Below are 57,247 nucleotides of genomic sequence, written 5' to 3'. Positions count from 1 at the left end.
TGTGGCCTTCTTCCACGCAATCTCATCACTGTTCCAATCGATGTTCTCGTACTTCTTCAGATCCTCATCGGACAGTGCTTCCGAACCGCTGCCGTTGTTCGAGTTACTGCTGCAGCTGGTTAGAAAGATTACTGCAATGAATAGTACCGATGTGAGCATCAAGAAGATTCTCCTCATCTTCGACTTCCTCCCTTTCTCTTTCATGGATTTTTTGCGGGTGACAGTATGGATAATGATCATTGCTAACGTTTTCTTTTTCAATTCCTTTCGTTTGAATTAGTACATCCTATGTGCGGATCCGGTTCAGCATACGACAATTCGATAAGTTTTTCGTACATTAGAACCAGTCCAATGTATGACTATTGCACCACCTTTTTATTCCATTTCCAACATAGATCAACCCGTTTGCTCTGCGACGATCAAACGAATCCGATGCTTCTCGATCAACTCCAGAAAAGGGGCCGGAGGGATGCGATCGGTGACAATCGTGCTGACCGATGTGAAATCATCGATGCCGAACAGCGTTCGATTGTTCAGAAATTTGCTGTGATCGACCATGAGAATGGTCTCCGAGGAGGATGCGATCATCGCTTTGCGGATCGAAGCTTCCAGCATGCTGTTGTCGCGAAGCCCTTCCGGCAGAATGCCTTTGGGTGAGATAAACGCTTTGGTTGCGTACAGCCGGGCGATCATCTCCTCGGCGAAGGATCCGACGAATGATTGCGTAAGCGGATTCAGAATGCCGGGAATGCCAATCAGCATGCCGGCATCGTAGTCTTTAAACAGTTCGAACACGGGGATCGCATTGCTTATTGTCGTTACATTGCACAGCTTGCGTACTTGAAGCGCCAAATGCGAGATGGTAGAGCTCGAGTCCAAGAAGATGCTGTCCCCTTCCTCGATCAGAGACAAGGCTGCGTGTGCAATCGCTTTCTTCCGGCTGCTGAGCAGCAGATTGGATCGCGGGAAAGGTACGGTCTCCTCATCCTTCCATACGGCGCCGCCATATTTTCTTTCGACCCGGCCTTGCCGCTCCAATTCGCGAAGATCGGACCGGATCGTGACCTCGGAGACGTCGAACAGTCTGCTCATTTCAGAAACTTCAACAAACCCCCTTTCCTCAAGCATCCGAATGATCTGCTTCTTGCGTTGTGTCGCCAGCATATACGGGATAAGCCCTCCTCAAGACATAAATAATCGAAAGAAATAATAGGATATGGCAGTAGCGAAAGCAACCGAAGGTTAATCGACACCATTTCTGACCTTCGGGTTATTTACCTTATTATTCTGATACGAAAGTTATGCAAACCGTCAATGAATTCCGCTTGGAAACGCATACTCGTAACCTCCGGTAACCAACCGAAGAAGATCGAAAGGTTCGCAGCGATTGTCTCGAAGGCCCGCTCATGACATCCGGCGCCGGACATCTTCCGTCTTCGCCGGGCTGTCAGCATTCGAACTTTCCATTAGAAAGGGGTATGACAATGATTACGAAAGAGCATGTGGCGTTTTTCCGCGAGAATGGCTATGTCAAGATCGAAGGCGTTGTGCCCAAAGACAACTGTGACCGCGTCATCGATGCGATCTGGGACTGCCTGGGACATGACCCTTCCAATCCCGACAACTGGTATGATCCTCCCAAGGGCGTCCTCGGCAGTGCCGGCATGGTCGAGATGTATCATCATCAATCGATGTGGGATAACCGCCAGCACCCTGCAGTCCATCAAGCGTTCGCCGAGCTGCTGGGCGAGGAGAAGCTGTGGGTCACCTTGGACCGGGTGAATATGAAGCCGCCGGTCCGGAGCGACCGCAAGGAACTGTCGGCCGGATTCATCCATTGGGATACCGATACGTCCAAGCTGCCGAATCCGCTTCGCAAGCCCTTAGGCGTCCAAGGCGTGCTGTACTTGGCGGATACCGCTGTTAATCAAGGCGGCTTTCAATGCGTTCCCGGCATCTATCGCGTATTGGAAGAATACCTGCAGACCCAGCCGGAAGGCCGTAATCCGTCCGTCCCGGATTTGACCGGCTATGAGGTCGAGGCCATCCCGGGCAAAGCGGGAGATCTCGTGATCTGGGATATACTCCTTCCGCATGGCAATGGTCATAACTATGCCGACAGTCCGCGGTATGCGCAGTACATTAGCATGAGTCCGGCAAGATACCATCGCGTCGAAGAACGCAATGCGCGCATCGAGCAGTACCAGAAACGCGATCACCCCAAGGGGGCGGCATTCCCCGGCGATCCGCGCATGTGGGAGCAGACGCGGTTCGATAGCCCGCCTGTCTTAACGCAGCTGGGTCGCAAGCTGCTCGGCCTTGATGCCTGGGAGGATTGAAGATGATGCAGCCGCTGGCCGTCCGGGTCATCGACCCGCTGAACAAAAGCGTCTATCCGGCACAGCTGATTTCTCAAGACGATGGATGCCGCTTGGAACGAACTTCTCTATCGACCGGCGATTCGGCGCCGGATCTCTTCTTGAGTCCGGGATGGATCGATCTTCATACGCATATCTACGACGGCGTTACGCCTCTGAGCATTCCCGTTGATGACGTCGGCTTGAATACAGGCGTTCATCTGGTTGCGGATGCCGGCAGCGCCGGCGAAGCGACCATTAGGGGACTGTATGAATATGTCGCACCCCGCTTTCATACGGAGATCGTATCCTGGCTCAACATCAGCTCGATCGGGCTGGTCCACCTGAGGGAGGCTTCCGACCTTAGTCTGATCAACGTGGATCGAACGGTTCAAGCCGTCCTGGAGAACCGCCCCTTCGTCTGCGGCGTGAAGGTTCGTTCGAGCGGGATGATCGTCGGCACGATGGGGATTCAGCCGCTGCAGCTGGCGCTGCTGGCAGCCAGAGAAGCCGGCGTGCCGATGATGGTTCACATCGGCGAAGCCCCGCCATTAATCGAGGATGTGCTGGACCTGCTTCGGGAAGGCGATGTCATCACGCACTGCTTTCACGGAAAGCTTGGCCATCCGTGGGAAGCGGGCGGCCGTCCGGGTCCCGCCTTAGAGCGCGCTCTGGCAAGAGGCGTGCTGCTGGATGTCGGGCACGGTGCCGCAAGCTTTAACTTTGATGTATGCCAGCGCGCGCTGGATGCAGGCTACCCGCCTTTCTCGATCAGCACGGACATTCATATCGGGAACATCGGCGGTCCCGTGTACGATCTACCGACAACGATGAGTAAATTTCTAACCTGCGGAATGACGCTTGAGGACATCGTAGCCGCTGTTACGATCGCTCCTGCTGAAGTGCTTCGTTTGAAACAATGGTGCAGGCTGGATGGCATTCTGGAGAAAGCGACCCTGTTCCGGATATCGGACGAACCGGTGCCCGGTCGTGTATTCCGGGATTCGCAGGGCAATGATCGCACCGCGGAGGCGATGATAATCCCGACAGCCGTCATTACCGGCCGCAAGCTGCATGAGCTCGCTTATCCGGGCAGTCTTCGCTTGTAGACACAACCATCACGATGGAACATGGAGCTGTCCTTGTCAGCGCAATCGAAGCTGCTTGGGCAGCTTTCTTGCGTTCCCATACCCAATGGAGCCCAATGCCAATAAAATCGTTTACTAATGGGGATAGAACCTTTAATCTAAACGTAGATTGTGACTATTCTATAGCTTCTGGAGGGGTTGGACATGTCAGCGAGGGAGAAGTGGCATCCGGATCAATACTTGGAGAATTTGTACCGGGAGGTTACCCCAGAATACCGGTTTGGCGCACGCAATGAGCAGGAATGGCGTGCGTGGCAGGACGAATTATCAAGACAGTTCATTCAGGACTTGGGCGGATTCCCGGGCAAAGCCGCGGCACTCGATCCGACGCTCCTCGAAGAATCCGACTGCGGCGAATATGTCCGGCAGCTCGTCGAATTTACAACGTATCCCGGACTTGTCATGCCGGCCTATGTTCTCGTTCCGAAGCGGTCTTCCCTGACCGGCAGTCCAAGCGATCGTCTCCCGGCGGTTATCGCTTGCCACGGACATGGCGAAGGAAGTACGGAGCTGGTAGGCTTACAGCCAGACGGAATAACAAGCGCTACGGAACCGGGGTATCAGAAGAATTTCGCTATCGAGCTCGTCTTGCGCGGCTTCATTGTCATAGTACCTGACATTCTCGGCTTCGGCAGCAGGCGGCTGCGCATGGATGCCGGGAGGAACGCGCCCAACTCCTGTCATGCCCTTTCAACCTTCCTGCTGCAGATGGGGTATACGATGGCCGGTCACCGCATTTACGAAACGATGAGAGTCATCGATTATTTGCAAACGCGAGCAGACGTAGACCCGGATCGCATCGGCTGCATGGGCATTTCCGGAGGCGGCTTAGTCGCCGCATTCACTTCCGCCCTTGACAAACGGATCAAGGCCGCCGTAGTCAGCGGCTATGTAAACACGTTCAAAGATAGTATTCTTGCGATACATCATTGCGTCGACAATTACATACCCGGCTTGAACCGGCATGCTGAGATGCCCGATCTTGTCGGCCTGATCGCACCGGTGCCGCTTCTGCTGGAGATGGGAACGCAGGATACGATATTTCCGATCGAGGCTTCAAGGGATGCCGAGCGTCACATTCGTGCCGTCTACCGGCTCCTTGGCGAAGAAGACAAGCTGGACAGCGATATTTTTGAAGGCCCCCATGAAATTAGCGGGGTGAAAGCCTATGACTGGCTGGTTCGATGGCTTGCCTAACTCCGACACAAACAACCTCCGGTCCCGGCATACGGGGCTGGAGGTTGTTTGTTACCATCATTCTAATTGACTGACTTCATAAGAGTAGGCTCGCTCCTCTCTCCGGCTGCAGCATCGACCGCTTCCGCCACGCGTTTAAGGACGAACGGGACTCTCCCCTATGGCCTGAACGGGCCGCGAGTTACGAGATGAATGGCAAATGGATCGCCTCCGCCTTATACGGTAAACCAACGATCTGAACGTGCCGCTGAAGTGTGCGGTACTACGGCTCCTTGTCCTTGAAATAACAAAGACCGCATCAGAATGAATCTGATGCGGTCTATTTATGCCACCTGCTGCCTCTTTTTTTGGAAACCTTATACGTCCATCATCCTGTCCCATAGGCCGTCCAGCGTAACCGAAAGATTGGAACCCCGGTCCGGATGAATGTAGGAGGCATCGTTGCGAAAATAATGCGGATGCCCGCCCAGCAGCGTAATCGTCCCGATATGTCCGGGGGCATACTTTCGCTTGTTCCAATACCATAATCCGTACCGGCTGCGGCTCCATCCTCCCCAGCTGCCGATACGGCTGATCGGATCGCGCAATGTCCCTTGCTCGTCAACAGCGGTATAATAGCTGACCCGGTCGCGGTCCTGTGTGCGTATCAACACCTTCGGCGAGCCTACCTGCACGATGCGAAAATCCGGAATCGTCCCTTCATCATGCAGCATAACCGCTGCTTGATAGGCAGCGACGCCTCCTCCGCTGTGGCCAATCAGCATGACCGGCCGGCCGGGCGACAGCTTGCGAATCTGCTCGGCGGCCGCTCTGCCGCCGGATCTTCCCGCTCTGCGCAGCCGGGACAAGTCTCCCCGCACATCAATGATTTGACGCAGGAGCTTCTGCGTATGGTCGCCATACGGAAACAGCTCGCGTATTACAGGCTCGCGGCCTGTCTCAAGAAACCTCCGCTCCAGCTCTTGCTTGCAATTGCGGAACAGCGTCAGCGTCGACGCTACCCCTGCAAGCAAATAAAAATCCCACTCCGTATCCGGCCCTTTCATCGTCATCATGTAATCTCACCGCCTTGTTGTTTAGCTATGGCTGCTTCGAAGGAACGAGCACGGCAGCAGAATGATTCCGGGACGTTGTGTTCTCCTGTGTTCAGTCATTTTCGCTCTTGCAAAGCTATTAGAAGGTCTGACGCAATTCGAACGATCTAATCGTATTCGCGTCATCGCCAAGTCTTCGGGAGGATCCAAGTACGTGATATTGCCGCGTGTTGTATGGTACGGTTTTTCGTATTGTTGTATATTCTACAACTCCTGACGGGCAGAAGCGATGATGAGATGGATATTGTTGTACAAACTGCAAAAATTCCTCCTGTCAGGAAGCAATCATCTCCTCATTGTTGTATAACGTACAACAATTATGCCATAGGTACGGAATCAAGCCGATAATGTTGTATATTGTACAACACTACATAAAAGCTTCCTAATCATCTTCGACACTTTCAAGCTAAGCATTGTACAATTGAACTTAGTTGGAGGTCGTCATGCGAGTCAAACCCAACATGTTTGATGTAATCCGAATGGAAGTCGTCAAAGAAGCGCTTGACCGGGGGCAAGCAGCGTTAACCGCATGAAGATTGAATGACCAGATCCGTTATCGTAGTGAGCACAGAGACTGGTGTCGCAGTTCCTGTTAAAGACAAGTCATGCATGTGGCCGGCCGACCGCCATCGTGCCCCGAAAAACCATGCTGGGAGCTGAGTACGGTGCGCCAGATACCTATACCGCGCAGATCGCTCTTGATCCGCTGCGCCATCTGCGTTGACGCATAATCGCCTGCCGCCTACTGAGCGAAGCGATTAGAACAGTTTCGCATTATTTCATTCATCCACATATCACTGAGCCCATTCATTATGCAGCTGCCTCGCCTTAACTCCATAAATCACCTTCTAACACTGATTCATGCCCGTTTAGAAACAACAGCGTCTGCAAATATATGCTGCCTGCGCAGCAATTTCTTCGAAAATAATTGACACCTGCCTTGAAACAATGGTAATATCTTCTTCCTTTCACATTAAATCAAATACGGAGGATAAGACGTTGATCAAGGTTAACGGAATAAGCAAAGCGTTCAAGGTCGCGAAGCGAACGACGGGAGTCCGGCATGCGCTTAGGGGCCTCTTCCATCGCGAGTACACGACGGTTGAGGCATTGCGGGACATCTCTTTCTCGATCGAGCCCGGTGAAATCGTCGGTTACATCGGACCGAATGGGGCAGGCAAATCAACGACCATCAAAGTGATGAGCGGAATTCTCGTCCCTGACCGGGGAAGCTGCTCGATTATGGGCTACACGCCCTGGACGGAACGAGTTTCTTATGTCAAGAACATCGGTGTCGTGTTCGGACAGCGCTCTCAGCTGTGGTGGGATGTGCCCGTCATGGATTCCTTCCAGCTGCTGAAGGATATCTATAAGGTGCCGGAGCCGGAATACAAGGCCAACCTGAATCTGCTCATCGAAACGCTCGATCTCAGCGAAATCGTACTTACCCCGGTAAGACAGCTAAGTCTCGGCCAGCGCATGCGCTGCGAAATCGCCGCCTCTCTTCTTCACAGTCCGCAAATTCTCTTCCTGGATGAACCGACCATCGGACTCGACGCCGTATCCAAGATTGCCGTTCGCCAATTTATTCAGACGATCAACAAGGAGAAAGGCGTAACTGTCATTCTGACCACGCACGACATGAATGATATCGAAGCCTTGGCGAAGCGGATTATTCTGATCGGCAAGGGAAGCCTGCTGTATGATGGAAATCTTCAATCGCTGCGCAGCCGATTCGGTACGCATAAGACGATAACCGCCGATTACAGCCATACTGACGCGCCTCTTGCGATTCCCGGAGCATCGATCATGTCGTGGTCATCGGAACGGGCTATACTCCGGGTGGATACGGAGCAAGTCATGATATCCGACGTACTCACCACGCTTTCCCAGCAAGTGGAGCTGCTCGATGTGGCGATCGATACTCAGCCGGTCGAAGACATTATCGTCCAGCTGTACAAGGAGTACCAAATCTCATGAAGATGTACGCCTCGGTCTTCAAGCTCCGACTCTACAATGGGCTGCAGTATCGTTCCGCGGCATTGGCCGGTATCGCAACGCAATTTTTCTGGGGATTCATTATTATCATGGTCTTTGAAGCGTTCTATGGCCAGCTTGCAGGCAGTGCGCCAATCTCACTTAAACAGTTAATTACTTACATATGGCTGCAGCAATCCTTCTTGGCCTTCATCATGCTGTGGTTCCGGGATAACGAGCTATTCCAATTGATCACAACCGGCAATATTGCCTATGAATTATGCAGGCCCAGCGATCTATACGGCTTCTGGTACGCCAAGCTGCTGGCTCAACGGTTGGCCAGCGCCATGCTGCGCAGTCTTCCGATTCTGATCGTCGCCTTTTTTCTGCCTCAGCCCTACCGCTTATCGCTTCCACCCGATCCATCCACGCTGCTGCTGTTCGTCATCACACTGATATTGGGATTATTCGTATTGGTGTCGATCTCCATGCTGATTTACATTTCTGTATTTGTAACCATGTCGCCAGTCGGTTCACTGCTTATGTTCGGTGTGATCGGTGAGTTCTTTGCAGGAATGGTCATTCCCATCCCGCTTATGCCGACATGGCTGCAGCAGATCGCCAACCTGCTTCCGTTCCATCTGGCTGCGGATTTCCCGTTTCGGGTGTACTCCGGTCATATCCCCAAGGAAGAGGCGCTCACGGGAATTATAACTCAACTCATATGGCTCGCCGCGCTTGTCGGGTTCGGAAGCATCGCCATGCGCAGAGCGCTCCGAAGAGTCGTCGTACAAGGAGGATAAGGATGTGAAGCTTTATTTCAAATATTTAGCCATACTGTTCAAATCGCAGGTGCAATACCGGACTTCATTCTGGCTTCTGACGGTCGGGCAGTTCTTTATCCCCTTCTCGGTCTTCGCCGGCTTGTACTTTCTGTTCGAACGCTTCGGACAAATCAAGGAGTGGAGCTTCTTCGAGGTTGCGCTATGCTTTGCCGTCATTCACATGGCGTTTGCGATAAGCGAATGCTTCGCCCGCGGCTTCGATGCGTTCTCCAGCCTTGTCGTGAACGGTGATTTCGACCGTCTGCTCGTTCGTCCGCGTTCCACCGTCGTCCAAGTGCTCGGCTCCAAATTCGAGTTTACACGCTTTGGCCGCCTGCTTCAAAGCATCATCGTCCTCGTCTATGCGCTTGCAAATTTGCCCATAGAATGGACCCTCCTTAAGGGGCTCACTTTATTGCTGATGATTTCCAGCGGCGTCTTCATCTTTACCGGCATCTATATGCTGGCGGCCACGATGTGCTTCTGGACGATCCAAGGGCTGGAGGTGGCCAATATTTTCACGGACGGCGGCAGAGAGATGGCCCAGTATCCGCTTAATATTTATCAGAAATGGGTGTCCCGGTTCTTTACGTTCGTGATTCCCTTCGGATGCGTCAATTATTTGCCGCTTCTCTATATTCTCGGGAAAACCGGCTCGGACAGCGATCTCTACGTACTGGCGCCGCTTGCGGGGTTCGTCTTCATCCTTCCCTGCCTGCTCGTATGGCAATTCGGCGTCCGCCGATACAGATCCACTGGCTCTTGACGCATCCGCAGCACCTGCAGCATTCGGCCCAAGATTCAATAAATTGTGACATCCAATCGCCGTATCCGGTTGTATTTACGGCTAAGATTGTCTATTCTAGTTGAATAAGAGCAAATGTGATGCTGCAGATCTGTCGGGAGGTAACCAATGAATAAAGTACGCAATTTCACTCCATTAATCCTTGTTTTTTCTGTCATTCTGATTGGCGTTATCGCACTGCTGTTCTTTCTTCCGGGATATGACGGGGAAGTCCAGATGGATGTCACGATATTCCCGCTGCTGAATGCCATTTTTAATCTGTTCACCTTTTCGTTTCTTATCATTTCCCTTGTTTTTATTAAGAAGAAGAACATACCGATGCACCGGAATTTCATCTTGCTCGCATTCGTGACGACCGCCCTGTTCCTCGTCTCGTATGTGATCTATCATTTCCTGACCGAGCCGACGAAATTCGGCGGTAGCGAAGCGATGAAGTATACGTATTTCTTCGTCCTGATCACGCACGTGACGCTGGCGATCGTGAATGTACCGCTGGCCTTGATTTCCGTAACGAGAGGCTTCAACATGCAGATTGCCAAGCATAGAAGAATTGCCCGTTGGACCATGCCGGTCTGGCTCTATGTCAGCGGCACCGGCGTAATCGTATATTTGCTGATTTCCCCTTATTATTAAACGCCAAGAAGCTTACGATCGAATATCGGTCGTAAGCTTCTTCTTTTTTTGTGCAATATATATGATTATGTCAGTATAAGATCATTCTTATCGGTTAATTCGACGATCGCAAGATAAGCGGCAGGCGATTAACCCCGAAAATAATCGAGCTCTTCATACGCTCGAGCGGATGCGAGCGGTCGCGTTCATAATGCGGAAACCGGGCAAGCAGCGTCTGAATCGCGATTCGGCTTTCCAGCCGCGCAAGCTGGGCGCCCAAACAGAAGTGGATTCCGTATCCGAAAGCAAGATGCGGGTTCGGGCTGCGATGAATATCGAACCGCTCCGGATGATCGAACTGCTCTTCATCGTGATTGGCGGAACCGATTCTAACCTGAACCATTTGCCCTTGCTGCAAGGTGCGGCCCCGAAGGACGGTCGTCTGCTTGACCCTCCGGATCATCATTTGCACTGGCGAGCAATAGCGAAGGACCTCCTCGATCGCTTGCGGAACCAAGCCAGGATTCTCGATAAGCTGCTCCTTCGATTCCTTGCTGGTGTCCAAGCAAAGGATAGCGGACGTAATCAGATTCGTTGTCGTCTCATTCCCGGCTACCAGCAGCAGAATGCAGAACCCAATAAGCTCCAATTCGCTCAGCTGCTCGCCATCGACCTTGGCATGAACAAGATTGCTGATTAAATCATCCACGGGCTCACGCCGTCTTCGATCTGCGATTTGGCTGAAATAGGCATTCATTTCGCCCTGGCATTGAAGGTATGCGTCGTAGTCGTCACCTACCAGCGCCTCTGACCATAGCTTGAACCGTTCCCGGTCTTCCGCGGGAATGCCGAGCATCTCGGCAATGATGATAATGGGGAGCGGACTGGCAAAATCATGAAGGGCATCCATCCGTCCCCCGGCTTCCGCCAGATCGCATAATTCATGTGCGATCGACTCGATTTTCGGCGCTAACGATTCGATAACACGCGGTGTGAAGGCTTGCGACACGAGCTTCCTCAGCTGTCTATGCTTGGGCGGATCCAGCTTGAGAATACTGGCATCGATCGGATCCGTTACATTGTCCGTCGTAACGGAGGAATAATGCTCATGATCGGCGAACACCGACTTAATATCCTCATAGTTGAAAACATCCCAGTATCCTTGCTCCTCATGGTAAACAACCGGCGAATGCGCACGCATATGCTTGAACCACGATAATGGAATCAATTCTTCTGTCGTTCCCCAATTCATACAACCACCGCCGCTTTCATAGAGATGTGTATCCTGCCCCTCAACGGTTATCGATATTCTTGAACAAACCGGTTGTAATCATCGTATAGAGAAATTGCTCAAGACCTTCGCGATCAAACGCATCAGGGTGAGAAATGTAATAATTGCATGAGCTGTCGAGCAGCCCGACTATCCCGGCTGCGGCCAATTGACAGTTAACCGGGTGCAGCACCCCGTCCTTGCGCCCTTCCTCTAATAGGCCGGCTAGAAAATCGATGTACCCCTCCTTCAATCCCTTCAATTCATCCAGAACATCCGAATCGATTCCGTTGGACAATTCATTGAACACGATGCGGGCGAATCCGCGGGACTCCAGAAACAGATCCAGATTATGGCGGATGATACGCTGAATCTGTTCTTCCAACGCGAGGCAGGCCTCCATCTCAGAGCGGATGCGATCGCTGATCACTTGGAATCCGTCCATCACGATCGTCTTGAACAGCTGAGCCTTCCCGGGAAAATGGTAGTATAGCGTTCCCTTCGCAACTTGTGCGCTTAGCGCGATTTCATCCATGCTTGCCCGGTGATAGCCGTATTCCGAGAACACATCGATGGCTGCCGCTATAATCTTGTCTTTGCTCAATGCGATCGATCCTTCGTCTTATATTAGTTGTACTGACCAGTCAGTTCAATAACATGGTACCATATGGTAATTCAACTGTCAATTTCTGCTTGGAAATGGAATCTAGATCAAATTAGTTCTAATTAGCAATAACTAAGCTCTGCTTTTCTTCCTATACAGCTTGTAGAACCGGTAGACGACCGCCAAGAAAACCCCATAAATGGCCGCAACGATCATCCACGTCCAGACGCCATTCTTCATTTGATTGCCTATGTAAGCAAACACGACCATAACCGGAATTTTTCCAAGCAAGGTGGCAAGCAGGAACGGTTTGAACGGCAGATTCATTACACCCGCATTGAGATTGATGAGAAAAGCCGGCAGAATCGGGATCATGCGCGCGATCAGAATGAATGGAAAGGCATGCTTCTCCCACGCTTGATTCCAGCGCTTCAATGCTGTCGAACGGGTCGTTAGTGCGCTTGCCCATGTCCGGAAGAGATACCGGAAGACCAGGTAAGCGATACCGGCAGCCGCTGTCGATGCGGCAAGGTTAAGAAGGCTCCCCAACCATATGCCGTACTTGGCGCCCATGATCCCCCCGACGATGCCGAACGGAACTCCCGGTATCGCCGCCAGCAAAGTGACAAGGAGAAACACGGCGGGCAGATTAGCCGTGTCGCGCACTTGCGCCCAATCGAGAATAAGCTCCCATTTCCATAATACGAGAATGATGACGCACACATTGATTCCGGCTGTCACCCATTTTAAACTGTTCAATTGCAGGACCACTCCTTAAGCCGGATGTCGATATTCTATATAATAAATACACAGCGTTCATTATATCATTTCTATAGGAACAATTTGGACATAAGCCGCTGAGCAGGCAGAATATTCTCAGCCGTTGTTGTTTCCGGATTCCAGCGTGCTGCTCGCTCATGACAAAAAGGCTCTCCCGCTGCAGCAGCCGCGCATGGGAGAGCCTTCATCCATCCTACTTTACTTACCATGTGACGATAACAGAACCGATCTACGGCTGCTCTGCCAGCTTCACCAACGCACCCAGCGCAGCCCGGATTTCTGCATCCACCGCTTCGGCGACAATGCTGCGATGCGGGTCATAGCCTTCATCGACCGCTGTCGAATCGCCATCCAAGGCTAGAATCGCTCCGGCCCGTATCCCCCGCAGGAGTGCTACGACGTATAACGCGGCAATCTCCATCTCGACCGCAAGAACGCCTGCTTGGCGGTATATGGCATGAGGCAGCTCGACAACGCCGCTGAAGAACGCGTCCATCGTCAGCGTGATGCCTTTGCCCACGGCGCCTGGAGCGTTCGCTTCAAGTGCGGCTTCGTACAAGGCATCCGTCACTTTGCTGTCCGCAACCGCAGGGAATGCGATCGGAACCAATTGACGCGTCAGCCCTTCTTCCCGGACCGCAGCCGTGCTGATGATTAAGCTGCCCGTCTTATAACGGTCTGACAATGAACCGGCTGTGCCGACACGAATGATGGTCTTGACGCCCGCTTTGACCATCTCCTCGAAACATACCGCGGCTCCCGGCGATCCGACGCCATGGCTCACTACGGCGATGCGTACGCCTTTATATTCACCGGTAAACGTCCGGTATTCCCTGGAATAGGCAAGCTCCTTAACCTGCTCCAGCTGCTGCGAAATAATCTCGGCCCGGAACGGATCGCCGCACACAATGGCAAGCTCCGGCATATCCTTTGGATCGACTCGTAATATGGGCAATAGCGACATCTTTAATCAAACTCCTTCTTCGTCCATTCGTCTTCCGGTATCGGCAGATCCTCGCCGGAGAACCGCTGTTCTCGGAATGGATCGGCATAATTGTGGAACCCGTTCCGTTCCCAGAACCCCGGCCGGTCCTCCTTCATAAATTCGATACCCTGCAGCCATTTGGCGCTCTTCCAGAAATACAAGTGCGGGACGACCATGCGCAGCGGATAACCGTGCTTATCCGTGAGCGGCTTGCCGTCGTAGTTAAAGGCGAGCAGCACATCGTCATGAAGCAGGTCTTCCATCGGCACATTCGTGTCATAATTTTCATCGGCATGGAACATCACGTAGTTCGCTTCCGGCTTAACATCAAGCAGCTGGAGAAAATCGCGGAACCGGATGCCTTCCCATGTCGTGTCAAGCTTGGACCAGCGCGTCACGCAATGAATATCGCATGTCACGCTTGTTCGCGGCAGCGCCTGAAGCTCTTCCAGCGTGAAGGTTCTCTCGGTCTCCACCTCGCCGAATATGCGCAGCCGCCACTGGCTTAGATCATAGACCGGCACTTCCCCTTCATGAAGAATCGGGAAGCGTTCCGTCACCATCTGACCCGGCGGAACGCGGTCCTTGATCCGCTCGTCCACCTTAGCCTGGGGCGCCTTAGACTTTTTCAGCTTATCAGCTTTATTGTGCATGACGGTTACCTCCTGTACCTTATTTACCTGCAATACGTCCGGATTGGCGCAAATACGATTTGTCCTTGACGAACAGCATCACGAGAATTGTCATGACATAAGGCAGCATCATCGTGAAATGGGTCGGCAGCGAGAAGCCCTGCAGCCTGATGCTGAGCGCATCCATTAACCCGAACAGCATGCTCGAGCCCATGACGCCCAGCGGATTGCTCTGTCCGAGCATGGTCGCGACGAGGGCGATGAAGCCGCGTCCCGCCGTCATATTCTCGGCGAACAGCGTAACTTGACCGAGCGATAGCTGCGCTCCCGCAAGGGCGCATAACACGCCGCTGGCGAGTACGGCACCGTATTGGTAGCGGCGTACGCGAAGCCCCAGACTCTTCGCTGCGACCGGATTCTCGCCTACCGCATTCAAGCGGAAGCCCAGCACGGTCTTGAATAACACATACTGGAGAACGGCTACCAACAGGAAGGCCAGGTAGACAAGCGGCGTATGTCCGGAGATGATCTGGCCGACAACCGGAATGTCTTGAATGAATGGAATGTTCCACTTCGGCAGGCCGGTCATCGATTTGTCATAGTACTGGCCTTTGACGTTGAAGATGGCGAACAGACAGAAGGCCGTCAGCCCGGTCGCGAGAAAGTTGATGGCAACGCCGACGACGATGGCGTTAGCTTGCAGATGAATACATAAATAACCGAACAACAGAGATACGGCTGCAACACATAAGCATGCGAACAAGAGCGCGAGCCAAACGTTGCCAAACCAATAATTCCCGAGGATCGCCGAGAAGGCGCCGGTCAGCATCATCCCTTCCAGCGCGACGTTGAAAATGCCCACTCTGGCACAGAGCGCCCCGCCCAGCGCGGCAAGCAGCAGCGGCGCAACCACGCGGAACATGGAGTTCAGCAGGGACCAATCAAGTATGGTTTCCATCGACAGTCCTCGCTTTCTTGCGTTTAATAAGGGAGATTGTCACTCTCGCGGATACGAACAAGATTAAGCTTGCTTGTATGACGCTTGAAATCTCCAGGGGAACCTCGGTATTGCGTTCCACGCCCATGCCGCCGGTTTGCAGCGCGGCCAGCAGAATGGCTGCGAATGCGGCGCCCAGCGGGCTTGATCCGGCCAGCAGCGTCGCCATTATGGCCGACCAAGCGTAGCCTGGCGCAGAGAGCATATTATCAATATAACGGTATTGGGTACCCAGCACCTCGAAGGTGCCTGCTAAACCGGCTAATCCGCCGCTTAGCAGCATGCTGAGCAGCATAAGCTTGCCGCGGCGGATCCCGCCGAAAGCGGCGAACAGCGGATTGCTGCCGAGCATCCGAATTTCATAGCCCTTGTTCGTGAAACGGAAGAACAGTGCCAGCAGAATCGCTGCCAGGACAGCAACGATAAATCCGGCGTGCAGCGTCATGCCCGGGAACAATTTCGGCAGCCAGGCGCTGTTATCGATCATAGCCGTCTGCGCTCCGCCAGAACCTGCTTTCTCCTTCAGCGGGAAAGAAACCATGTAGCCGGCAAATAACGCAGCAATATAATTGAGCAGCAGCGTCGTAATAAGCAAATTCATCCGAAACCGAGTATCGAGCCACCCAGCCAATGCCGACCATAATCCGCCTGCCGCCATGCCGGCAATAATGGCGCATATGATTTTGACAAAACCCGGACCCGGCACGTACAAGGCAGCGATTGAGGCTGCCAGCGCCCCGAAGATCATTTGGCCTTCGGCGCCCAGATTGAAGAATCCGGCCCGGAAGGCAAGCGATACGCCAAGCGCCGCCAATATGATCGGAGTCGCCCTTGTAAGCGTGCTTGTCGTAAAGTAAAAGCTGCCGAAAGCGCCCTTCCACATCTCGGCATACGTGGTGATAACGGAACCGCCTACGGCCCAAATCGCGATTGCCCCGACGAGCAGACCGAGCAGTACGGCGATTAAGGGGTTCAGCAGCGCCTTAGCATGTTCCGTCCAATTAATTCGTCTCAACGCCTGTTCCTCCCGCCATCAATATACTGATCCGCTCTTCGGTCGCTTCCTCAGCGCCGAGCTCGCCGGCGATACGTCCCTCGAACAGGACGAGAATGCGGTCGGACAGCTTCAAGATCTCGGTCAGCTCCGAAGAGACGAGCAGGATCGCCCCATTCTCTTCCCTGCGCTTCAGCAGCGCATCGTGAATGGTCTCCATTGCGCCGATATCGACGCCGCGCGTCGGTTCCGCCGCGATAACGAACGGCGTGCCGTGGGCCATCTCCCTGGCCACGATCAGCTTCTGCATATTGCCGCCCGACAGATGCTTCCCTCTCGTATCGAGCGAGCCTGTCTTAACCTTATAGGCATCAATCCATTGCGCTACCGTTTCCTTGATCAGCCCTTTGCGCAGCAAACCGCCGCGGCTGAAGCTCCGCATATGGCCCATGATGGCATTATCGGCTACCGTCTCTTCTTTGGCCGAGCCCCACATGTACCGGTCTTCGGGAATATGGGCAAGACCGGCTTCCCTGAACGTCCCCGACGTCTTGCCTGTTACATCCTGTCCGTCGAGCAGCACCCTTCCTTCGTCGATACCGCGAAGACCGGAGATCGCTTGCAGCAGCTCGGACTGCCCGTTGCCCGACACGCCCGCTATGCCTACAATTTCCCCGGCGCGTACCGTGAAGCCGATATGATCGAGAACCGGTTTCCCGCCCTTGCTTCCATGTATCGTTATCTCACGGACCTCCAGTATGTTCTTACCCGGAACGATCGGCTTCTTCTCCGTTAAGGCGAGCTCCCGTCCGACCATCAGCTGGGATAGCTTGACCGCATCCGTCTCTTCCGCCCTGACCGTCCCGGTCACGCGTCCGTCGCGGAGAACGGTGATGCGGTCCGAGGAATCCATCACTTCATGGAGCTTATGGCTGATGAGAATGAAGCTGATTCCCTGTTTGGCCAGCCGTTTGATCGCCTTGAGCAGCCATTCGACCTCAAGCGGCGTCAACGCTCCGCTGGGCTCGTCCAAGATGACGATCTTGGCGCCTTGGTTCAACACCTTCAATATTTCGATGCGCTGCTGAACGCCGACCGGGCAATCCGCCACCTTGGCCCATGGATCGACGGGCATCCCGTATTTCTCGGACAATGCGCGAACATGCTCGGCCGCCGCCTTCCGGTCGAAGCCCATCCCTGCACGGGGCTCCCGGCCGATCACGATATTCTCCGCAACGGTGAACGAAGGAAAGAGCATGAAATGCTGATGTACCATACCCACTCCCGCGCGGATCGCATCCGAAGGCGACGTGAATGACTGCTCTTGCCCCGCGATCAAAATCTGTCCTTCCGTCGGCTGCTCCTCGCCGTACAGAATCCGCATCAGTGTCGATTTGCCTGCACCGTTCTCCCCAATCAGCGCATGAACTTCCCCCTCCGCCAATGTGAAATGAATGTCATCATTCGCGGTCAGGCTGCCATATCGCTTCGTAATCCCTTTCATTTGCAGCAGCATGACAAGCAGCACTCCCTTCTTCCATCTCCTGCGAATAGCAGGGCTGTAAAGCGAGAAACCGGCTGCTTGACGGCAACCGGTTCGATTCGCTATTGCACACTAACTATTAGGGTGCCAATGGATTAGTCACTACAACCGTACCTGCAACGATATCGTCGCGAATTTTCTTCAGCTTGTCCACGTTCTCTTGGCCGATGAACGGGCTCAAGGCCGATTTGGATTCTGCAGTTACGAATGTAACGCCTACACCATTCTCCTTCAGACCGTAGCTAACCGCTCCATAAGTGAACTTGCCTTCGGCAAAGTCTTTGACCGTTTCATAGGCTACGGTGTCGGTTTCTTTCAACTGGGAAAGGACCACGTGCTCCGGATCTTCACCCGTGCGGTCCGTATCTTGTCCGGCTGTATAGAAGCCCTTCTCCTTGGCTGCCTCGAATACGCCGGAGTCGCCTACGGCCGCCATACCTGCGATGAAGTCGGCGCCTTTCGAGAATTGAAGCAGCGCAAGCTCCTTCGCTTTAGCCGGATCCGTGAAGCCGCCCACATAATTGAGCAACAGCTTCGCATCCGGTTTAACGGACTTCAGACCTTGCTCATATCCAGCGGTATACTTGCTCAGAATCGGAGCATCGACAGCAACGACAGCGCCGACAGTTCCCGTCTTCGTAGCCAGGCCTGCTGCTGCGCCAAGCAGGTACGCCGCTTCATACTCCCGGAACTCGATGCTTCGTACGTTCTTGGCGTCAACGACGGTATCGATGATGGCAAAAGCTTGATCCGGGTTTTCGTTTGCTACTTTTAGAAGAGCGTCTGCAGCCGTATAGGCCGCGGTAATGATCAGATCATACTTCTCCGCCACGGCGGCGCGAAGGTTCTGCTCGACCTGCGATGGGTCATTGGACTCAATGACTTTCGTCTCGATATTGAACTCCGCTCCTGCTTTGTCGAGTCCTTCAACCATTTGCGTAAAGAACTGATTGACACCGATCTTCTCGGGCGTTACCAATGCCACACGCTTCTTCGGTTGATCAGTCCCTTTGTCCGCATTCGCAGATCCGGTATTGTTCGTCGTCCCCTTATTCCCGGCTTCGTTATTGTTCTTAGCGCCGCAACCGGCAATAAGAGAAACCACAAGCACTAACGCAAGAGCCAGGGTTGTCCACTTTTTCACGTACTCCACTCCTCTATTTTTGGTGACAATAATTATAAATTTAGTAGGAAATAAAGCACTTGTCAATCCTCTGTCGAAATTACTTCATTCCGTGTAAATAGCGCGAATTCCCTAATAAATCGCTTACAAAACATATACTTCCGGAAAGAGGGCGGCAGTTCCAGCTGCCCTCTTTCGAACCTCTACTGCTCGGTCAGCTGATTCTGATTCGCTTCAATCGAAATCTCTTCCGGAAGCTGATCGGACATCCCCGGCACTTCCCGCGGCTTGTATTCGATCACATCGGAGGAGTAGATGCCGACGAACATCATTCCGCTGCCTGCCGATGCGCGAATGAGAACCGGTTGGTTATATTGATTCTGAAAGGAATAATCCGGTCCGCCCCAGCTTACCGTTGCATCGCGGCCCGGCAGCACGTAAGGAACGTTCCTGCTGTGCGAATAGCGGCGCACAACCTGAAGGCCCGCACGGTCTGTGGCATTGTACAGCGTCGAGGATACTTGGCAGATTCCGCCGCCGATCCCTTCCGACAGCTCGCCTCTTACGATGACCGGGGCCTCCAGATACCCTCTTCCCTTCGTGCGCTCGCCTACGCTCTGGTTGAAGGAGAAGCTTTCACCCGGGAATACGACGACATTATTTATCGCCTTCGCCGCAAGAGAGATATTATGGGATCTGTTCTTGTTCCGGGAGTTATAATAAGTGACGTACTGGCCGATTGGCTTCACTCTGATGTCCGCAAGCAGCTCGCTGTCTACACGGGGATACACCGCGGTCAACGGCGCATCGATGAAGGAAGATCCTTTGCCGTAATAGAAGGCATAGAACCTGTCGGTAAATATTCGCTTATTTAGCTTATACCCCGTCTGTTCCGGAATGATACCTCCATGATCGCCAATGACGGCATTCCGGGGAGCTTGAATGATTCGTTTATCGAGCTCATTCAGATAGGAATCGAATTTGTCCAGATCAACCAGCGATGACGCTGGAATTTCATATTCCACCCGATTGAGGCTGCCGACCGGATGACCCTTGTGTACGATCGACAGCCGGTCGACAACGCCAACCTCACCCTGCGGAAATAATCCAATTGCAACAGCTAACAGCAGCCATTTCATGCAGCGCACTCCTTGCATTTCATATAAGTTACGTTCGCGATTTATGGAAGACGACAGATTCCACCTTCCACGGCTGCCATACTGCGCTGCGTCTCAGCTGAAACAGGATCGTCCGGGTTTCTTTCCGAGAGCCTGTTCTGTGGATCGTTGCCCGTACGGCAGCTTCGCTGACCAGCATATCGCTTGACGCATGCCGGTCATAATCCGTTATTCTGCGTATGGCGGTAATATTTGATACCTCTTGTTTGACGGAGGCCAGCTGTTCATGCGCGCGGTGCGGGAAGATCGCCGTCATCAATTCGGGTTCTTTCTGATTAATGGAAGTGAAGAACAGCTCGACGATATCGCTAGGGGACGATTGCGTCATATAATGCTCCAGCGCGCCTGCAGCCTTCAAGATCATGATTTGGTGGTCATGATCCACGAGACCCGATCCGTGCGTGCTGCTGCCGGGAAAGTGGATGCAGAAGTGACCGCTGAAGCCATTATCCGGAATTCCGTCACCGCCGTGCGGCATGCCATGCATGGATGCCGCGACCGCCTGTCCATCCTTGATGACCAGGATCGCTTTCCTCTTCCAGCTCCACTTCCCGCCATAGATCCGCTTCATGATGCCCGAATCCTTCCTGGTTAGCGGCTGTACATCGGCATGCGTACTCCCTGCTCTTCGCTGGCCTTCAAACCGCAAGCCTGATTCCACATCCATAATCGTGAAGGTGGATTTTAACGGGAAACGGCGCTTCGCTTGCTCCCATGGAATGCTCACCCCGTAATGAGTGCTTCTCAGAAGCCACATGAAGGCACGGAGCTGCTGACGGCCAGCATCTTCTAGCTGGATCGACACCGCTTCCGCCGGGTCGTAGAGATTGTAAGACGCGTCTACGACATACGTTTTATGATGAACCGTTACATATGTATCCGAGTTTGGATATTCCTGAGCTTTGCGGGCAATGCCCTCGCGAACCATTTTGCTCCAGGCGGCGTCATCAAGCGGGAGGCTGGATTCGTAGGCGGCAGCCGGAGAAGCTTTCACGCTTATACGAGCCTGCTCGTTTGCCGAATCCGCTGCAGGGGCTGCATATGCATAGGCATTAGCAGTGCTGCTCTGCCATACCGCAGCCCAGATGATCACGTACACCAACATTTTCAATAACCGAATGCTCATTATTCTCCCCCTTTTGACTATAATGATGTCAATAAAAGGCGGGAGCCATTCATGGAATCATTTTTCATTTGCTTCAATTTACGTCCTGAAATGACAAAGAGGCCCAAGCGAAGCGGCAGCTTCCTTCAGGCCTCTTTAGCTAAGCGGAATTCGAATCGGATTCCTCTTGCCCCTTGTTCTCATTCAGCATGTACTGCTTAATCCTCGGCATCTTGATGAGTCCGATAATCGCGAAATACGCGATTACGCTGCCGATCGCCGGCTGCACGACTCCCTGGTGGGTCACTAAGGTCGCCCACAGCAGCAGAAGCCATAAATTGAGGTACATGTATTCAAACAGCTTATTCATCTGATCACCCTGCGTTATACTATGCGCGGGAGTGCTTATTCGTTGATTGATTCTATATTTTCTTCCTTCACGATTTCGATCTTGCGGATGCGATGCTTGTCCTTCTCGAGAATGGTGAAGGTTAGATTCTCATATTGCCACGGAATCCCCTTCTCCAGCTCCGGCTGATGGCTGAACAGCCAGCCGCCAATGGAGTCCACTTCTACATGATCCAGATTCGAGCCCAACGTTTCATTCACATCGTCGATTAATGTATGGCCAAGGATGGCATACCGGTTCGTGTCAAGCGGCTCGATCTCAAGTTTCTCGTCATTGTCGAATTCATCGCGGATTTCCCCGACAATCTCTTCCAAGATGTCCTCGAACGTGATCAATCCGGACGTTCCGCCGTATTCATCCAGCAGCAAGGCCATTTGAACCTGCTCCTGCTGCATCTTCTTCAACAGCGACTTGATCGGCATTCCTTCAGGAACGGTCATGACCGGCTGCAATAACTGGTTGAAATCGAAATCGGGGTTATTGTCATAGCTTAGGAAAAACTTCTTCGTATTCACCATCCCGATAATATTGTCCTTATTGCCTAATGCCACCGGGAATCGGGTATATTGTTCTTTTTTAATGACGTTCATATTTTCTTCCAGCGAATGGTTGGCGTACAAGCAAACCATATCCGTCCGTGGAACCATGATTTCTCTTGCGAGCAGCTCGTCAAATGCGAAGATCCGATTGACATAGCTTAATTCCGTCTTGTTGATCATACCGCTCTCATAGCTCTCCGAAAGAATGATGCGGATTTCTTCCTCCGAATGGGCTTCCCCATGCTCGCTGGCAGGCTTCATGCCGAATATGCGGACGAAAGCGTTAGCCGATCCGTTCAATGTCCATATGAAAGGATACATGAGTTTATGGAAGAAAATAATGAGCGGCGCGGTAAGCACCGAAATTTGTTCCGCTCTTTGGATGGCTACTGTTTTCGGCGCCAATTCCCCGAGCACCACATGCAGGAAGGTCATCACGACGAATGCGATACCGAACGACAGAATACTGCTCACACTTTCGCTCAAAGCGAAGCGTTCGAACAACGGATGCAGCATCTTCTCGACGGTCGGCTCGCCTAGCCAGCCCAAACCGAGCGCCGTAATCGTAATTCCAAGCTGACACGCCGATAAATAGGCATCCAGATTTGAAGTGACTTTCTTAACAGCAAGGGCGTTCTTCGTACCTTCCGCAACCATCTGATCGACCCGGCTCGAACGCAGCTTAACAATGGCGAACTCAGTTGCGACAAAAAATGCGGTTAACAGAATAAGTACAGCGACCAAAAACAAATTAAAGACCATTTCGACCTTCCCTCTACTAGAAATTTGAGCTGTTCTTACTATAGGTTCATATGAACTATTCTAATAAACCGACCCAAACTTCTCAACTGCGGTATGCGTTTAAAAACGGTTATTTCAGGTTGGATTTGCCCAAAACTGACCATCAATACCTCATTCTTATGGAATATTTCCTTTTGACATCCTTGCAGGGGCACTTTATGATTGGTTCATAAGAACTGTTCAGCAATTGAGGTGATAAAGATGGAACTTTTAACATTAACCCGTAGAGATATGGCTGCACTCCTCTTTGCTCTGAACGGACAATCGGATCGCCCGCCGCTTGCCATCATTCAAGATATTTGGCGCGCGAATCATCAGCAGGCTTTCGATCAAGGCAATTCGATGTCCGCCTTCGTTGCAACTTCTCTGCCGCCGATTATCGAGCGGATGATTAAAGCTCAGGTTAAGCCCGCCTTATCCTTAAGCGATATTGTTTCTCTTGGCACACAAATCGAGTATACCCAATTCAGCGTCACTTCGATCCAAAACTGGGTTAAACGGGATTTCAAGGATTTTATCGGGCAGCCCGCGGAAGGCAAGAAATACTCGCTTCAGCAGGTCGCGTTGTTCTTCATCATAGAAGATTTGCGCTCTACGCTCGATTATGATTCCATTCGAAAGCTGCTTGAACTTATGTTCGGCCAGACCTGGTCGGATCAGAGGCTCTCCATTTCTCCTATGGCGTTCTATGCCGCATATTCGGAGCTATATGAGATTCTGGATGAGCGGTACCGGAATTTCACAGGCGAACGGATGGATTTCATTAACAAGTGGGATCAAATGATCAACGAGCTTTCCAATGAATGCGCCAAGGACCGCGGCAATCTATCGTCCAGCCAGCAGGATGCGCTGAAGAATGCAATTCACGTTGCGGTTATCGCCGTTCATACCGCAAGCTTCCACTCTCTCGCCCGACGTTATGTGAATGGGATGGTTTTTCTTAACAATCTGTAAGGACTACCTTGATGGAATGAAAGATTGAACACCAGTCCGCTTCGCAGGCAGAATGTTCTTCCGATCGCTGTTGTTCCTGGATACCCTTGAATTTATTATTACAAAGACTATCCCTACAGTATCACCTGACCTTTTATTGCTGGAACATTTACTTTACAGCTTTAACAAGAAACCTTTCCCTGTTCGTGTGAGTCGACACAAACCAAGGAAAGGTTTCTTTGTTAACCAGTTATATTGAAGATCGAACTTGCAAGTGAAGATTTATAAATAAGCTATGCCTGAGACAGCTGCTTCTTCTTACGAATCAGCATCTGAAACTCCTTATCCAGCGCCTCGTATTGAGGGTCGTTCACGGTATATTTGCTTAGCTCTCCGAGGACGGATACGATCCGGGTCTCGATAATCATCTTCTGCTCTTCAAGATGCTGCGCATCCTCTCCGGGGGCTGGCTTCTTCTGTTTTCCCTTATCCATGTAATCATTGAAGCCGCTCTCGAACTTGCGTATGGCGCCTTCGTTGAATACAAGCAGCTTCTGACAGATTCGCTGGAGAAAATAGCTGTCGTGCGATACGACGATCAGCGTGCCCAGATAGGAATCCAGCGTCTGCTCCAGCTGCTCCCGGCTGGCTAGATCGAGATGATTGGTCGGCTCGTCGAGTATGAGAACATCATTGTCCCGCAGGATAAGCTGAGCCAGCTTTACCCTCGTCCGTTCGCCTAAGCTTAACTGGCTGATCGGTTTCTTCAGCATCGACTCCTCAAACCCCATATTGGCCAGAAGCGTACGAGCCTTGCCGGCATCGCTGCGAATGTGGTATTCGTCTTCAATGAGCTTGAGCACGGTCCATTCGGGATTCAGATCCGTTACATCCTGGGTCAGATAAGCCACCTTGGCAGTCGGGCTCAGCCATAATTCCCCCTCGTCGACAGTCTCCTTGCCTGTCATGATGCGGATCAGCGTAGTTTTGCCGCAGCCGTTAGGTCCGAGAAGCCCGATCCGGTCACCGCGCTGAATGGCAAAGGAGCTGTTGTGAAACAATACCCGGTCGCCATATGACTTGCTCATCCGTTTCGCTTCAACGATCCGTCTGCCGCGCTTATCCGGGCTGTCGACCTCAAAGCGGATCTTGGCTTCCTCCTTAGGCTTCTGAACACCTTCGACCTCGATCTTCTCCAGCCGCTTGATGCGTGATTTGATTTGCTGGTCCATCTTCTTCGCTTTCGTCCGGTAGAACTCTTTTACCCCCCGCATCTCGGCCATCTTTCCCACTTTGCCCGCTTCGCGATGGGCCTTCGAGGACCAATTCTTGAGACGATCGATCTCCGCTTCTATCTTCTGCTCCACTTTCTTCTGTTCGATGTAGTGATGGAGCTGACTCTCGTACCTTCGCGCCTTCTCTTCGCGATAGAAGGTGTAATTGCCCGGATAAGCGTGAGCCACGCCATCCTCGAGCTCGATAATCCGCTCCACCGACTGATCGAGAAAAAAGCGGTCATGGGAAATGATCAGCACAGTGGCTCCGAATGATTTCAGCTCGTTGACTAGCCATTCGACGCCTTGAAGATCCAGATGATTCGTCGGCTCGTCGAGAATGAGAATGTCCGGCTTGGAGGCAAAAATATGGGCGATCGCCAGCTTCGTCTTCTCGCCGCCGCTCAAGCCTTCGTATCGGCCTGCATCCCAATCCTGCACCTTCTTCAGACCAAGATGGCTGGCCAGCTCCAGAAACGCTACGCCGCCATCTTCTATATAATCATCCGCCATGGAAGAGAACGTATGGACGGTATAGGACGTGGATTGCAGCAAATAGCCGATTTTCATCCCCCGGTGGTAGCGCGTGATCGAACCGCGATCTTGCTGCAGGCTCCCGAAGATGATGTTAGCCAGCGTTGTTTTGCCGGCCCCGTTCATCCCTACCAGTCCGATTCGCTCCCCTTGAGCGATATCCAGATTCACATCCCGGAGAACCGTCAGGTCTCCAAAGCTTTTCGTTAAATTGCGACAATTGATCAATGTCATAGGATCACCTCTTAGGTTTCATTTGTACGCCGCCATGAATGCTTACGCTGAACGAACGACAATAACCTGAACGAGTCCAATCCGAAATCGAATACAAAAAAACACCGCTGGCTGCTGCCGGCGGCGTCGGAAAAACGGAATATAACCGTACAAAGCCCCCTCCTTCCATACCCGGTGATGGGTAAAGAAGCGGTGACAAACCTGGGTTCTATGCAAGATTCCAATCCTCATCCTCGCATAATCCATGGTTAAGGAGTATTCCCCTTTAGACGCACGTATCCTATTCCGCTCCGCTTACGGGCAGAGCCTCTACTTTGTCATTCATATCAAATTTCATGATTGACTGTAGAATTAGGTCCACATCGCGTCTAATTGGATACCTCCTCGAAAAAGTTAAATCCATTATAACACGTAACTAGATATATTCAACTCTTCGGGCAAAACAGTCGTCCCGTAGTACATTCGGCGTCCAAGCGCCGCTTTAGCTGACGATTCTATTGAGCTCAGGATAATCTTCCAGGTAGCCCGCCGATTTAAGCTCGTCCAGCGCTTTGCGGATGCTTTGTTCATCTTCATCCGTCTGGTCGCAGAGGACTAGCAGCTCATCAATACTTGTTACCGTATTCTCCTTACAATACGTGAGCAGTCCTTTGGCCGACCAGGACAACCGGTCATCCTGGAATTCATTGATCATCTGACGATAGAATTTATGCGGAATCAGCTTGTGAAAGACAAGCCGCTGCATAGAATTCATCGCCTGCTTCGTGCTCATCCGGCCCTTCTGTGCGATTTCAGCCAAACTCGGCCTGTTCGACTCCGACATATAAGAACTGAGTACGATATAGGTCATTTGGGAATAGATGTCCAGGTTGGCATGCATGAAAATTTCGCTGGACAGCGTGAAGTTGCGTATGCTTGCATTCGATTGCTCAGGGTTCATTCAAAATTCTCCTTTCTTGATGGCCTGCCGTGCTAGAGCGGGCGTATCCCTACAAGGATTCGAATGAATGACCGGGTTTTGGGGTTTTATGAGAAACTTTTAACACAGTGTCATTATCGCATACGTTACTTCGGTGCCGTTATGCGGAATAACCGCTTCCTTCCGCCGCTGCCAGGCAGAAACCATTTAAACGGCCTGCATGGCAAAAAAGTGTGCTCTCCACGAGCACACTAGTCAGCTAATTAGTCGGGAGCAGCTCCTTTATAGCTGATTGGTCCAGTGGCAGTCGTCAAATCGAATAACATGCCTTCACCGGCCTTCGGATTTAATTATGGAGTGGCATTCTTCATTCGAATCATCGAAAAGTTTACGGTCGACGAAGGAATAACAGCCTGCAGGGGACGCAATGACGGGGTGATCCGCAGCTCGATTCCGAGTGCGATGATCTGTTCCGGAAGACTGTCAAGCCGGTCAACGGAATAAGGCTCTACCGTATTCAAAGATATGTAATATCCGGCATCAGGGGTGTGGCAGGAGAACGAATCGGTATTGAAGCGATAACGGTAAATGACCGCCTTCTTCATACGCTCATACCATGCTGTCTCGATTGCGACGATGCGTGTCGTTCCGGACTGGCCGAAGAACCGCTGCAGGTCAGCGTCCGTCGTATCCTCCTTCGGCCATATGCATACCCTGGGACATTCTCTAGGAAAGTAATAATGAGGCGCGTGAAATTCATCGATCGCCCATACCATTGCAGGCTCGTCGCTCCGGTATTCCAGCTTTCTCGGCTTGAAGACGGCAATATCGGGCTCTTCACTGAAGTGATAGAGATTCATGCTTGAACGCTCCTTCCATTTATGAACGATCGGCTGGACCGGGATGTTTCTCCGATAATACCCCTTTGAAACGGTAATATTGCGGTGAGACCCCATAGACATGTTTGAACAGCTTGGAGAAATAGAACAGCTCCGAGTAGCCGACGGCCTCCGCGATTTGAGTAATCGTCATGGACGTCTCGGCAAGCAGCACAGTCGCCCGCTCCATCCGCACGCGGGTGATGTACTCTTTCAACGAAATTCCGAGAAATTGTTTGAACTGTCTGCTCAGATAGCGCGGCGAGCAATCGAAGGCATCTCCGATCTGCTTAGGCGTCAGCTTCTCGCGCATATGCTGACGGATATAATCGGACGCCTGCTGAATCCGCTGGCGGTTCATTCGGGAAACGGAAGGCTCCTGCTCTTGCTGCTCAGCTTCCCTGACCAGCCTGATCAAGGTCAGCTTCAGAAGCAGATCGAACTCTTCCTCCTTCCACCTTGTCACCCACTTGTCGACCTCTAACAGCCGCTGCAAATAATGCTCCAGCCATTGCGGGTCCTCAAGACGAACGTAACGTGGCATCCTCTTCTCCAGGACAAGCTGTCCTTCGGGCAACACCATGGTGTAATGGAGATAGATGACCGTAAGCCGGTCTTCGGGATCGTGGCGAGCTTCAACGATATCCCCTGGTTGGAGAAGCATGCAGATCCCTTTGGATACGGCGTATAGTACGCCATTGACTTGAATATCACCATGACCGTTCATCACGTACCAGATATCGTAATCCTTCATCGGGGTACGTGGCTGCCAGATCCATTCCGGTTCGCAAATCGCCTTTCCGCAATCATGACCATTGCGCAATTGATAGTCTACAATCCGCCTGGCAAATTCGTCCATCCCGCGCCTCCTTCTCGCTGCCCAACCTTGCCTGCTGTGCAGCTTCCTACAAAAACAACCCTTCTTCCGCCATTCTAGATCGCATCCCAAATCCGTTATCTTTAAAGCAGCGGCAAGATTCCAATCCTAATCAAGGAGTTGATAGGCATATGAGCAAATTATCCGCCGAACCGCTGGAGATCAATAAGCGGCTATATCCGATCTATCGCATTCATCAACCGCTGGCTTCACCATCGGAATGGAAAGTAGAGTATAAGGAGCTGTTTCGCCAGCAGGGCTTCCTTGCCATTGAAGGCATCCTATCGGCTGCAGAAATCGAATCAGCCAAGTGCGCTCTCTCCGATATCATCGCCAATCCAGATATGAAGGGCCTCGTAGAATTCACCAAGCCCCGAAGCGAGCTGCGGACACAGGAAGAGATGGAATTAGCCGTCAGAAAAGTATATAAATTCGTGGACGGAGAAGAGCGGTTAGGCGAGCTGGCCAAACATGCGACAATACTGTCCATCGTCGAGCAGCTGCTTGGCGAACCGTCGAAGCTTGCCCAGGATATGGCGCTGCTCAAGCCTCCTCATGGCGGTGGTGAAAAACCGTGGCATCAAGACATGGCTTACGGGCCGCTGGCATTTAATAAGTCGGTGATCGGGGTATGGATCGCCCTTGACGAAGCCGGTATTGACAACGGTTGTATGCATGTCATTCCACGCTCGCATATGGATGGCGCCACCCCCCATTACGCTTTGCGCGACTGGCAGATCTGCGATGCCAATGTGCCTGTGGAGCGCAATATCGCCGTTCCCCTGCAGCCCGGCGGCATTCTATTCTTCCATGGGCTTCTCTATCACGGAACGCCTTACAACTTTTCTCCGAAGCGCAGACGTGCGCTCCAATTTCATTACGCGCCGGAATCGGTCGCGAAGCTGGGCATGGAGGAATACAAACGGATCTTCACGAATGAACTGACGAACGCGGAATGCTGAAGGATCGGGTGTGAAATCCTGCTGCGAATCCGTTTTCAGGATTTCACGCCTTCATATCCTTCGAAAGGTTATGCAAGAACGCCAATAGCTCTTCATCTTCCCAATCATACATGCGGAGCAGAAACGGATACGGGTCGTCTTGGATACTCAGATAGACACCGAATGCCGGCTCTGTTCCAAGCCCCGTTTCTTTCAGCTGCCGGATCCGTGCCTTCCCTTCGTCATTCAGAGCCTCTAATATCCGGTACTCGACGACCATATGCCTGAATCCATTCTGATGCGTCGTCACCACAGGCTGTCCGAAGATTTCGATCGGCCACCCCTCATAGGTGAATCCCGCCACGATCCGCTCGATTCCATGAACGCTCCTCCTGCGGAGACGATAGTTCTCATAGGTTTGATAGAGCTGCTTCACGGTTTCCTCGAACCGATCCATATCCCGTGCTTCACAGATGATATCCAGATCGCTTCCTGCAATGTCGATGCCGATCGGGACTGTGCCCACTAACAAAGGATGGTATGGCTGCAGGCTTTCAAGAGTCCCGAGCTCATTCAATACTCGATAGGCATGCTTCTGCCTGTCATTGCCCACGGATAAATAATCGAGACTGAAAAACCGGTTTTCATGATAAATCATCGTTATTGGATTCACTCCCCCGCTCGCTGCTTCGAAACATTTTACCACAAGATTCCTGCTCCAGGTATGTAATTCCTTCGATATGCGATACTGTAAATAACCGCGAAATAACACTCTTGTTAAGATCTGCTCATCATGAAGGGAGGGCTGGATGTGTTGCTGCGGCAATCGTTGAAGCTTAACGCTGCCGCCCTCCTGGGGACCGCCTTAATATGGGGCTCGGCAGCGGCGGTAACTCCGGATGTAACGGAAGCGGCGGCAATTAAATCAAGCTACAGCAGCTTTCATCATGTATCTGTTAAAGGGCCTGCAATCCCCGGACTGACGGGCACCAAGGAATGGGTACCGCAGGGGCTCGCCCTGGTATCCAGCCGAAATTGGGTGATCGTATCGCATTATTGGGGCAGATCCGGCAAGAATCACGCCAGCGTCATCTCGATTGCGAGCACGGCAACCAATAAACGGGTAAAGACTTTCTATCTATACGAAAGCGGCAGCAAGAAGCATACCGGGCATGTTGGCGGACTGGCGGCGAGCAGGAACCATCTATGGGTCGCCTCCGGCACGCAAGTCTACCAGATCCCGCTCAGCAAGCTGGCCAGCCAAGAAGACTTCAGCAATGTCGTCATGACGAAGTACGATCTCAGCCATAAAGCTTCCTATGCTTCTTATTCGAATGGCGTCCTATGGGTGGGTGAATATATGGATGGCAAGGATAAAGGAATAATGATGTGTGCGGCCGGTCCCAAGGGTCGGGTGTACGGATACAAATTGAATGCTAGGGATAGTCTATCATCTCATCCGGAAGCATCGTACATATGGAGCACGCCCGACCGCATTCAAGGTATGGCCCTTACCGCGGATCGCGTCGTGTACAGCCAGTCGTGCGGACGCTATAACTCCAGCAAGCTGCTCGTATATACGCGCGGTGAAGGCGGCAAATTGGTCAAACAGCTGACCATGCCGCCGATGTCCGAAGGCATTGCTTTGGCCGGCAGCAAGCTCTATATCAGCTTCGAATCCGGTGCGCGCAAATATGCGAGCGGCAGCTATCCGCTGAAAAATCTATACATCATTAACACCGGCAAATACACGCTTGATTGATCTGCATCCTGACAGTGAGGACAGAGAAGCTCCTTAGGATCATTCCGATTCCAGGAGCTTCTCTCATATCTATAATGTGCGCCGCTGAGCTTAGTCCATCTCCAGACGCTTCATGAAGTCCTCCGCCGCGCTGTACCCTTGCTGGCGCAGATACCAGTTGTTGGCGGCGGCTTCGATTAGTCCGGCCACATCCCTGCCTGGCTGCAGCTGAATTTCAATATGCGGAATGCTTACGTTCATATACTCCGAGAATCTTGGCGTAAGCTCCAATTCGTTATTCAGACAATTATTCTGCCATTGCGTAAGCTCAATGTCGAGAACGATCCTCGTCTCATCTTGGAAGGCCTTTCGCCCATACAGCCGGCTGACATTAACCAGTCCAATGCTGCGTAACGCGAGAAATTCCTTCGTCTTCCCGTCATGCGTCCCCAACAAGGTTTGCGGGCTGAGCTTCTTCAGGACGACGATATCGTCCGCCACTAACCGGTGCCCCCGCCTAATCAGCGTATGGGCCGTCTCGCTCTTGCCGACGCCGGATTTGCCCCTCAGCAAAATACCGATCCCGGCCACGTTGACGCACACGCCGTGAACGCTTATTTCCTCGGCCAGCGTCTTTGTCAGATATGCGGTCATGATCCCCAGGAAATCCGTCGTTAATGAACTTGTGCGGAGAAGAGGGATGCCTTCCTCATTGCAGTATTTTTTCAAGTACTTGAGTCCTTCTTGACCTGCCGTAACGATAAAGCATGGCGGATGATACTTGACGATATTACCGATATGAAGATTCCGTTCTTCTTCCGTCAATGTATGCAAATAATTGATTTCCTTCTTGCCCAGCACTTGTATATGCTCCTGCGGAAAGAATTCAAAGTAACCGACAAATTCCAGCCCCGGCCGATACACGCGCGACTTGGTGATCTTCCGATGAAGCTCTGTCTCTCCGGCCAGCACCTCTAGAGAGAACCGGGTCACTAATTGTTGTACATCTATCGCCTTCATGCGCTTTCCTCCTGGATCCTCGAATCAAAAACCTATTGTATCGGAATCTCTCCTTCCTTTCAATGACATTTCACACACGATTTCCATCGAATCGTCATGCCGATATTGCTTTCGAGTCCGGCCTTTCCTTCGGAAGCAGTCGGCCTGCCACAGCAACAACGAGGCAGCATGCGAAGCAAAGACCGAAGAGGATCCGAATCGGGATGCCGAAGGACTCCCCTTCGCCACCCGAAATACCCATAGAGCCGACCAGCAGCGTTGCGATGCCGATGCCTGCGATTTGGCCGAGATAGCGTACCAGCGCAAGCAGACTTCCGGCGAGACTGCTCTTGGATGCTGGCGCGGCGCTCATAATTTCGGCATTGTTCGTAGCGTGAAACAACCCGATGCCGATGCCGAAGACCGCCAATTGCAGGCCGATGCTCATTGCGGAGACAGTCGGCATGAACACCACGAACAGCATCGACAATGCGCAAAGAAACGCGCCGCCCGCGATCGGGAACGAACCGCCGTACTTGTCGCGGAACCAGCCTGCGAATGGAGCGACGATGCCCATCAGGAGAGGCTGGAGCATTAGAAGCGCGCCTGTCGTCCATGCCGAGTAGCCCAGCTGATTTTGCAGATAGAACGTGACCGGGATTAGAGTGGCCGTCTGTGCGAGATTAATCATGAAGGAGCTGGCGTTGCCCAGCCAGACCTTCCGGTATTGGAATAGTTCACGGTCAATAATGCCGTAGTCGATACGCCGTCCCTGCAGCCACAGAGCAAGGAGAAGTACGATCCCGACGGATCCTTGGATCCATGCCTCCGGGGAGATGGAGAACGCACCGCCCTCTTTCACCGATTCGGCAGCCATCATCAGCAGACAGGTTCCGGCACCAAGCAGCGCCGTACCGACCACATCGAACCGGGTTTTGGCCCCGGCGCTCTTGAACCGCGGGAACCAGCGGAAGCCTAGTGCGCATGCGGCGAGTGCGATCGGCACGTTAATCCAGAACAGCCACGGCCAGTCGACGAATTCAAGCATGAGTCCGCCAATGGCTGGCCCGGATAATGTGCCTGCCGATATGACGACAGCATTGATGCCCAGGGCACGGCCGCGCTCATGGTCAGGGAACACTTCGCGCACCATCGCTTGGCTGTTCGCCATAATCATCGTGGCGCCAATCCCCTGCAAGCAGCGGGAGAGCAGGAGACCGATGAAGCCTTGCGATACGGCGATACATAATGATCCGATCCCAAAGATAAGAAAACCATAGCTGTACACCTTACGACGCTCCAACCGATCCGATAGCTTCCCCATGAACGGAAGCAATACGACCATCGTGAGCAGGTAGATTGTAGCCACCCACTGAACTTGAGCGAGCGATACCGAGAATTGCTTCGCCATTATCGGCAGCGAAACATTGACGATCCCGACATCGAGCGTGGAGATGAGCGTCCCCATATTGACAATATGTAAAATTCCCCATTTGTTAGCGGAAGCAGCGGACATGAATCAGATTCCTCTCTTGACCGGCATAATTGGCTGCATGAATAGGACGATCGTTAGAAGACGGTTGGATCGGTCAGCTCCATCCATTGCATGGCTGACACCCCGTCATGCCGCTTCGTTACAATTCCGACTGTAACCTCTTGCAGGCGCGGGCTCACGCGATAGTGCTTGAATACATGCTTTATCGTTGAAGGCAGCATCAGCTTGTCGATATCTTGAAGATGAATCCAGTGGAGCTCGCCTTCCTCCGAGCTTACAACATCTTGACGCTCCGTGCTACCAAAATAGATGAAATGCTGCCTAATTTCATCCTCCTTCTTCCTAAGCACGATATAGGCAAGTTTCAAATCTGTTATTTCGTGCTGCCCGATCCCTGTTTCCTCGAATATCTCCCGGTAGCAGCTGCTCATCGGATCATGGATCTCCTCGGGTTCGATATGGCCGCCTACACTGCTCCAGTGCTTGAAGTCGAACAGTCTGCCTGTTTGTTTCTTCATGAGCAGCACTTCATTCTGTCGATTAAGCAGAAACGCGGTCGTCATCTGACGCAGCTCCATTGTTGGCTGACCCTCCCTGTATTACCTTTCCTGTTCATCCAACGCTTGTATGCAGCCATCAATCAGTTCCGTGCAGGCATGGATGAGCTCCTTAATATTCTCCAAGGACTGTTTATAGGATAAATTCTGATCACGATTGTATTTATGGGCTTCCATCCTCATGAAGAAGCAGACATGTGATACTGAGGAGTATGTGCCCCTTAATTTCCCTTGCAATTCAACCGGCAGCATAGCGATCACATTAGCCCTTATAGCAGCTTCGAGATTATCCGACTTGACATGGCCGGCTGCCAGCAGCAGACCTTCGAATACGAATTTCAGATCTTCCAGGTGGTTCTGCTTCTTATCGAACAGATCCGTCGATACTTTCAGAAAGTGGCCGTTATCTGAGAGCTCGGACCGAATCAGAGATAAATACGATTCCTTGTTCTCCAGCATCTGCTTATTCTGCAGCTTGACGTTCTGCTTATACCCGAATTTGGCGCCTAACCAAGCACCCAGAAAGACGCCGATTGTTCCTAGAATAGCGCCGGCAGACGACCACATCTCATCTGTCAGCACGGCATAAATTCGATCCCAGTTCATATGCGGCAGTGTTGATAGCATTGACCTTCTCAGCTCCATGTCTAAGGTGTATCTCAATATTAAATTACTTTATTCTTAGGCGCTTTCTCCCTCAGCGTAACTCTTAGCACAGGTATGCCGTCCATCAGATCAAGCACCGTATGTTCTATGACAGCCGTTTTACGTATCCTTCTCTGGCCATTATCATGCAGCTTCGTAATCTCCGGATAGAAGACCTCGTCGCTATTCATGAGAGCTTGAACGGCAGCCTCATCGAATTCATAAGGCTTCACATCCGGTTCACGGACAGTTCCTTGGTTATCAATCAATTGGAAGAAAACTTGAATCATGATTGCACCTCCGGAAATGAGTTACTTATACATTTGAAAATACCACATATGAAATCCCAGTTCCTCGTAAAACATCGCCGTCTCTTTCCACCTGCGGTTGGAGGATCCGACCAATAATCTCGTCACGCCGTTCTTCTCCGCCTGCTCCATTAATCGTCCGACTAACTTCTTCCCGAGTCCTTCCGACCGATAATCCGGATGAATGTATACTTCGAATATTTCCAGATAAGACTCCGCTTGAGGTATAACGGGACTCGCCTGACCCGCCCTTACTTCTCCGAACGAATATCCGATTATTCTCCCATCCGCCTCAACAACGTAGAAATATTCATTCAGGCGATTCATTAATTTCGCTTCCGTCCACTGTACATTCTCATAGCCGGCGGTTATGTCCTCTGCCACCCATCGCTTCGAGAGATTTACAATGTGAGAAAGGTCTTTCTGCTCACCTATTCGATAGGTATACATGAATCTGCTCCTTGATTCCCGCGCGGCGGATATTTATAGGTTGAATCAGTGAAAGACTGAACTTGAAGAGCTCAGGTAAAGTGTTGCCGCCATGACAGATTACCGTAATGACATCGTAATCATGTATGTAATACAACACTTGGCGATTAATAACCTTGTGAATCGAATATTGTTGCATATCCTGCAACAATTCCGGCTTCTGAGCGGCAAAACCATCCACATTTTTGCATGAAGTACAACAATATGGACACTAAGAGGGTAGAAATAGGAGTATTGTTGCACGTTGTACAACATTCCAAAAAAGCCCCCTAATCATCTTGGACACTTTCAGACTAAGCATTGTACAATTGCAACATCCGTAAAAGTTCCCGATGGAGCATACATCAAGAGCTGCTTCATCGTCACTAACCACACTACGGATTGGATGGATAGGATGGAGTCCACTGACATTCGAAATCTCCGCCTCATATTATACAGGGTGTGTGCAACATGTGCTGCGATTACCTTGACTCATCTAGGTTTTGAATGGATTTACTTGTAGCCCAGCGGGCCGTTGGCGAGGATAGCCGATATGGGGTTCATGCCGATCTTTCGTAGACGGGGGATTCAAGGAGCCCGGCTATCATGCCTGCTATTGCCCTTTATCTTTATTCAGCAAATAATCCTTCCCTCCAAGCTCAAGCTGTTTCAGCAATCCCTTGACCTGGCTTGTCTTGTTGATCACAATCATGGTCTTCTCGCCCTTGTAGGCCTGCATCTTCTCCAATATCCCGCTGCGGCTTGTTTTCCTGTAATTCCATACCCATTTCAGAAAAGCCCAGTCCAGTCTTTCGGGGCAGCCTTCATTCAAATCAGGCCTGGTTCTGCCATGATATTGGATTCGGCGCTTTATTACCCGGTAAGTAGTTAGCCATCGCGGTAAATCGAAGAAGATGATAACATCGGCTGCGTCCATACGTAACTGAACGGTTCGCCCATAGTTACCGTCTACAATCCATTCGTTCTTCGCTATGAGCCGCCTCAGAAATTCATCCCACTCCTCCTTTGGAGTCGGTACCCACCCTGACTTGTAGTAATAGGCATCCAGATGATATACGGGCAATCCGAGTATCGAACCCACCTGCCTGGCCAACGTCGATTTGCCGGATCCGCCGGATCCGATCATTATAATTTTCATGGAATTGAAATCTCCTGCTACTAAGTATCCAACCAAAATCTTTTGATTACATTGCCATCTTCTTCAATATAATCCGTATCCGGTATTCCGCCGTTATTCCGAATCGTTCTTTCTGAAGCGACGTTCGCTGCATCGCATACCACAAGCGCTTTATGAATTCCTAATTCCTTGGCTTTTGCCAGCGATAAGCGCAGCAATTCCGTGGCATACCCTCTTCTTCGTTCGGAAGGGCGGATCCCGTAGCCGATATGCCCGCCGCTGTATAGAAGCTTCTCGTTTAATTGATGTCTGATATTAACAGCCCCGATAACATCCTTGTCTTCCGAAATGAGCCAATATGTAGAATCACGTACCCAGCCCTCGGGCAGATTGTCGCCTTTCTCATTTTCCGCCAGAGCTAGAATCATGCCTTCGAAGTCGGATGGATCCTTGCTGATCACCCAAGGCACCATAGGCTCACCGCTTGCTTTCCATTCCCGATAGAACGAAAAATATTGCTGCTGCAGGCTGATCGTCGGTTTAATAAGCATTACGTTTCTGTGCATAGTACTCTCCTCCAAGACATAACAGCCGACCTTATGTCTGATTCCATTTCACCTGATTTATTTTTTCTTTCATGAATACGGTTTCTTCCAGATTTATCCCATGAATATTGGCAATAGCGACAACGTAATACAACACATCGTATAACTCTTCTTCTATTGTGCCTTTAATATTCCCCTCCTCCGTCATGCGTCTATTCTTTCTTAATACCTCGGACAGTTCGCCGACTTCTTCGACCAGCTTATAGAAATAATTCATTCCTTGATCCGGACGGTAATCCTTATTCTTAATATACTGCTGAAGCTCTGCAAGATTGAATCCCGGCTTTATCATTGGGGTCTCCCTCAAGTAATTGGATTGAACGGTTAGATTGACCGACTTAGATCTCCTTCTTGAAGTAATAGTGTGTATGTCCTCTCGGGGCATCCTCAATGAGGCCGATGATCCGATACCCCTGTTTTTTATAAAAATCCGGCGCTTGGAAACTGAATGTATTCAATTTGATGAATGTGCATTTCTTGTCTTTGGCGATCTCTTCGATCTCCTTCAAGAGCCTGGTGCCATAATCCCTGCCTCTGTACGATTCATCGACCCACAATATGTCTACTTCGATCCAGTCCCAGCAAAACACGCTGTTCAGACCGCCCACGATTTCATCCTGTTCATTCTTCATGACGAGATTGATTTCTTGATAGTTATTCTGCAAATCATCCGGTACATGCCTGGCATTGAATTCAATCAACTTGTTTCTTACATAACTGCTTTCTTCATGAGTACTTCTGCTAATAGGTTTACTTGTCGACATCGGATATCCCCCTTGATTATCGATCTCTTAATTATGCACTGCTAACCATCGAATCATGGAAGCATAGTTATCGTAACTTAATTTGCCGGGTTTCAGAATCGGAATGCGGCGGCACACTTCCCGTACGGTCGCATCCGCATCTATGGCATGAATGAACCAGACGCTCCCCGGAAGCAAATGATTGATTTGCCTGTAATAGCGGCGTCTCATTTCATTCGCAAGAGAAACCCATTCGAATTCATGCCTTTCTCTATGGGAGTCTTGTTCTTTGCGCCGTTGTAATTCATGCTCGTCCGCATCCAAGAGAATATATAGGTCGGGGAAACGAAGTTCGCCCGCAGCAACAAGGGGTCCGAAAAAAATGTCCAGCTCTTGCAGCCCCATACAATTCATATAACCAAATGCCTTATTAAACCATAAGGACTTGAATGGATCGGTATCGAGCAGAACCAATGGATGCTTCCGCTCCATCTCCTCAGAGATTTGCCATCGATGGACTTCTTGATTTAGGTAATGGATCGCTTCTTCCGCGGGTGAACAACCCGGTATCGGTTCAACGATCGTTTCTTGCACCGTATATGCTGCGAACTCAGCTTCAATGGATCGACATAGCTTGGTTTTACCGACTGCGCTGGGGCCTTCAATGACGATTTTCATTGCAATCTCCTTCCGGGAACCATGCGGGAAACGCCCTTTTAACCAACCAATTGGCAATGAGCTCGGCATAGATATGTATAACGGCGTGCCATACGGCTATCCAAGCTCCTTCCAACCAAGAGCCGCTTCGAACAATACGTCATCACCAATTCGGATCTCTTTGCGCCCGACAAACTGTCCCCCAAGCTTTTGATAGAATGCCATGGAAGGATTGCGCTCCAGCACCCACACCATCATCGACTGATAACGAGATTTTTTTATGTGCTCGACTAAGCTGTTATAGAGCAGCTTTCCATATCCTTTTCCCTGTGCATCTCTCACTAAATATAGAGCGTAGAGCTCGGCGTCATAGTCCAGTGCGGACTCTCTGCTCTTGCCGCCATTTATAAAACCGACGATGGCTCCCCGTTCTTCAGCCACGAAGATCACTTCGTCCGGTTGCGGATGATCAAACACCCATTTCCAATTCTTTGCCCGGCCTTCGTACGAAAGGTTATCCAGGTATCGGTCGGAAATGATCCCTTTATAGGCGGTTTTCCAGCTGTCCACATGCGCTCGCGCTATTCCGCCGCTGTCACTTGGATTGGCTAATCGAATATTCAAGGCAACCATTCTCCTTACCTTTAGATCTCCCTGTCCCTCAGTCTATTAAAATCCTGCTGTCGATCCATTCGATCATCTCGATTGCCGTATCTGCCCGTTCATCTGGAGTTCCTGTAAATAATAACTGAAATAAAGTCCGGATGCCGGGCACGTCGTCCTTCAAATCGTCCAAATGGGCGATGATGGAGCCTGCTGGCGGCAGCGGCTTCTTGCATACGGTCCATAATCCTTCCAGGATCTTATATGAAGTCGATGCCGTTACGAATGAAGCCTTCAAGCCGTCTCTTGATTGAACGGCCGCCTGTATCTTGATCTTCGCCGAACTTAGCCAGTGATGGATGGCCTTTCTTTCCCGTTCATCCATACGATAGTTAACGAATCTTGCTGCTGCCTCGCCCATCAAGGTTTCGATGATCTGGTCCGAATCGAACAATACTTGCCCGTCCAGGTATGCATATACTTCCATCGGATTCGTTTCAAGCCGGCTCTTGGCTTTGTTCAGATCTGCATACTTGTATTCGACCAGGATATGATCGATGGTAACGGCTTGGAATTCCCTAGACCTGCCCTCTCTCAAAAACAACATTAGATCCAGATCCGATTCCGGAAGTGCATCCCCGCGTGCATGAGAGCCGATAACCATCATGCCAATGATATCGTGATCGGCAAGTATGGCTGCAAGGAGATTCTCCAGAATACCCCGATGTTTCACGCTTGTTATAAAAGAAAGATCGATTGTCATTCATTCAACTCCTCGATCGGAATCATGCAGGGCCTCCGCTGCACTCTCTAACCATTCACGTATGCGACCATCGTAATGGATGTATCCACCATACAGGCTTCGACGAACCCGAACCGTCGATATAATTTTACGGCTGTCCGATTCGTTGGATCAACACTCAATGATACCTGCTTGATTCCTGCTAGCGCCAGCTCCTCGAAAAGTCTGCTTAATAAAGCGGTCCCGATTCCCTTGCCTCTATATTCCGGTATAATGGCCATGCCCAGTTCGGGTATATCATGACGGATGAATCCAAATCCTTGATTCTGCTCCTTGTAAAATCGGCTAGTTATTGAACCGATCGATTGACCCTCGCTATTGACGGCAATATAGCCGAGATCCCCTTCTCTCCCCCAGCCTTCAACATACTTAGCCAAGGACGGTTCTCGTATCACCTCTCTGCCGAAGGGCTCTTGGCCATCTCGAACATGCAGCGACTCAAACAGCATCTCCCATAGAAAGGGCACATCTTCTTCATTAATGGGTCTGATTGAATATGTAAGCATGGGCTCTCCTCCATCCAGGACCAATAGGGGAAATAAAAGCAATCGCCGGCGATTCTCCAAAATCACTCTACTTCGAGAGTCGTTATTCGAAACTTCTCAACGGTCTGGTCGCCATCGCATTGCTGCGCTTCCAGTACCTTTCGAGTTCCTTCTTCTGTACGTTCCGTCTTAATCGTTATGTCTTTACATGTGACATTAATAGTTATTTTATCTGATTGGCCATCCCTTGTTGGATCAATTCGGACGGATACCTTATTCCCATCGCTGTGATCAATCGGAGTGGCTGTGCGATGAATCAGATCAAGATTGGGGGTTGGTACCTCTCCCGGTTGCTTAGCCATGCCTTTAATACATCCCGAGTCGGTGCTCCCATGATAAAGTTTAGATCTTCCTTAGGGTGCAAATCGTAACTCATAATTTCGGACAATGGAATCCATGCGATTCCTGTTTGATGCACATCTGGAGTCTGTCCGATCTTGGCCTCTTCGTTACCTTCAACCTTGCACAAGAACGTGAAATCCAATTGGTGTACGTCGCGTTCTTGTTCGGGGAAAGCCGAGTGTTTGCTTCCAATAAACTCATTAATGAAGAGCAGCTCTTCAGGTTCTACACGAAGGCTTACTTCCTCGAATACTTCTCTTACTAAAGTTTCCCGTATCGATTCCCCATGTTCTTGGCCCCCGCCTGGCAGGACAAAAAACTCTCCTTGAATACCTGATCTTCGAAGCACTAACAGCTTATCGTCACGAATGATTACAGCACGGGCAGCCGTTCGAATCGGAAGATTCTTCCGCATCAAGACTGCCTCATTTCGTTATGGAAGGAGCTATTGCACAATACCACCGAAGTCTCGATTTGCCGCGCTGAGACCTTCCAATATTTGCGCAGCAGCACTTCTTTCTCCTCGCTGGAGACGATCTGAAATCCATTACGCTTATAGAAGGAAATTGCCCAAGCAGCCGCTTCCCAAGTCCCGATCAGGATAGGCTTATCGGTTTGACTGACGATTGACCGCAGCAATTGACCGCCGATCCCTCCACCCCGCCTCTTCGTTCTCACATAGGCATGCCTGATTAGCGAGACATCGCCTTTTTCCTGCATTCCCATCACGCCCAGCAGCTCTCCATCTTCCCCATAGCCCCAAAACCGGACACCGTCACTGATCTCCCTCTTCAGTTCCTCTAAGCCCATATAGGGGGCATGGTAGCAATCCTCAGGAATTACGCCATCATAAGCAATCGCCGCGTCATTGATAATCGCATAGATCGTCTCCACATCACGTTCGTTACATGCTCGTATCATTCGATATGTTCTTCCTTTCCCGAAGCCCAAGTCGTAAGTTTGCACACATCTACCCTTTATTCGACAAATGGACATCATTTCCTTTTTCACAGGACATTGCGGCTGCCCAGCAAGCTTGCGTATAACAAAAAGCCGGCACCCACAAGAAAGGGTACCGGTAGATTATCGATTAGTAAGATAATGCGGATTAGCAATAACTTGCTTATACGCTTCTAATACTCTAGGGTTGCTTGTTAAGGAATAATAAGCATCATTACGGACTTTTTTCTAACCCATCGTCCGGCTCCCAGGAAATATGAGGAAACCCGCCCGCCGCTTTTACTTGTTCCACCCATTGTTTCGGAAAGGGTTTTCCGTAGCCGACATTGCGAAAATAGCTGGCATGCTGCTTGTCCGTCCGTTCGGTGAAAGTGCCGATATCAGCTCGAATGGTTTCATCTTGAAGGATATAAGCTCCTAAAAAAGTCCCTTTCTGCGGTTCATATTTTGCAGGATGGTTATTGATTTGCATCGTATTAAGCGTCACTTCTTTTGCGTTCAAACTGGCTGCGCATGCCTGCATGGCAGGCGTAACGAGTAATTGCAATCCCAGAACCGCGGCTACAGCTGCTTTCCAGTTCACATCGCCCCCCCCTAGTCAAACAAAGGGATTATACAAATATATCAAGACGAATTCAAGAAAAAAGCAGCACGATTATGTTCATCCGCTATAAAACGTTTCGCTGAATGCTGAGTCACCTAATTCGAACGAATGGCCTAACGGACATTGGATCCCTAATTTGCGCGACTTCCTTTGTATGACCGCCGCTGCGGACATACGATTCGTTATTCGCTTGAATTCCGCCAATGATGCCGGTATCAGGTCCATATAACGGATCTGGTGTCCGCAACACTCTCCATAATGGCCTGGAAATCGAAAATAACGGCTCTCATGTCCGTAAGCATGTCAAGCATTCATTCTGCACACTCCTTGTTGGTTAGGTTCTATGAAGATAAGTCTACTGACGTAAGGAATGCGGATTAAGGCTTCAACTTGTTGTTTTTCACCATATCAAACCTATTAAATAGTGCACCGGAGAATACGCTCTTCCAATCAGATAGCGGACATAAAAAACGGAGCCCGGTGTTAATTGGGCTCCGATTCTTTACATCGATATATGCCAATCCTTCGTTCACATCGATGCCGCCGATCAACCATTAATCATTGTCGTTCTTCTTCCCTCGATCGGACCGGTCTTCCTTATCCCGGCCCTTGCCATTCTCTTTGTCTTTATCATTGCGGTTATCCTTCTTCTTGTCTTCCTTGTCCTTATGCTTGTCCTTCTTGTCCTTCTTGTCTTTCTTCTCTTGCTTCTCATCATCGTCATCGTCATTGTACTTAGCGCCATCCTTCTTCCCTTTGACGTTCATGCCCTTCGCGGCAGGAAAAGCAAGTACAGGCTCCCCGTCAAGCGCTTCGGTCATCAAAGCCTGGAATACAGCGGCCGCCGCCTTGGAGGTTGTCGTCAAGTAGTGAGCGCTATCGGTCTTGTCGTAGCCGATCCATACCGCTCCCACAAGCTGGGGCGTATACCCGACGAACCAGTTGTCCTTCGCCCCGCTGCCGCTTGTACCAGGCATCTCCGTCGTGCCTGTCTTACCGGCTACCTGCCGGCCGGCAATAGCCGCCGCTTGCCCTGTACCTTCGCGTACAACCCCTTCAAGCATCGCAGTCATCGTATGGGCAATCTCAGGTTCGATGACTTGCTCTGCGGCCAGGCCGCCGGCATCTGCGAGTACGACCCCGTCCGCAGATTCGATGCGAATAATCGTATGGGCCGGAATTCGCGCCCCTTCATTGGCATAAACGCCGAATGCCTCTGCCATATCCAGCGGCGACACGCCTTCCTGCAAGCCGCCAAGGGCAAGCCCCAGCGTGCGGTCCCCGTCGGTCAGCTCGATTCCGAACCGTTCCGCCGCTTCCAATCCGGCATCGATTCCAATCTCGTTCAACAGCTTAACGGCGGGTACATTGTAAGAATGAACGAGCGCTTCGTATAAGGATACCTCGCCATGATACGTACCTCCGGCATTCTTCGGCCGATAGCCGCCGAAATCGACAGGCTCGTCCACCAGCGTATCGGAAGGACGGTAGCCTCGTTCCAATGCAGGTGTATAGGCGGCGATCGGTTTCATCGTCGAACCGGGCTGACGTTTTAACTGCGATGCGCGATTAAAGCCGCGGAAAGGCTGATCGCCCCGGCCGCCGATTATGGCGCGTATTCCCCCATCGCGCGGATCGACAAGAACGGTGCCGCTCTGAATCAATTGATCCGGCTTGCTCTGCGGGAACAAAGCCTTGTTGGCATATACCTTCTGCGCAGCCTCCTGCATGCCCGTGTCCAATGCGGTATAGATCCTCAGTCCGCCATGAAGCACTTCATTCTCCGTCAATCCATACAAGGCACCCGCTTCTCGTATCACTTGATCGACGTAATACGGATATTTCATGGCACCTGACTTATTCGCTTTCACGCCGCGCAGCTTCACGGGATCACGGGAAGCAATGTCATATTCAGCCTTCGTAATTTTCCCTTGCTCATGCATGAGGCTTAGAACAAGATCCCGCCGTTCCTTCGCTTTCTTGGGGTGCTTGTAAGGCGTCAGAGCGGACGGTGCCCGGATGAGACCGGCCAGCATGGCCGATTCGGGAAGCGTCAGCTGATCGACCGTTTTGTTGAAATAGGTTTCGGCAGCGCGCTTAATCCCCCATGCTCCTTCGCCGAAGTAAATCTGATTGAGATAGAGCTCCATGATTTTGCGCTTATCATAATTTTCTTCGATCTTTTTGGCTAAGAGAACCTCGTTCCACTTGCGGGTCCATGTACGCTCATGGGTCAGAAAGACGTTCTTCGCCAGCTGCTGCGTAATGGTGCTCCCGCCTTGAACGGTTCCGCCTGCTGTCAGATTCGCATAAAATGCGCGGCCGATCGCCCACATGTCCATCCCCTGATGCTCGAAGTACCGTTTATCTTCGACCGCCGTCACGGCATCGATCAGCGTCTGCGGCATCTTATCGTAGGCTACGGCTTGAATCTCGTTCGGCGAAAGACGGCTGACTTCCTTGCCGCTGCGGTCATATAATACTGTCGATGCAGGAAGGGGCTCGTCGAGCTGGCTGACATCCTGCGCCCCGACCAGAATACGGAAGGCGATCCAACCAGCCGCCAAAGCAGCGATTCCGAGGATCGCAGCTGCCCACAAGAAGGTCTGCCATGCCGGCCTTTTCCTTCCGGCCCTCTTCCTACCGGACCTCTTCCTCCCTCCCCGATTGACAATTGGATTCGTTGTATTTTGCTTCTTAATTTCGGGAATGTTCCCTTTCGGCTGCATCTCATTGTCCCCCATTTGCAGATCTGTACGGCTCTTGATGTCTAAAATACACTGTTCGCAGCAAAGCCTCGTTTTCAGTACGTCGGGCATCCGCTGTCAGAGCTCGAAACCCGTATCGGATAAAGGATTTATACACGGAATGCAGTTTCCTTAACCAGGTTGTCCATGCTGCGTTCATTCGTAACAAATAGTCGTTTGTGCTCATTTTTCCTGCAGCGTATTGTCTTGGCCGGACCAAGTAGGTATAATAACCAAGCAAACATATGTTTGCATCGAACGAGAAGAAACGGCAGACGCCGTCATAAGCGGCGAACTGCGTTTCATCTTTCAGAAATATAAGCGAAGTATCTCGGCAACTTATACTTACTTATATTTGAACAACAGGAGATACGGAGGATAGGGAAGGTATGAAAGGATCAACGCATCTAACGATAGGCGTCGTGATCGGACTGGCCGCAGCGGCTTATTACCCGTTCACGCCCAAGAGCGCGGCCTTATATGTAGCGGTTGCAGGCTTCTCCGCGCTTAGTGCGGATCTGGACGGGACGAACATGCTCAGCAGCAAGCTGGGCAAAGCATCCAAGCTGCTGCGTGAATTCGGCTTGTGGGGCGGAATTCTACTGGCGCTTGGCATCGCCTACTACTATTACGCGCAGCAAGTGTTTCACCGCGAGCTCGCTCTCGTTGCCGTAATCGCCTTCCTCCTCGGCTTCATTACGAAGGAAGGCATCATCCGCAACGCTCTCGTAAGCCTAATCGGAGCCGGGCTGCTCTATTGGGGCTGGGTCACGGAGCTGAATTGGTTAATGGGCTTTGGATTGTTTGTAGCCTGGGTGCCTTGGCTGAACCATCGGGGAATGACCCATACCGTCTGGGCATTGGCGGCTTGGGCCGCGATCGGCTCCGGACTGGAGAATCACCTTCAACAGGAAGGGATCATGGTTGTCGCTACCGCAGGCTATCTATCGCACTTGATTGCAGACACTTTGACGCCCGCAGGAGTCAAGTGGCTGTATCCCCTTTACAAGAAATCGATCAAGTTCCCTCTCTAGCACCGGTGAATGAAGAAGAAGGGTACGACCTGTCTAAGCGCAGGCCGTACCCTTCTTATTAACCCATGGATTTTGCAATATCCTCCAGATCCTTCTCATCGATCTTTCCGTTGCTACGCACATCCGCTCGCTTCACTTGCTCCCAATCGGAGCTCCTCTTGCTCTTCCCATAATTCGCTGCTGCCATAGCAAGATCGCCGACGGACACAATTCCGTCCTGGTTGATGTCGGCATCCGAATTCCGATGCCGTTCCGCCGAATCCTGTGCAGAAGGCGACGACTTTGCCGCCTGGATTTCGGTCCCCTGTGCGCTTCCCAGCACTGCGCTTGACAGCGATACGGAATCAGCGGATGAAGACAAGCTATTCTTTGCTTTGAAGGTCAGATTCAGTATCGCCGCCTGCCCCGTAACCGGATGATTGGCTCCTTCGCTAGCCAGAATGAAACGAAGCTTACCACCTGGCTCCTTGACTGTCCGGACAAGCTTGACTCCATCCGCTGCCGGCTTTGCGGAGACAAACTGAGCGGCAGACGGATCGTAATGCAGCTTCACGTCCTGAGCGAATATATCCTCTGACAAGCTATTAAGTTCATAAGCAAGCGTGAACTTCTTCCCTGCTTGAACCGGAGCCGTGCCCGTTAACAAGGCCTCGGGACCGCTGCTTACCGGTGTGAAATCGAGTGCATACAGCCTGCCCTCTCCCGGTGCAAACCCGGAGGACAACGTTCCGGTTGCCGTATCATAGTCGGTTGCAGTTTCAAGACCGCTAGCTTTGGAAACCTCTGTGACCGTCTGAGCGCCGTTCGACAGCGTAAAGCTCTGCGAATGGGACTGCTCCAGATCTTTGTTCACCACCATCACATATTGCCGGCCATTCTCATCAAGGAAGGAGGAGACGATCATCGGCATCCGCTCATCGGTGCCGGACGGCTGCCAGAAGAATGCAGACGGCAGCGCGGTCGTTCCTGCCGGAAGTACATCAGTCTCCGCGTGATAAACATCCTGTGATGTAAGCTTCAGCAGCGTCGGGCCAAGATTCAGCACTTCCGCATTGATGTCCTTCGCCCAGTCATAGGAGATATTCTTGGTGCCATCCGGCAAAATCAGACCTTGGCTGAACTGCTCCGCACCTTGATTCTGAGGGGTCGTATAGGTGAAATAGATATACCCCTTGGCCCCGTAAGCCAGACTGGTATAGATGTGATAGTTCAGATCCGCCTTCGTCGGAGGGCGCAAATAATTGTCGATCCCGACCGATTGAATATACGTCCAGAAATCAACATCTCCGGCTAACGACTGCCGTCTTACGACTTCCATATTCTCGTAATACCCGCTGCTGAAGCCGTTATTGACGCGGAACGGATAATGATCGTAGACGAGCACATCCGGATTCGATCTCACCCATCGGTAAACATAATCCTCATACGTCCCGGCCTGAAGGTTCTGATTGATCGTATACCATAAATCCGCTTGAATGGAAGATCCATTGATATAAGCCGTACCGTTGTAAAAAGCTTTGTTCCCGATGCCCGAATGGACGACCCAGCCTACCGACCCGTCGCCTCCGCCTGCATGCGTCAGCTCCATATAATAGCTCGTATCCGGCGTGACCGGCGTATTCAGCGTAAACTGAGGCCAACTGTAGCCTGTTCCCGACATCGTAGTCGTGGCGACTGCCGCCGTTTTGGCCGGGGAATCCCAGAGCGTAAGCGTGAGCTGCTCATCCGTCGTCCACTGAACAGGATCGATCCATAGCTGAATGGTGGAAATGTACGATTCGTTCACGCCCGTCTTGAATGTCTGACCCATTGTATTACTTGCTGTCACCCAATTCCCGTCATTCGGAGTCGTACCGAAGAGCTGGGTGTAGGAAGCATAATTCGGCAGCAGATTGACGAATGAGATCCGATTTGGATCATTCACCCGCAGGCGTCGTGAGATTTCCTCCAGCCGAGCCATCTTATCGGCACTCGGCTCATCGTAGAGACTATAGCCGAGAACGGCCGGCTTCGCGCTATAATGGGCGGCAATGGCATCCAAAGTCGCATCCGACGGTCTTCTGCCGTCATTGTAAGCGAACTGCTCGAAGTGTATTTCGAAAGCCAAGTCCTTGGCTAATGCAGCTCCGCCCGTATACATTTCGCCGCCGGAATAGACATCGCTCGATTGGATGGCGACATTCCCATAGGTACCGCCTGGACTTTCGGTTACCTCCATGTAGTAGGACTGGTTCCCGGCTGCGGGAATCCCGAAACCGAACACGGCACGGCTTGATGCGGTTGGAACCGGAATCTGCGCACTGCCAAGCTGGGTCGTCTTCGCCGCATTGTCGTACAGCTTGAGCGTGAGCGTACCGCTAGCCGGACTCGCTTCAGGCTCAATTGTAAGGGCAACATACCCCAGATAGTATCCTGTCCCGCTTGGGGAGGTGAACGTTTGGCCAATAGTATCGTGATTGCTGATCGGTATGAAGCTGTCGGTATCCGGCTGCTTGACGAAATCGGAGCGCCAGGATAAATTCCAGTCGCCAACCAGCATCGATAGACCGTTAGCATCGGCTTGCACCAATGCGGGATCGATACCTCCGGGGTCAACTAGCCCATTGCCGGCCACGATGAAATTCGCATTCATGTCTTTAATTTCTTCGTACTTGCCAAATGAGGTTTCTTGGGGGCCAGGAGGCCAGAAGATGCCGATCGGGAACGTATCCGCCGCAGACCGTACATCCGGTTCCCCGGCTAGAGCAACGGCACCTGTAAGAGATGACAGCAATAAGCTGATCGAAATGAAGGATACAGCCAATTTTCTCCGCAACACGAACAACCACTCCCATCCTAATCAGACTCGGTCATACCTATAGAAGCTCGACCAGCTTCCCTTCGCCCGGCTGCAGCGATAATTCGAGCATGCCGTCCGAACCGATGCCAACCAGCTCTCTGCTGCCCTTCGTCCATACCGCTGCCTGACGTCCAGGCCCGGGCTGAAGGCTCAAGCCGACCGTGGCTTCAGTGCGGAAGCTTTGGTTCACCACGATGAGCTTCGCCTTGCCTTGCGCATCTTCAAAACAGCCGATAAGCGCAGGATCTCCGTCAATCGCTTGAAGGGGCGCAATCGATCCGGTACGTGCGGGTATAAACGCCGGCTCATAACCGTGAAACACGATTCCCTTGGATTGCAGGCCCAGCAAGGTCGACCCGATGGCATGCAGCTCCTTATTGACGGTTTGAACCTCGCCATAATGACGTGTTTTGTTCCCGTCGCGGTCAATCATGGCATCGCCGAACGTTTCTGTTCCGTTCTCAGGCGTCCAATATGTAAAATATTGAATGCCCTTCGCCCCGTAAGCCAGGCTTGTGTATACCTGCCAACGGATCTCTTCTTCCACGGGATCCCGGTTCGTATTGTTGAATGGCAAGGTCTGAATGAACAGCCAGAACGGAACGTCGTGCAGAAGCGCCTGCTCTCGAATAAGATGCAGGTTATAGAAGTATCGAGGACTTATATCCGGGCTGTCGCTGCTCTTCATGACTAGAAAAGGATAATGATCGTACGATAATACCTCCGGCTTGTAACGGGACATGAATTGCTCCAAATATTCGGCATACGTTCCTCCCAGCTGCTGCTCGGTTGCATAGGTGGGGAACAAATTGACGAATGGCAGCGCCTCCGGCAGATGCGTTCTGTACCTCTCGGCCAAGGAGGCAAGCTCCGCGAATTGGGCAATCGACGGCTCATCGCAAACATTATGGCCCATGAAAGCGGGATGGCTGCTGAAATCACGCAGAATCTCAGGAAGGTCGTCAGCATCCTTGGCCATCGCTTGCCTGACTCGCGGATCCGCGACGATGAACTTCAGTCCATTCTGATGCGCCATATCGAGCGACTTGCGTATGACGTCCAAGCCGCCGGTCCATTCAACAAAACCGGACAAGAACGTTATGCCTGCTTCCCGAATTTCCCGATACCGGTCGGATGAAATCTCATCTACCGGGGGCGTCACCCATATCCCGACCGGGAATAAATCGCCTATCCATCGCTTTTGGTCAGCCACTGCATCCACCATCCTCTAATAGATTGGGTTTATAGACACCTATAGGGTACCAGGCGGATCCAATATTGCCAAGTACCCCCAGGTAAAGATGATGGGATCATTACCAGCCCAGCAGCTTACGGCTTTCCAGCGTTTTCTTATTGAAGGCTTCCACTTTCGGTATGATCGCGTTCAGATCGCTTCCATCATACATCGGACCGATAAGCGCGGTATCGATCGTCCCCTGATATTCGCTCCAATCCGGAACGGATGCGCCCGGCATTCCGCAGCACATCGTCGTTGTCATCTTGACCGCTTCCTTGTTCTTCCCCTGCCAGAGCGGTACCTGGTCGATATAGTTATCCAGCTCAGGATGGATCACCCACGTGTTCGAGCCGTTGCGCATCATCCACTTCTGCATTTCCAGTTCATACTGGAAGCTCAACCACAAGAACGCCTCCGCCTTATGCTTGGACGCGCTCAGAATGGCTGTCGGCCCTTGAATTTGCAGCGTAGCCTGCGTCGCTTTACCTCTTGGCATCGGCAGAATATCCCATTCGAACTTCGCCTCCTTCTGATATCCTGGAAGCAGCCAATCCAGACCCATCGAGAACAGAACCTTACCGGTCAGGAAGTTATTTCCTCTATCCCATCCGAGCTTCTCGCCTTCCGCTGCCGTCGGCCTGACATGCCACTTGGTCGTCAGATCCTGCAGCCACTTAAGATCGGCCATCACAGCCGGCGTCTGGGCGACGCTCTGGGTCAAATCCTTGTTCATGAAAATCAGATTCTCCGCGCTGCCGTTCGCTACCGGATAGATCCAATTGAGGAAATAGTACATCGTCTGATCATACGAGATGCCGAACTCTCCGGCAGCCGGGTCGGTCGCTTTCTTGGCCATCTCCAGAAAATCATCGTACGTCCAATCGTTCGAAGGCATCTCCATGCCATGCTTCTTCAGCAGATCTTTATTCACGACGATCCAGGCCGCTATGCGGGAGAAGGGCATCGCGTAGATCTTGTCGCCTGTTCGGAATGCATCCGTGAAGCCATCCACGACTTCCGCATTCTGAATCGTCGGATCATTCTCGATAAAAGGGGTCAGGTCTTCCAGCAAGCCATCCTTCGTCCAGTCGCTTAGCCCTTGCAGCCAGGTCAGATCGGCGGGATCGCCTGCCGTCTGCATGGCGGCGGCCTTCTCGATCAATGCCGCGTCGGAGCCTCCGGTTAGAATGGGCTCGATCGTAATCCACGGATACTTGGCATGGAACATATCGAACGCCTCTTGATACAAGCCTACGTTCCAAGTAATCAGCTTTAACGTCACGGGCTCTTTCTTCTCGTCAGCGGGTGGATTGTTCCGTTCCTTCTCGGTCTCTTCATTCGCCGGTTTCGTCTTGTCCCCCTTCTGCTGTTCATTCTCTGCGTTGACGCCTTCGCTGCCCTTTGAACTGTCATTGCTGCTGCATGCCGTAATAACGAATAAAAATGTGAGGAGCACGGATAGAAAGACCGGTAACGTTCTTCTCTTCTTCATACCTGTCAACCTCCTTCTTTATTGGACCCTGCTATCATGAATCGTTCCATCGCAAACCGGGCAATCGCCTCCATCCTTGAATCTAAGGCATGAAAATACGACGACGATCGCCGTTACCATCGTCATCATTATCGAATCGACTCCGTTACCTCGTGACTTGCGCGCGTTATACGTGCCAACATAGCCTCGTTCCAGGGGATATGCAGTACCTCCAGACCAGCCAGGAAAACGCCGAAGACCGGTTCGAGCCCGCTAGGCATTACCGCGCAGCGATGCTTCATTCGTTCCAACAGCCTATGCTCGAAGGATTCCTGGAGCCGGCCTCCGATCTTCCAGCTGCCGCCGGCCCGGCCGATCGGGATCGGTTCGATACCGAACGCGATATAGTCGCATAACGAAACCGCCTGGTCGGCGAGCTTTTCACCCGCATTTTGCAATATGGCAAGCGCGACCTGGTCGCCATCTTGCGCACAGCTGGCTACATTCCGGCTTAGTCTGGCGATGAAATGCCTGTAATTGTCGGGCAAATGCTTCCTTGCTGCATCGGACATAAGACGGGTAAGCGGGTTCATTTCATCGGTAAGCTGAGCACCAGGAGCGGTCATGTTCCACGTCCGGGCGATATCTTCCGCAAGTGATGTAGGCTCTCCCCATCCTTCAAGGTAACGCAATGCCGCCCGCAGCCCGCTTAAGCCGATCTCATATCCGCTGCCGTCGTCGCCAAGCAAGTCGCCTAATCCCCCAATCAGCCTGGAATGCCCGCTTTCATTCCTCCCGTATACGAATGATCCCGTTCCGCTTAACGCTACGATGCCCCAATTGTTCATCGTGGAAGCGTAAAGCGCTGCCTTGGTGTCGCTGCAGTGATGGGAATGGCACGCAATACCGCTTTGGTTCATTGCATCATACAGCGCTTGCACCGGGCCAAGAATGGACAGGAACGTATCGGCTATGCATGCCGGCCGTATGCCGCCGGTCTCCAATGCTGCTTGAATCGCCGTCCAATATGAGCGGGCAGCTTCATCGACCGTCATATTGTTCGCAGCTCCTCCCTGCCCCCAGCCGACCAGTCCGCCATCCTGCTTTTGAATCAGGCACAGCACTTTACTTCCACCGCTATCGATGCTCATTACATACTCCTGCACTCATGTCCCTCCTCCACACGACCTTGATCCGTTTCGATATTACGAGCTCTTCATGCTATCAGACAAAACTAGCTCATGATCACCTCCGGTCACGAAGAACTTTCCGCAAATGTGCAGCCTGTTGTGGAATAAAATAAAAACGAAAGATTTTCTTTCGTTATATCGGCATTTTGATAAGAAAAAGTCTTTACAAGACTAGCATATGAACCTTATTTCGTAAAAATTACCTTCCTTATTATTTCCGGACAGCTCCCAAACGTAAATAATTCATAAGCAGTCCGCAAGTGTTACAATCGAGAATTTCGATTGTCACTTGTCGGAAGTCCGCAAGTGCTACAATCGAGAATTTCGATTGTCACTTGTCGGCAGTCCGCAAGTGCTACAATCGAGAATTTCGATTGTCACTTGTCGGCAGTCCGCAAGTGTTACAATCAAGGATTTCGATTGTCACTTGTCGGCAGTCCGCAAGTGTTGCAATCGAGAATTTTCGATTGTCACTTGTCTAGTCTTGCGAGGCCTCGAAAAAAACAAAAAATCCGCGATCAGCTCGCGGATTCAGGAATGCAATGATTTTATTGGGTCGGCAGTGCGTAGAGCAGAATGGCGAAGAAATGAGACGCGGAGCCAGCCAGCACGAACATATGCCAGACTGCATGATGATAGGGAAATCCGCGCCACACGTAGAACACCGTCCCTACCGTATAGAATATGCCGCCCAGCACAAGCAGGAACAGCCCGCCGCCTGCAAAATGTTCGGTAAGCGGCCGCCAGGCAAAGACGATGAGCCACCCCATCAGCACATAGAAGAGCGTGGAGGTTACCAGAAATTTTTTCGTATAGAACGCTTTGAAGGCTACGCCGACTATGGCAATGCCCCAGACGAGGCCGAACAGCGTCCAAGCCAGCGGGCTGCGGATGACGCCGAACAGAATCGGGGTGTACGTTCCGGCAATGAATAGATAAATCGAGCTATGGTCGAGGATCTCGAACAGATCCTTCACTTTGCCTTCGGGAAAGCTGTGGACTAGTGTCGAAGCCGTATAGAGCAGCAGCATCGTCGCACCGAAGATCGAGAAGCTGACGACATGCCAAGCCGTTCCCTTCAAGCTGGCGAAGACGATCAAGACGACGAGCGCCGCGATGCTGAGCAGCATGCCGATCCCGTGCGTAATCGCGTTCGCGACTTCCTCCCTGCGGGTGTATGTATGGGTGAGGGCCATTGGAAACCTCCTTCAAGACATTTTTTTCGTATCCCTAGTATACCATAGGATGGCGTATAAGTTGATTTTGTCCGATCGGCAGCAGTATGATATAATCCGACCAGCCCTATCATCATATTCCCGTGGAGGCCCATATGCTTACCTTTGAACAGAAAATTGAAATTCTGGATACGTTTCCGGAGCTGCAGCGCAAGGACGTCTCCCTCGGACGGACCAATTACCATTACGAAGACAGTGCTTACGATAAGAAGAATGTCGTTTATCATCTGCACAAGAACGGCAACGGCTATGTCTATGTCGGACAGACGCCCGGATACGCCCCTGACGACAAGGGCTTCGTTAATATCAGATCGTACAGCGCAGAGGAGCTGAGAGCAGCCGTCGAAGCATCGATCGCATACTTGTCCACGCCGCCGGCAGCCGTTCAAGCAGCGCCCAAGCGCCGCAAGCCCAAGAACGGAACGGAACGCTGGTCCGGTCCGGATAAGCAAGTGCTCGAGCTCAAATTCGAAGATGATTTGTGGTATCTCTATACGGGCTTGAACTTGGAGATGGCATTCGAAACATATGAGGAAGCGGAAGAATATTTGACCGAGGAAGGGTTTACGCGTTCTTGACCGTGTATGCTTGACACCCGCGCCGCTGCATCTGTTCCTCGAACTCAGAAAAAACCGCCCCATGTACACGGTTCACGGTACACGGGACGGTTCTTTTTCGTCATTATATCACGACCGGCTTGAATTACAGCGTCTTCTGTCCCGGTCTCCAGTTGGCCGGACATAAGCCCCCGGCTTGAAGAGCTTGCAGAATGCGAAGCGTCTCGTCCACGCTGCGGCCCACATTCATATCGGTGACCACTTGATAGCGCAGAATGCCTTCCGGGTCGATAATGAACAGTCCGCGGTGAGCGGCGCCCGATTGCTCTTCCAGAATTCCGTAGGCGGTGGCGACTTCCTTCGTAAAGTCGGATGCCATCGGGAATTTCACTTTGCCGATACCACCTTGGTCGACGGGCGTTTGAGTCCATGCGCGATGGGTATGGACGCTGTCTGCAGAAGCGCCTACGATCTCGCAATCCAGCTTCTGAAACTCTTCATATGCTTCGCTGAATGCGAGTATTTCGGTCGGACATACGAAGGTGAAATCGAACGGCCAGAAGAACAATACGAGCCACTTGCCGCGGTATTGATCAAGCGACACTTTTTCCTCCAGCGTATCCATGTTTTTAGTCGACAGCATATTGAAATCAGGGGCAGGAAGCCCTACTTTGGCATACGGGTACGTTGCGTTGTAAGCCGTAACTTCAGTTTGAGTCATGATGAGAGATCTCCTTTGATGTGTAGTTTATCGTTGGTTCGTTAGTTTTGAATTTCTGCTAAAGCCTTGGTCAGCTGCGTTTGATTGAAGCCTAGAATGTTCGTGCTTCCGATAACGGTGACGGGAACGGATCTCATGCCCGTGTTCCACAATTCCTCGGCATACTGGTCATTCGTATCGATGTTGCGTTCCTCGTAATTCACGCCGCGCGCTTCCAGGAAGCCCTTCACCTGTTTGCAATATTGGCAGTGCGTGCTCGAATATAAGATGACGTTCGTATTGACAGACATGTTCAATCTCTCCTTGTCGGTGCTATTCTATACATCTTTATACATGCTGGATTTCATTGATTTCCACAGCTTCCAGATACCGCTCGCAGTCCAGAGCAGCCATGCAGCCCGTTCCGGCCGCGCTGATCGCTTGACGGTAACGGCTGTCTTGTACGTCGCCGCAAGCGAATACCCCGGGTATATTCGTCTCGGTCGTGCCCGGCTTCACGAGGAGATACCCGTGATCATCCGTCTGAAGCTGTCCGCCCAGGAATGCGGTATTCGGCGTATGGCCGATCGCAATAAAGATCCCGTCGGTTTCGATTGTCTCTTCGGCACCCGATTCGTTGTTTCTGACCTTCAAGCCGCGCACGCCGTTGTCATCGCTGATCACTTCGAGCGGCGTACGGTTTAATGCCCAGCTGATCTTGCTGTTGCCCCGGGCGCGGTCCTGCATGATTTTCGATGCGCGCAGCTCGTCGCGGCGGTTCACGACGATGACTTCAGAGGCGAAGCGCGTCAAGAAATTGGCTTCTTCCATGGCCGAATCTCCGCCGCCGACGACGATAATCTTCTTGTTGCGGAAGAAGAATCCGTCACAGGTGGCACAAGTGCTTACGCCGCGTCCGACGTTATCCTTCTCGCCGGGGATACCCAAATATTTGGCGGAAGCACCCGTGGAGACGATGATCGATTCGGCTTGCAGCTCGCCCATCCCTTCCACCGTCAACGTAAACGGACGCTTCGACGTATCCACCGAATTCACCCAGCCCGTGCGGAACTCGGCACCGAATCGTTCGGCCTGCTTACGCATGTTAGCCATGAGCTCCGGTCCCATAATGCCATCAGGAAAGCCCGGGAAGTTCTCCACCTCGGTCGTCGTCGTCAGCTGCCCGCCCGGTTCAGGTCCTTCAATAACGAGCGGGTTCAGATTCGCTCTTGCCAAATAGATTGCTGCGGTAAGTCCGCCTGGGCCCGTACCGATAATGATTGTTTTATACATCTTGTCATCCCCTTTGCTCATGATCCATGTCATCGCTTCGTCGTGTACCTTAATTAATTGGTGTTCATCTCTTGCTCGATACATAAATCATATCACCCTTGCGCACGATGATCATGAAGGAACGATGAACGGAAGATGAAGATACAATGAAACCTTCATGAAGATCTC

At 51.7% G+C, this 57,247-nt stretch carries 59 protein-coding genes (1 of these 59 cut by a window edge); 12 read left to right on the top strand and 47 right to left on the bottom strand.

Features of this window, described 5'->3' with window-relative positions:
* Nucleotides 1-177, bottom strand: the start of a protein-coding gene (locus L1F29_RS13570) for a type 2 periplasmic-binding domain-containing protein (protein ID WP_258388832.1). The gene continues 1,452 nt to the left of window position 1, outside the view; only the first 177 of its 1,629 coding nucleotides appear in the window; its start codon is at nt 175-177; the stop codon falls past the left edge of the window.
* Nucleotides 178-396: 219 nt separating this feature from the next.
* A complete protein-coding gene (locus L1F29_RS13565) occupies nt 397-1,164 on the bottom strand; it encodes a DeoR/GlpR family DNA-binding transcription regulator (RefSeq protein WP_258388831.1) in 768 nt (255 codons plus the stop codon).
* A 320-nt stretch (nt 1,165-1,484) separates the two neighbouring features.
* Here L1F29_RS13565 and L1F29_RS13560 point away from each other — a divergent pair, with 320 nt between their 5' ends.
* The 3 genes from L1F29_RS13560 (at nt 1,485) to L1F29_RS13550 (ending at nt 4,702) form a co-directional block, all read left to right on the top strand.
* A complete protein-coding gene (locus L1F29_RS13560) occupies nt 1,485-2,339 on the top strand; it encodes a phytanoyl-CoA dioxygenase family protein (protein WP_258388830.1) in 855 nt (284 codons plus the stop codon).
* Nucleotides 2,340-2,341: 2 nt separating this feature from the next.
* Entirely contained in the window at nt 2,342-3,466 is a 1,125-nt protein-coding gene (locus L1F29_RS13555) for an amidohydrolase/deacetylase family metallohydrolase (RefSeq protein WP_258388829.1), read from the top strand.
* 183 nt (nt 3,467-3,649) lie between these two features.
* Nucleotides 3,650-4,702 (top strand): dienelactone hydrolase family protein, encoded by a 1,053-nt coding sequence (locus L1F29_RS13550; protein ID WP_258388828.1) that lies wholly within the window; start codon nt 3,650-3,652, stop codon nt 4,700-4,702.
* Between the two features lie 356 nt (nt 4,703-5,058).
* Here L1F29_RS13550 and L1F29_RS13545 read toward each other — a convergent pair whose 3' ends face one another.
* Nucleotides 5,059-5,757 (bottom strand): alpha/beta hydrolase family protein, encoded by a 699-nt coding sequence (locus tag L1F29_RS13545; RefSeq protein ID WP_258388827.1) that lies wholly within the window; start codon nt 5,755-5,757, stop codon nt 5,059-5,061.
* A 1,038-nt stretch (nt 5,758-6,795) separates the two neighbouring features.
* On the opposite strand from L1F29_RS13545, the gene L1F29_RS13540 reads away from it, so the two are divergent.
* From L1F29_RS13540 to L1F29_RS13525, 4 genes are all read left to right on the top strand, one after another.
* Nucleotides 6,796-7,776, top strand: coding sequence for an ABC transporter ATP-binding protein (locus L1F29_RS13540; RefSeq protein WP_258388826.1), 981 nt, complete (start codon nt 6,796-6,798; stop codon nt 7,774-7,776).
* On the top strand, nt 7,773-8,576 hold the full coding sequence (locus L1F29_RS13535) for an ABC transporter permease (RefSeq protein WP_258388825.1): 804 nt from the start codon (nt 7,773-7,775) through the stop codon (nt 8,574-8,576). Before L1F29_RS13540 ends, L1F29_RS13535 begins: the two co-directional genes overlap by 4 nt.
* Before the next feature lie 4 nt (nt 8,577-8,580).
* Complete coding sequence (locus L1F29_RS13530) at nt 8,581-9,363, top strand: ABC transporter permease (RefSeq protein ID WP_258388824.1); 783 nt, start codon at nt 8,581-8,583, stop codon at nt 9,361-9,363.
* 147 nt (nt 9,364-9,510) lie between these two features.
* Nucleotides 9,511-10,035: a DUF420 domain-containing protein gene (locus L1F29_RS13525; protein WP_258388823.1), complete on the top strand. Its 525-nt coding sequence runs from the start codon at nt 9,511-9,513 to the stop codon at nt 10,033-10,035.
* Nucleotides 10,036-10,129: 94 nt separating this feature from the next.
* Here the strand turns inward: L1F29_RS13525 and L1F29_RS13520 are convergent, their stop codons facing one another.
* The 13 genes from L1F29_RS13520 to L1F29_RS13460 all read right to left on the bottom strand — a co-directional run bounded on the left by L1F29_RS13520 (nt 10,130) and on the right by L1F29_RS13460 (nt 22,935).
* Nucleotides 10,130-11,266 (bottom strand): cytochrome P450, encoded by a 1,137-nt coding sequence (locus tag L1F29_RS13520; protein WP_258388822.1) that lies wholly within the window; start codon nt 11,264-11,266, stop codon nt 10,130-10,132.
* 40 nt (nt 11,267-11,306) lie between these two features.
* Nucleotides 11,307-11,888 carry a TetR/AcrR family transcriptional regulator gene (locus L1F29_RS13515; RefSeq protein WP_258388821.1) on the bottom strand — a complete coding sequence of 194 codons (582 nt, stop codon included), beginning with the start codon at nt 11,886-11,888 and terminating at the stop codon, nt 11,307-11,309.
* 132 nt (nt 11,889-12,020) lie between these two features.
* Nucleotides 12,021-12,647: a TVP38/TMEM64 family protein gene (locus tag L1F29_RS13510; RefSeq protein WP_258388820.1), complete on the bottom strand. Its 627-nt coding sequence runs from the start codon at nt 12,645-12,647 to the stop codon at nt 12,021-12,023.
* Nucleotides 12,648-12,897: 250 nt separating this feature from the next.
* Nucleotides 12,898-13,632: a nucleoside phosphorylase gene (locus L1F29_RS13505; RefSeq protein WP_258388819.1), complete on the bottom strand. Its 735-nt coding sequence runs from the start codon at nt 13,630-13,632 to the stop codon at nt 12,898-12,900.
* Between the two features lie 2 nt (nt 13,633-13,634).
* Complete coding sequence (locus L1F29_RS13500; RefSeq protein WP_258388818.1) at nt 13,635-14,306, bottom strand: sulfite oxidase-like oxidoreductase; 672 nt, start codon at nt 14,304-14,306, stop codon at nt 13,635-13,637.
* Nucleotides 14,307-14,325: 19 nt separating this feature from the next.
* Complete coding sequence (locus L1F29_RS13495) at nt 14,326-15,243, bottom strand: ABC transporter permease (RefSeq protein ID WP_258388817.1); 918 nt, start codon at nt 15,241-15,243, stop codon at nt 14,326-14,328.
* Complete coding sequence (locus L1F29_RS13490; protein ID WP_258388816.1) at nt 15,227-16,297, bottom strand: ABC transporter permease; 1,071 nt, start codon at nt 16,295-16,297, stop codon at nt 15,227-15,229. The genes L1F29_RS13495 and L1F29_RS13490 overlap by 17 nt, the downstream gene beginning before the upstream one ends.
* Nucleotides 16,284-17,792 (bottom strand): ABC transporter ATP-binding protein, encoded by a 1,509-nt coding sequence (locus tag L1F29_RS13485; protein ID WP_258388815.1) that lies wholly within the window; start codon nt 17,790-17,792, stop codon nt 16,284-16,286. Before L1F29_RS13485 ends, L1F29_RS13490 begins: the two co-directional genes overlap by 14 nt.
* Nucleotides 17,793-17,898: 106 nt before the next feature.
* Nucleotides 17,899-18,963 (bottom strand): BMP family lipoprotein, encoded by a 1,065-nt coding sequence (locus L1F29_RS13480; protein WP_258388814.1) that lies wholly within the window; start codon nt 18,961-18,963, stop codon nt 17,899-17,901.
* 182 nt (nt 18,964-19,145) lie between these two features.
* Complete coding sequence (locus L1F29_RS13475; protein ID WP_258388813.1) at nt 19,146-20,081, bottom strand: VanW family protein; 936 nt, start codon at nt 20,079-20,081, stop codon at nt 19,146-19,148.
* A gap of 28 nt (nt 20,082-20,109) precedes the next feature.
* Entirely contained in the window at nt 20,110-21,246 is a 1,137-nt protein-coding gene (locus L1F29_RS13470; protein WP_258388812.1) for a hypothetical protein, read from the bottom strand.
* Between the two features lie 139 nt (nt 21,247-21,385).
* On the bottom strand, nt 21,386-21,595 hold the full coding sequence (locus L1F29_RS13465) for a hypothetical protein (protein WP_258388811.1): 210 nt from the start codon (nt 21,593-21,595) through the stop codon (nt 21,386-21,388).
* Between the two features lie 35 nt (nt 21,596-21,630).
* Nucleotides 21,631-22,935 carry a hemolysin family protein gene (locus tag L1F29_RS13460; RefSeq protein WP_258388810.1) on the bottom strand — a complete coding sequence of 435 codons (1,305 nt, stop codon included), beginning with the start codon at nt 22,933-22,935 and terminating at the stop codon, nt 21,631-21,633.
* A gap of 240 nt (nt 22,936-23,175) precedes the next feature.
* On the opposite strand from L1F29_RS13460, the gene L1F29_RS13455 reads away from it, so the two are divergent.
* Nucleotides 23,176-23,928 carry a DUF1836 domain-containing protein gene (locus L1F29_RS13455; protein WP_258388809.1) on the top strand — a complete coding sequence of 251 codons (753 nt, stop codon included), beginning with the start codon at nt 23,176-23,178 and terminating at the stop codon, nt 23,926-23,928.
* 272 nt (nt 23,929-24,200) lie between these two features.
* Here the strand turns inward: L1F29_RS13455 and abc-f are convergent, their stop codons facing one another.
* From abc-f to L1F29_RS13435, 4 genes are all read right to left on the bottom strand, one after another.
* A complete protein-coding gene (abc-f, locus tag L1F29_RS13450; RefSeq protein WP_258388808.1) occupies nt 24,201-25,949 on the bottom strand; it encodes a ribosomal protection-like ABC-F family protein in 1,749 nt (582 codons plus the stop codon).
* Between the two features lie 481 nt (nt 25,950-26,430).
* Nucleotides 26,431-26,889: a hypothetical protein gene (locus L1F29_RS13445; protein ID WP_258388807.1), complete on the bottom strand. Its 459-nt coding sequence runs from the start codon at nt 26,887-26,889 to the stop codon at nt 26,431-26,433.
* A gap of 329 nt (nt 26,890-27,218) precedes the next feature.
* Nucleotides 27,219-27,728, bottom strand: a complete 510-nt coding sequence (locus L1F29_RS13440) for a DUF6886 family protein (protein WP_258388806.1) — start codon at nt 27,726-27,728, stop codon at nt 27,219-27,221.
* A 19-nt stretch (nt 27,729-27,747) separates the two neighbouring features.
* The gene (locus L1F29_RS13435) at nt 27,748-28,605 is read right to left on the bottom strand and encodes a helix-turn-helix transcriptional regulator (protein WP_258388805.1); all 858 of its coding nucleotides are present in this window, start codon (nt 28,603-28,605) and stop codon (nt 27,748-27,750) included.
* 149 nt (nt 28,606-28,754) lie between these two features.
* Between L1F29_RS13435 and L1F29_RS13430 the strand changes: the two genes are divergently transcribed.
* A complete protein-coding gene (locus L1F29_RS13430) occupies nt 28,755-29,585 on the top strand; it encodes a phytanoyl-CoA dioxygenase family protein (RefSeq protein ID WP_258388804.1) in 831 nt (276 codons plus the stop codon).
* A gap of 43 nt (nt 29,586-29,628) precedes the next feature.
* On the opposite strand, the gene L1F29_RS13425 is transcribed toward L1F29_RS13430, so the two are convergent.
* The gene (locus tag L1F29_RS13425; protein WP_258388803.1) at nt 29,629-30,222 is read right to left on the bottom strand and encodes a DUF4269 domain-containing protein; all 594 of its coding nucleotides are present in this window, start codon (nt 30,220-30,222) and stop codon (nt 29,629-29,631) included.
* 153 nt (nt 30,223-30,375) lie between these two features.
* Between L1F29_RS13425 and L1F29_RS13420 the strand changes: the two genes are divergently transcribed.
* The gene (locus tag L1F29_RS13420) at nt 30,376-31,326 is read left to right on the top strand and encodes a hypothetical protein (RefSeq protein WP_258388802.1); all 951 of its coding nucleotides are present in this window, start codon (nt 30,376-30,378) and stop codon (nt 31,324-31,326) included.
* A 90-nt stretch (nt 31,327-31,416) separates the two neighbouring features.
* Here the strand turns inward: L1F29_RS13420 and hprK are convergent, their stop codons facing one another.
* The 18 genes from hprK to L1F29_RS13330 form a co-directional block, all read right to left on the bottom strand.
* Entirely contained in the window at nt 31,417-32,325 is a 909-nt protein-coding gene (gene hprK / locus L1F29_RS13415; RefSeq protein ID WP_258388801.1) for an HPr(Ser) kinase/phosphatase, read from the bottom strand.
* A 94-nt stretch (nt 32,326-32,419) separates the two neighbouring features.
* Nucleotides 32,420-33,820 carry an MFS transporter gene (locus L1F29_RS13410; RefSeq protein ID WP_258388800.1) on the bottom strand — a complete coding sequence of 467 codons (1,401 nt, stop codon included), beginning with the start codon at nt 33,818-33,820 and terminating at the stop codon, nt 32,420-32,422.
* A gap of 53 nt (nt 33,821-33,873) precedes the next feature.
* Nucleotides 33,874-34,377: an NUDIX domain-containing protein gene (locus L1F29_RS13405; protein ID WP_258388799.1), complete on the bottom strand. Its 504-nt coding sequence runs from the start codon at nt 34,375-34,377 to the stop codon at nt 33,874-33,876.
* A gap of 21 nt (nt 34,378-34,398) precedes the next feature.
* A complete protein-coding gene (locus tag L1F29_RS13400; RefSeq protein ID WP_258388798.1) occupies nt 34,399-34,983 on the bottom strand; it encodes a hypothetical protein in 585 nt (194 codons plus the stop codon).
* A gap of 38 nt (nt 34,984-35,021) precedes the next feature.
* Nucleotides 35,022-35,291 carry a hypothetical protein gene (locus L1F29_RS13395; RefSeq protein ID WP_258388797.1) on the bottom strand — a complete coding sequence of 90 codons (270 nt, stop codon included), beginning with the start codon at nt 35,289-35,291 and terminating at the stop codon, nt 35,022-35,024.
* Nucleotides 35,292-35,312: 21 nt separating this feature from the next.
* The gene (locus L1F29_RS13390) at nt 35,313-35,759 is read right to left on the bottom strand and encodes a GNAT family N-acetyltransferase (protein ID WP_258388796.1); all 447 of its coding nucleotides are present in this window, start codon (nt 35,757-35,759) and stop codon (nt 35,313-35,315) included.
* A gap of 631 nt (nt 35,760-36,390) precedes the next feature.
* On the bottom strand, nt 36,391-36,936 hold the full coding sequence (locus L1F29_RS13385) for a DNA topology modulation protein (RefSeq protein WP_258388795.1): 546 nt from the start codon (nt 36,934-36,936) through the stop codon (nt 36,391-36,393).
* Between the two features lie 20 nt (nt 36,937-36,956).
* On the bottom strand, nt 36,957-37,481 hold the full coding sequence (locus tag L1F29_RS13380) for a GNAT family N-acetyltransferase (protein ID WP_258388794.1): 525 nt from the start codon (nt 37,479-37,481) through the stop codon (nt 36,957-36,959).
* Between the two features lie 31 nt (nt 37,482-37,512).
* Nucleotides 37,513-37,812: a MazG nucleotide pyrophosphohydrolase domain-containing protein gene (locus tag L1F29_RS13375; protein ID WP_258388793.1), complete on the bottom strand. Its 300-nt coding sequence runs from the start codon at nt 37,810-37,812 to the stop codon at nt 37,513-37,515.
* A gap of 46 nt (nt 37,813-37,858) precedes the next feature.
* Nucleotides 37,859-38,284 carry a GNAT family N-acetyltransferase gene (locus L1F29_RS13370; RefSeq protein ID WP_258388792.1) on the bottom strand — a complete coding sequence of 142 codons (426 nt, stop codon included), beginning with the start codon at nt 38,282-38,284 and terminating at the stop codon, nt 37,859-37,861.
* 27 nt (nt 38,285-38,311) lie between these two features.
* Nucleotides 38,312-38,941 (bottom strand): nucleoside/nucleotide kinase family protein, encoded by a 630-nt coding sequence (locus tag L1F29_RS13365; RefSeq protein ID WP_258388791.1) that lies wholly within the window; start codon nt 38,939-38,941, stop codon nt 38,312-38,314.
* 96 nt (nt 38,942-39,037) lie between these two features.
* Nucleotides 39,038-39,544, bottom strand: a complete 507-nt coding sequence (locus L1F29_RS13360) for a GNAT family N-acetyltransferase (RefSeq protein ID WP_258388790.1) — start codon at nt 39,542-39,544, stop codon at nt 39,038-39,040.
* A 37-nt stretch (nt 39,545-39,581) separates the two neighbouring features.
* Nucleotides 39,582-40,286, bottom strand: coding sequence for a nucleotidyltransferase domain-containing protein (locus tag L1F29_RS13355; protein ID WP_258388789.1), 705 nt, complete (start codon nt 40,284-40,286; stop codon nt 39,582-39,584).
* A gap of 47 nt (nt 40,287-40,333) precedes the next feature.
* Entirely contained in the window at nt 40,334-40,831 is a 498-nt protein-coding gene (locus tag L1F29_RS13350) for a GNAT family N-acetyltransferase (RefSeq protein ID WP_258388788.1), read from the bottom strand.
* 295 nt (nt 40,832-41,126) lie between these two features.
* Complete coding sequence (locus L1F29_RS13345; RefSeq protein WP_258388787.1) at nt 41,127-41,627, bottom strand: NUDIX domain-containing protein; 501 nt, start codon at nt 41,625-41,627, stop codon at nt 41,127-41,129.
* The gene (locus tag L1F29_RS13340; RefSeq protein ID WP_258388786.1) at nt 41,627-42,133 is read right to left on the bottom strand and encodes a GNAT family N-acetyltransferase; all 507 of its coding nucleotides are present in this window, start codon (nt 42,131-42,133) and stop codon (nt 41,627-41,629) included. The genes L1F29_RS13345 and L1F29_RS13340 overlap by 1 nt, the downstream gene beginning before the upstream one ends.
* Nucleotides 42,134-42,386: 253 nt before the next feature.
* Complete coding sequence (locus L1F29_RS13335; RefSeq protein ID WP_258388785.1) at nt 42,387-42,755, bottom strand: hypothetical protein; 369 nt, start codon at nt 42,753-42,755, stop codon at nt 42,387-42,389.
* A gap of 575 nt (nt 42,756-43,330) precedes the next feature.
* Nucleotides 43,331-45,505 carry a transglycosylase domain-containing protein gene (locus L1F29_RS13330; protein ID WP_258388784.1) on the bottom strand — a complete coding sequence of 725 codons (2,175 nt, stop codon included), beginning with the start codon at nt 45,503-45,505 and terminating at the stop codon, nt 43,331-43,333.
* Between the two features lie 407 nt (nt 45,506-45,912).
* Between L1F29_RS13330 and L1F29_RS13325 the strand changes: the two genes are divergently transcribed.
* A complete protein-coding gene (locus L1F29_RS13325; RefSeq protein ID WP_258388783.1) occupies nt 45,913-46,557 on the top strand; it encodes a metal-dependent hydrolase in 645 nt (214 codons plus the stop codon).
* Between the two features lie 58 nt (nt 46,558-46,615).
* On the opposite strand, the gene L1F29_RS13320 is transcribed toward L1F29_RS13325, so the two are convergent.
* The 5 genes from L1F29_RS13320 to trhA form a co-directional block, all read right to left on the bottom strand.
* Complete coding sequence (locus tag L1F29_RS13320) at nt 46,616-49,375, bottom strand: cohesin domain-containing protein (protein WP_258388782.1); 2,760 nt, start codon at nt 49,373-49,375, stop codon at nt 46,616-46,618.
* 37 nt (nt 49,376-49,412) lie between these two features.
* The gene (locus tag L1F29_RS13315; RefSeq protein WP_258388781.1) at nt 49,413-50,609 is read right to left on the bottom strand and encodes a beta-galactosidase; all 1,197 of its coding nucleotides are present in this window, start codon (nt 50,607-50,609) and stop codon (nt 49,413-49,415) included.
* A 100-nt stretch (nt 50,610-50,709) separates the two neighbouring features.
* The gene (locus tag L1F29_RS13310; RefSeq protein ID WP_258388780.1) at nt 50,710-52,125 is read right to left on the bottom strand and encodes an extracellular solute-binding protein; all 1,416 of its coding nucleotides are present in this window, start codon (nt 52,123-52,125) and stop codon (nt 50,710-50,712) included.
* Between the two features lie 128 nt (nt 52,126-52,253).
* Entirely contained in the window at nt 52,254-53,270 is a 1,017-nt protein-coding gene (locus tag L1F29_RS13305) for a BadF/BadG/BcrA/BcrD ATPase family protein (RefSeq protein WP_258388779.1), read from the bottom strand.
* Between the two features lie 572 nt (nt 53,271-53,842).
* Nucleotides 53,843-54,490 carry a PAQR family membrane homeostasis protein TrhA gene (gene trhA, locus L1F29_RS13300; protein WP_258388778.1) on the bottom strand — a complete coding sequence of 216 codons (648 nt, stop codon included), beginning with the start codon at nt 54,488-54,490 and terminating at the stop codon, nt 53,843-53,845.
* 134 nt (nt 54,491-54,624) lie between these two features.
* Here trhA and L1F29_RS13295 point away from each other — a divergent pair, with 134 nt between their 5' ends.
* Nucleotides 54,625-55,107 carry a hypothetical protein gene (locus tag L1F29_RS13295; RefSeq protein ID WP_258388777.1) on the top strand — a complete coding sequence of 161 codons (483 nt, stop codon included), beginning with the start codon at nt 54,625-54,627 and terminating at the stop codon, nt 55,105-55,107.
* A gap of 124 nt (nt 55,108-55,231) precedes the next feature.
* Here L1F29_RS13295 and L1F29_RS13290 read toward each other — a convergent pair whose 3' ends face one another.
* From L1F29_RS13290 to trxB, 3 genes are read right to left on the bottom strand one after another with little or no spacing between them, the layout of a single operon-like run.
* Complete coding sequence (locus tag L1F29_RS13290; protein ID WP_258388776.1) at nt 55,232-55,807, bottom strand: peroxiredoxin; 576 nt, start codon at nt 55,805-55,807, stop codon at nt 55,232-55,234.
* A gap of 41 nt (nt 55,808-55,848) precedes the next feature.
* On the bottom strand, nt 55,849-56,097 hold the full coding sequence (locus L1F29_RS13285) for a glutaredoxin family protein (protein WP_258388775.1): 249 nt from the start codon (nt 56,095-56,097) through the stop codon (nt 55,849-55,851).
* Nucleotides 56,098-56,134: 37 nt separating this feature from the next.
* Entirely contained in the window at nt 56,135-57,079 is a 945-nt protein-coding gene (trxB, locus tag L1F29_RS13280) for a thioredoxin-disulfide reductase (RefSeq protein WP_258389685.1), read from the bottom strand.
* Nucleotides 57,080-57,247 lie beyond the last annotated feature (168 nt).

It is taken from the genome of Paenibacillus spongiae, assembly GCF_024734895.1.
GTDB lineage: Bacteria > Bacillota > Bacilli > Paenibacillales > Paenibacillaceae > Paenibacillus_Z > Paenibacillus_Z spongiae.
This window is presented reverse-complemented; position numbering and strand designations above follow the sequence as displayed.

What these genes read in the sequence shown, in the direction of transcription:
- L1F29_RS13565 (WP_258388831.1), bottom strand. Translation starts at nt 1,164, where the DNA reads ATGCTGGCGACACAACGCAAGAAGCAGATCATTCGGATGCTTGAGGAA.
- L1F29_RS13560 (WP_258388830.1), top strand. Translation starts at nt 1,485, where the DNA reads ATGATTACGAAAGAGCATGTGGCGTTTTTCCGCGAGAATGGCTATGTC.
- L1F29_RS13555 (WP_258388829.1), top strand. Translation starts at nt 2,342, where the DNA reads ATGATGCAGCCGCTGGCCGTCCGGGTCATCGACCCGCTGAACAAAAGC.
- L1F29_RS13550 (WP_258388828.1), top strand. Translation starts at nt 3,650, where the DNA reads ATGTCAGCGAGGGAGAAGTGGCATCCGGATCAATACTTGGAGAATTTG.
- L1F29_RS13545 (WP_258388827.1), bottom strand. Translation starts at nt 5,757, where the DNA reads ATGATGACGATGAAAGGGCCGGATACGGAGTGGGATTTTTATTTGCTT.
- L1F29_RS13535 (WP_258388825.1), top strand. Translation starts at nt 7,773, where the DNA reads ATGAAGATGTACGCCTCGGTCTTCAAGCTCCGACTCTACAATGGGCTG.
- L1F29_RS13525 (WP_258388823.1), top strand. Translation starts at nt 9,511, where the DNA reads ATGAATAAAGTACGCAATTTCACTCCATTAATCCTTGTTTTTTCTGTC.
- L1F29_RS13520 (WP_258388822.1), bottom strand. Translation starts at nt 11,266, where the DNA reads ATGAATTGGGGAACGACAGAAGAATTGATTCCATTATCGTGGTTCAAG.
- L1F29_RS13505 (WP_258388819.1), bottom strand. Translation starts at nt 13,632, where the DNA reads ATGTCGCTATTGCCCATATTACGAGTCGATCCAAAGGATATGCCGGAG.
- L1F29_RS13500 (WP_258388818.1), bottom strand. Translation starts at nt 14,306, where the DNA reads ATGCACAATAAAGCTGATAAGCTGAAAAAGTCTAAGGCGCCCCAGGCT.
- L1F29_RS13495 (WP_258388817.1), bottom strand. Translation starts at nt 15,243, where the DNA reads ATGGAAACCATACTTGATTGGTCCCTGCTGAACTCCATGTTCCGCGTG.
- L1F29_RS13485 (WP_258388815.1), bottom strand. Translation starts at nt 17,792, where the DNA reads ATGCTGCTGCAAATGAAAGGGATTACGAAGCGATATGGCAGCCTGACC.
- L1F29_RS13475 (WP_258388813.1), bottom strand. Translation starts at nt 20,081, where the DNA reads ATGAAATGGCTGCTGTTAGCTGTTGCAATTGGATTATTTCCGCAGGGT.
- L1F29_RS13470 (WP_258388812.1), bottom strand. Translation starts at nt 21,246, where the DNA reads ATGAGCATTCGGTTATTGAAAATGTTGGTGTACGTGATCATCTGGGCT.
- L1F29_RS13465 (WP_258388811.1), bottom strand. Translation starts at nt 21,595, where the DNA reads ATGAATAAGCTGTTTGAATACATGTACCTCAATTTATGGCTTCTGCTG.
- L1F29_RS13460 (WP_258388810.1), bottom strand. Translation starts at nt 22,935, where the DNA reads ATGGTCTTTAATTTGTTTTTGGTCGCTGTACTTATTCTGTTAACCGCA.
- L1F29_RS13455 (WP_258388809.1), top strand. Translation starts at nt 23,176, where the DNA reads ATGGAACTTTTAACATTAACCCGTAGAGATATGGCTGCACTCCTCTTT.
- abc-f (WP_258388808.1), bottom strand. Translation starts at nt 25,949, where the DNA reads ATGACATTGATCAATTGTCGCAATTTAACGAAAAGCTTTGGAGACCTG.
- L1F29_RS13445 (WP_258388807.1), bottom strand. Translation starts at nt 26,889, where the DNA reads ATGAACCCTGAGCAATCGAATGCAAGCATACGCAACTTCACGCTGTCC.
- L1F29_RS13440 (WP_258388806.1), bottom strand. Translation starts at nt 27,728, where the DNA reads ATGAATCTCTATCACTTCAGTGAAGAGCCCGATATTGCCGTCTTCAAG.
- L1F29_RS13435 (WP_258388805.1), bottom strand. Translation starts at nt 28,605, where the DNA reads ATGGACGAATTTGCCAGGCGGATTGTAGACTATCAATTGCGCAATGGT.
- L1F29_RS13430 (WP_258388804.1), top strand. Translation starts at nt 28,755, where the DNA reads ATGAGCAAATTATCCGCCGAACCGCTGGAGATCAATAAGCGGCTATAT.
- L1F29_RS13425 (WP_258388803.1), bottom strand. Translation starts at nt 30,222, where the DNA reads ATGATTTATCATGAAAACCGGTTTTTCAGTCTCGATTATTTATCCGTG.
- hprK (WP_258388801.1), bottom strand. Translation starts at nt 32,325, where the DNA reads ATGAAGGCGATAGATGTACAACAATTAGTGACCCGGTTCTCTCTAGAG.
- L1F29_RS13410 (WP_258388800.1), bottom strand. Translation starts at nt 33,820, where the DNA reads ATGTCCGCTGCTTCCGCTAACAAATGGGGAATTTTACATATTGTCAAT.
- L1F29_RS13405 (WP_258388799.1), bottom strand. Translation starts at nt 34,377, where the DNA reads ATGGAGCTGCGTCAGATGACGACCGCGTTTCTGCTTAATCGACAGAAT.
- L1F29_RS13400 (WP_258388798.1), bottom strand. Translation starts at nt 34,983, where the DNA reads ATGCTATCAACACTGCCGCATATGAACTGGGATCGAATTTATGCCGTG.
- L1F29_RS13395 (WP_258388797.1), bottom strand. Translation starts at nt 35,291, where the DNA reads ATGATTCAAGTTTTCTTCCAATTGATTGATAACCAAGGAACTGTCCGT.
- L1F29_RS13390 (WP_258388796.1), bottom strand. Translation starts at nt 35,759, where the DNA reads ATGTATACCTATCGAATAGGTGAGCAGAAAGACCTTTCTCACATTGTA.
- L1F29_RS13385 (WP_258388795.1), bottom strand. Translation starts at nt 36,936, where the DNA reads ATGAAAATTATAATGATCGGATCCGGCGGATCCGGCAAATCGACGTTG.
- L1F29_RS13380 (WP_258388794.1), bottom strand. Translation starts at nt 37,481, where the DNA reads ATGCACAGAAACGTAATGCTTATTAAACCGACGATCAGCCTGCAGCAG.
- L1F29_RS13375 (WP_258388793.1), bottom strand. Translation starts at nt 37,812, where the DNA reads ATGATAAAGCCGGGATTCAATCTTGCAGAGCTTCAGCAGTATATTAAG.
- L1F29_RS13370 (WP_258388792.1), bottom strand. Translation starts at nt 38,284, where the DNA reads ATGTCGACAAGTAAACCTATTAGCAGAAGTACTCATGAAGAAAGCAGT.
- L1F29_RS13365 (WP_258388791.1), bottom strand. Translation starts at nt 38,941, where the DNA reads ATGAAAATCGTCATTGAAGGCCCCAGCGCAGTCGGTAAAACCAAGCTA.
- L1F29_RS13355 (WP_258388789.1), bottom strand. Translation starts at nt 40,286, where the DNA reads ATGACAATCGATCTTTCTTTTATAACAAGCGTGAAACATCGGGGTATT.
- L1F29_RS13350 (WP_258388788.1), bottom strand. Translation starts at nt 40,831, where the DNA reads ATGCTTACATATTCAATCAGACCCATTAATGAAGAAGATGTGCCCTTT.
- L1F29_RS13345 (WP_258388787.1), bottom strand. Translation starts at nt 41,627, where the DNA reads ATGCGGAAGAATCTTCCGATTCGAACGGCTGCCCGTGCTGTAATCATT.
- L1F29_RS13340 (WP_258388786.1), bottom strand. Translation starts at nt 42,133, where the DNA reads ATGATACGAGCATGTAACGAACGTGATGTGGAGACGATCTATGCGATT.
- L1F29_RS13330 (WP_258388784.1), bottom strand. Translation starts at nt 45,505, where the DNA reads ATGCAGCCGAAAGGGAACATTCCCGAAATTAAGAAGCAAAATACAACG.
- L1F29_RS13325 (WP_258388783.1), top strand. Translation starts at nt 45,913, where the DNA reads ATGAAAGGATCAACGCATCTAACGATAGGCGTCGTGATCGGACTGGCC.
- L1F29_RS13310 (WP_258388780.1), bottom strand. Translation starts at nt 52,125, where the DNA reads ATGAAGAAGAGAAGAACGTTACCGGTCTTTCTATCCGTGCTCCTCACA.
- trhA (WP_258388778.1), bottom strand. Translation starts at nt 54,490, where the DNA reads ATGGCCCTCACCCATACATACACCCGCAGGGAGGAAGTCGCGAACGCG.
- L1F29_RS13295 (WP_258388777.1), top strand. Translation starts at nt 54,625, where the DNA reads ATGCTTACCTTTGAACAGAAAATTGAAATTCTGGATACGTTTCCGGAG.
- L1F29_RS13290 (WP_258388776.1), bottom strand. Translation starts at nt 55,807, where the DNA reads ATGACTCAAACTGAAGTTACGGCTTACAACGCAACGTACCCGTATGCC.
- L1F29_RS13285 (WP_258388775.1), bottom strand. Translation starts at nt 56,097, where the DNA reads ATGTCTGTCAATACGAACGTCATCTTATATTCGAGCACGCACTGCCAA.
- trxB (WP_258389685.1), bottom strand. Translation starts at nt 57,079, where the DNA reads ATGTATAAAACAATCATTATCGGTACGGGCCCAGGCGGACTTACCGCA.